The sequence below is a fragment of the Streptomyces sp. NPDC007808 genome, from assembly GCF_042868655.1.
Lineage (GTDB): Bacteria > Actinomycetota > Actinomycetes > Streptomycetales > Streptomycetaceae > Streptomyces.
In genome coordinates this window covers 1-41,667 of sequence record NZ_JBIAEQ010000016.1, presented here as the reverse complement: position 1 = coordinate 41,667, position 41,667 = coordinate 1, and the positions used below count along the sequence as shown (strand labels likewise).

28 protein-coding genes are annotated in these 41,667 nt (G+C 70.7%); 15 read left to right on the top strand and 13 right to left on the bottom strand.

The genetic code is table 11. The features are described from left to right. Positions 1 to 181 precede the first annotated feature (181 nt). A complete protein-coding gene (locus tag ACFYNL_RS39185) occupies positions 182 to 733 on the bottom strand; it encodes a hypothetical protein (RefSeq protein WP_388812917.1) in 552 nt (183 codons plus the stop codon). A 212-nt stretch (positions 734 to 945) separates the two neighbouring features. On the opposite strand from ACFYNL_RS39185, the gene ACFYNL_RS39180 reads away from it, so the two are divergent. Together ACFYNL_RS39180 and galE are read left to right on the top strand one after the other, a co-directional pair. Next, positions 946 to 2,625 carry a glycosyltransferase family 2 protein gene (locus ACFYNL_RS39180; RefSeq protein ID WP_388812914.1) on the top strand — a complete coding sequence of 560 codons (1,680 nt, stop codon included), beginning with the start codon at positions 946 to 948 and terminating at the stop codon, positions 2,623 to 2,625. Positions 2,626 to 2,688: 63 nt separating this feature from the next. Then, entirely contained in the window at positions 2,689 to 3,669 is a 981-nt protein-coding gene (gene galE, locus ACFYNL_RS39175; protein WP_388812912.1) for a UDP-glucose 4-epimerase GalE, read from the top strand. Between the two features lie 140 nt (positions 3,670 to 3,809). Here the strand turns inward: galE and ACFYNL_RS39170 are convergent, their stop codons facing one another. Beyond that, positions 3,810 to 4,448: a TetR/AcrR family transcriptional regulator gene (locus ACFYNL_RS39170; RefSeq protein WP_388812909.1), complete on the bottom strand. Its 639-nt coding sequence runs from the start codon at positions 4,446 to 4,448 to the stop codon at positions 3,810 to 3,812. A 319-nt stretch (positions 4,449 to 4,767) separates the two neighbouring features. Between ACFYNL_RS39170 and ACFYNL_RS39165 the strand changes: the two genes are divergently transcribed. The 4 genes from ACFYNL_RS39165 to ACFYNL_RS39150 all read left to right on the top strand — a co-directional run bounded on the left by ACFYNL_RS39165 (position 4,768) and on the right by ACFYNL_RS39150 (position 10,661). After that, positions 4,768 to 5,706 (top strand): ABC transporter permease, encoded by a 939-nt coding sequence (locus tag ACFYNL_RS39165; protein ID WP_388812906.1) that lies wholly within the window; start codon positions 4,768 to 4,770, stop codon positions 5,704 to 5,706. A 52-nt stretch (positions 5,707 to 5,758) separates the two neighbouring features. After that, a complete protein-coding gene (locus ACFYNL_RS39160) occupies positions 5,759 to 6,649 on the top strand; it encodes an ABC transporter ATP-binding protein (RefSeq protein WP_388812930.1) in 891 nt (296 codons plus the stop codon). Between the two features lie 125 nt (positions 6,650 to 6,774). Continuing rightward, positions 6,775 to 9,003: a CDP-glycerol glycerophosphotransferase family protein gene (locus ACFYNL_RS39155; RefSeq protein WP_388812927.1), complete on the top strand. Its 2,229-nt coding sequence runs from the start codon at positions 6,775 to 6,777 to the stop codon at positions 9,001 to 9,003. Then, on the top strand, positions 9,000 to 10,661 hold the full coding sequence (locus ACFYNL_RS39150) for a glycosyltransferase family 2 protein (RefSeq protein WP_388812903.1): 1,662 nt from the start codon (positions 9,000 to 9,002) through the stop codon (positions 10,659 to 10,661). Before ACFYNL_RS39155 ends, ACFYNL_RS39150 begins: the two co-directional genes overlap by 4 nt. A gap of 49 nt (positions 10,662 to 10,710) precedes the next feature. Here ACFYNL_RS39150 and ACFYNL_RS39145 read toward each other — a convergent pair whose 3' ends face one another. Beyond that, the gene (locus tag ACFYNL_RS39145; RefSeq protein ID WP_388812925.1) at positions 10,711 to 12,183 is read right to left on the bottom strand and encodes a hypothetical protein; all 1,473 of its coding nucleotides are present in this window, start codon (positions 12,181 to 12,183) and stop codon (positions 10,711 to 10,713) included. A 144-nt stretch (positions 12,184 to 12,327) separates the two neighbouring features. Continuing rightward, positions 12,328 to 17,265 (bottom strand): NAD-glutamate dehydrogenase, encoded by a 4,938-nt coding sequence (locus ACFYNL_RS39140; protein WP_388812900.1) that lies wholly within the window; start codon positions 17,263 to 17,265, stop codon positions 12,328 to 12,330. A gap of 774 nt (positions 17,266 to 18,039) precedes the next feature. Between ACFYNL_RS39140 and ACFYNL_RS39135 the strand changes: the two genes are divergently transcribed. After that, on the top strand, positions 18,040 to 18,606 hold the full coding sequence (locus ACFYNL_RS39135) for a DJ-1/PfpI family protein (RefSeq protein WP_388812897.1): 567 nt from the start codon (positions 18,040 to 18,042) through the stop codon (positions 18,604 to 18,606). A 131-nt stretch (positions 18,607 to 18,737) separates the two neighbouring features. Here the strand turns inward: ACFYNL_RS39135 and ACFYNL_RS39130 are convergent, their stop codons facing one another. Beyond that, positions 18,738 to 19,403 carry an HAD family hydrolase gene (locus tag ACFYNL_RS39130; protein WP_388812895.1) on the bottom strand — a complete coding sequence of 222 codons (666 nt, stop codon included), beginning with the start codon at positions 19,401 to 19,403 and terminating at the stop codon, positions 18,738 to 18,740. Positions 19,404 to 19,705: 302 nt separating this feature from the next. Further along, positions 19,706 to 20,221 carry a DUF6912 family protein gene (locus ACFYNL_RS39125; RefSeq protein WP_388812892.1) on the bottom strand — a complete coding sequence of 172 codons (516 nt, stop codon included), beginning with the start codon at positions 20,219 to 20,221 and terminating at the stop codon, positions 19,706 to 19,708. A 328-nt stretch (positions 20,222 to 20,549) separates the two neighbouring features. Between ACFYNL_RS39125 and ACFYNL_RS39120 the strand changes: the two genes are divergently transcribed. Beyond that, positions 20,550 to 21,170 (top strand): Rv3235 family protein, encoded by a 621-nt coding sequence (locus tag ACFYNL_RS39120; protein ID WP_388812889.1) that lies wholly within the window; start codon positions 20,550 to 20,552, stop codon positions 21,168 to 21,170. A gap of 292 nt (positions 21,171 to 21,462) precedes the next feature. Here ACFYNL_RS39120 and secA read toward each other — a convergent pair whose 3' ends face one another. Then, a complete protein-coding gene (gene secA, locus ACFYNL_RS39115; protein WP_388812887.1) occupies positions 21,463 to 24,282 on the bottom strand; it encodes a preprotein translocase subunit SecA in 2,820 nt (939 codons plus the stop codon). Between the two features lie 288 nt (positions 24,283 to 24,570). Between secA and ACFYNL_RS39110 the strand changes: the two genes are divergently transcribed. Together ACFYNL_RS39110 and ACFYNL_RS39105 are read left to right on the top strand one after the other, a co-directional pair. Further along, complete coding sequence (locus ACFYNL_RS39110; protein ID WP_388812884.1) at positions 24,571 to 25,170, top strand: GNAT family N-acetyltransferase; 600 nt, start codon at positions 24,571 to 24,573, stop codon at positions 25,168 to 25,170. Positions 25,171 to 25,285: 115 nt separating this feature from the next. After that, a complete protein-coding gene (locus ACFYNL_RS39105) occupies positions 25,286 to 26,488 on the top strand; it encodes a winged helix-turn-helix domain-containing protein (RefSeq protein WP_388812881.1) in 1,203 nt (400 codons plus the stop codon). A gap of 31 nt (positions 26,489 to 26,519) precedes the next feature. On the opposite strand, the gene ACFYNL_RS39100 is transcribed toward ACFYNL_RS39105, so the two are convergent. The 6 genes from ACFYNL_RS39100 to mtnA all read right to left on the bottom strand — a co-directional run bounded on the left by ACFYNL_RS39100 (position 26,520) and on the right by mtnA (position 35,718). Next, positions 26,520 to 27,266 (bottom strand): response regulator, encoded by a 747-nt coding sequence (locus ACFYNL_RS39100; protein WP_019753254.1) that lies wholly within the window; start codon positions 27,264 to 27,266, stop codon positions 26,520 to 26,522. 201 nt (positions 27,267 to 27,467) lie between these two features. After that, on the bottom strand, positions 27,468 to 28,160 hold the full coding sequence (gene hpf / locus ACFYNL_RS39095) for a ribosome hibernation-promoting factor, HPF/YfiA family (RefSeq protein ID WP_388812923.1): 693 nt from the start codon (positions 28,158 to 28,160) through the stop codon (positions 27,468 to 27,470). Positions 28,161 to 29,815: 1,655 nt separating this feature from the next. Continuing rightward, entirely contained in the window at positions 29,816 to 31,651 is a 1,836-nt protein-coding gene (locus tag ACFYNL_RS39090) for an LpqB family beta-propeller domain-containing protein (RefSeq protein ID WP_388812878.1), read from the bottom strand. Then, on the bottom strand, positions 31,641 to 33,719 hold the full coding sequence (mtrB, locus tag ACFYNL_RS39085) for an MtrAB system histidine kinase MtrB (protein ID WP_388812875.1): 2,079 nt from the start codon (positions 33,717 to 33,719) through the stop codon (positions 31,641 to 31,643). The genes ACFYNL_RS39090 and mtrB overlap by 11 nt, the downstream gene beginning before the upstream one ends. A gap of 1 nt (position 33,720) precedes the next feature. After that, on the bottom strand, positions 33,721 to 34,410 hold the full coding sequence (mtrA, locus tag ACFYNL_RS39080) for a two-component system response regulator MtrA (protein ID WP_187283109.1): 690 nt from the start codon (positions 34,408 to 34,410) through the stop codon (positions 33,721 to 33,723). Positions 34,411 to 34,566: 156 nt separating this feature from the next. Further along, a complete protein-coding gene (gene mtnA / locus ACFYNL_RS39075; protein ID WP_388812872.1) occupies positions 34,567 to 35,718 on the bottom strand; it encodes an S-methyl-5-thioribose-1-phosphate isomerase in 1,152 nt (383 codons plus the stop codon). Between the two features lie 140 nt (positions 35,719 to 35,858). On the opposite strand from mtnA, the gene ACFYNL_RS39070 reads away from it, so the two are divergent. Genes ACFYNL_RS39070 through ACFYNL_RS39050 form a run of 5 tightly spaced genes read left to right on the top strand, consistent with a single transcriptional unit; the run spans position 35,859 to position 41,499 of the window. Next, entirely contained in the window at positions 35,859 to 37,187 is a 1,329-nt protein-coding gene (locus ACFYNL_RS39070; protein ID WP_388812868.1) for a hypothetical protein, read from the top strand. Between the two features lie 4 nt (positions 37,188 to 37,191). Continuing rightward, positions 37,192 to 38,001: a DUF4129 domain-containing protein gene (locus tag ACFYNL_RS39065; protein ID WP_388812865.1), complete on the top strand. Its 810-nt coding sequence runs from the start codon at positions 37,192 to 37,194 to the stop codon at positions 37,999 to 38,001. Then, positions 37,998 to 39,200 carry a DUF4350 domain-containing protein gene (locus ACFYNL_RS39060; RefSeq protein WP_388812862.1) on the top strand — a complete coding sequence of 401 codons (1,203 nt, stop codon included), beginning with the start codon at positions 37,998 to 38,000 and terminating at the stop codon, positions 39,198 to 39,200. The genes ACFYNL_RS39065 and ACFYNL_RS39060 overlap by 4 nt, the downstream gene beginning before the upstream one ends. Continuing rightward, complete coding sequence (locus tag ACFYNL_RS39055) at positions 39,200 to 40,189, top strand: AAA family ATPase (RefSeq protein ID WP_388812920.1); 990 nt, start codon at positions 39,200 to 39,202, stop codon at positions 40,187 to 40,189. The genes ACFYNL_RS39060 and ACFYNL_RS39055 overlap by 1 nt, the downstream gene beginning before the upstream one ends. Continuing rightward, positions 40,189 to 41,499 (top strand): DUF58 domain-containing protein, encoded by a 1,311-nt coding sequence (locus ACFYNL_RS39050; RefSeq protein ID WP_388812859.1) that lies wholly within the window; start codon positions 40,189 to 40,191, stop codon positions 41,497 to 41,499. Before ACFYNL_RS39055 ends, ACFYNL_RS39050 begins: the two co-directional genes overlap by 1 nt. The last annotated feature ends 168 nt before the right edge of the window (positions 41,500 to 41,667 follow it).

Below are 41,667 nucleotides of genomic sequence, written 5' to 3'. Positions count from 1 at the left end.
CGACTGGCTGGACTGGTACAACTACCACCGACCCCACACCGGCATCAGCGGCCAAACACCAGCCAGCCGCGTCACCAACCTGTCCGGTCAGCACACCTAGGGCCGCTTCAGGCAGCAATCACCCTGTCGCCGACGGCGCGGAGGTGCTGTCGTCGGCACGGCGGTTTCGCCCCGGTGGCGGTCACGCGCCGGATCCCTCACTTCCTGGCCTTTGCCCGGTAGCGGAGGCCACCCCTGCGACTGTCCATGTCGCCATGGCCCACAGGGAGAGCGCAGAAGCGAGGCCCACCACGAGGCGAACGGTCTCGTGCGGGCCGTTCGCGAGCCAGACGGCCATGCCCGCCGCGCCGGAAGCGACCAACAGGGCCGCCGGTATGCGCAGGCGGGGCTGCTCGAACACCGCAGCCAGCGGCAGGAAATGGAGCCCGACGACGACCGCGACCAACGGGGGAACAAGCACCGGCACCCCGGCGTGACGGCAGACCGCGACGATGGCGATGATCAGCAGCCACTGGAGCCCGTTGATCTGGTTGAACCGCCGACGTCGGGCAACCGGGAGTGGCCCCCCTGCCGACGAGGGAAGGAAACGGCGCGCGGCGAGCATCAGCCCCACCGTGACGGCACAGCCACTTACCAGCAGGGCCTGCCGCATCACCCCGTCGAATGCGCTCGAACCCAGCAGCCACCAGCCGAGCCCGAACAACGCGAGGAACCCCACCCCTGACTTGAACATGATCGAAACCCTAGGCCCAAGAGCAGCCCGCCGGGCCCAGGATTCTCCACTTGGCCCGGGCCCTCTTTCGCCGACGCCCGCATCCACCTGGCGGCGGCTGATCGATCTCAGTAGTCACATCAGGTGATGTTTAGGGATAGTAAGCAGTACTCGTTCCGCAATGCCCATCAGCATCCTTTATGAGGCATTCATACGACTTACGATCACCTGTGATGAACCGCCCCCGTATCGCGCCCGCCCCGCAAGCCGTCGTCGCCGTCGTCGTCATCGGCTACAACGACGCCGCCCATGTGACGACCGCCGTGCGCTCGGCGCTGGCCCAGGGCCCCGCCGTCCGGGAGGTCATCGCCGTCGACGACTGCTCGACGGACGGCAGCGCGGAACTGCTCACCCGACTCGCGACGACCGAACCACTCCTGACGGTGGTCGAACGCCGGGTCAACAGCGGCGGCTGCGGCAGCCCACGCAACACCGGGCTCGACCGGGTGACGTCGCCGTACGTGATGTTCCTGGACAGCGATGACGTCCTCCCACCGGGCGCGGTGGACACGCTGCTCGCGGCGGCGACCCGGGCGGACGCCGCGGTGGCCGGCGGGCTGTGCGTGCGCCGGGAGCTGCCCGGGGGGCGCGAAGTGCCGTGGCAGGGGCCCCTCTACTCCGCGCACGCCGTGATCGAGCACCCCGCACAACGCCCACGCCTGGTGCACGACACGCTCTGCGTCAACAAGCTCTACCGCACGGACTTCCTTCGCGAACACGGCATCCGCTTCCCCGAAGGCCGCTTTCCCTACGAGGACTTCGTCTTCACCGCGCGCGTGCTCGCCGCCGGCCCACGCATCGCCCTCGTCCCGGACCTGGTGTACGTCTGGCACGTGCGCCGCTCGGCGGACCGGCTCTCGATCTCCCTGGACCGCGCCGACGTCTCCAACTGGCGGGCGCGCACCGAGGCGAGCCGGCAGGCGTACGAGATCCTGCTGGGCGCCGGGCGCAAGGAACTGGCGCGGGCGGCACGGGCCAAGTTCCTGGACCACGAACTGCGCATGTACGCGCGCGAGCTGGGGCTTCACGACCCGCAGTACCAGCGTGCCTGGTGGGCGCACACGCGGGCGCACCTCGCCGCGTACGACGCGTCCGACTGGACGCAGAACCCCACCGCGCCCGGCCGCCTCATCGGCCGCGTCGTCCTGGCCTCCCCCGAACCCCGCGACCTGCCCCGCCTCAGGGACCTCGCCTCCCGCCCGGCCCGCCTCCTGCCGCCCTACGCCCGGACCGCCGACGGCACGCCCGTCTGGTCGCCCACGCTGCCCCAGGTGACCTTGGAGCCCCTTCTGACCCGACCCGTCCATCTCCTCCCCTTGGCCGTGCACGCCGAACTGCGTCCACGCGCGCGTGCCGCCCGCCTCCGGCTGTGCCTGCACGAGCTGTACGGGCGGGTGGCACAGGCCGCCCCGGAGGCACTGGAGGTGGAGTGGCGGTGCCGGGAGACGGGGCAGCCGGCGGGTCCGCCAACGACGGTGGGGCTCACGTACTCGGCAGAGGGTGTGCGGTCGGCGGAGGGGATGTGGTCGGCGGAGGTGACCGTCGACTGGAGCCTTTTCGAGGGCCCCCAGGAACCGGGGCCTTCAACGCCGTCCGGGACCGCGGCGCGCACCTGGGACCTGCGACTGCGGGTGCTCTTCCGAGACGGCGCATCCCGTGAGGTGACGGCGCACGCGCTCACCGGCGCGGGTCTGCTGCACCGCCGCGCCGTGCTCGGCGCCCGCCACACCCTGTTGCTCGTGCAGCCGTACGCCACGCACTCCGGAGCTCTGTCGCTGCGAGCGGCACCGGGCCTACGGGGAGTCGCGTCCGTGCTCGGCGTCCGGCTCCGCCGACTGCTTCACTGTCCCTGAGACCGACCGCGAAACCGACCCGACCACGCAGGACACAGGCCACTGACGAGGGGACCGCCGCACATGACCTGGCTGATCACCGGCGGCGCCGGTTACATCGGAGCGCACGTCGTCCGGGCGATGACCGAGGCCGGCGAGCAAGCCGTGGTGTACGACGACCTGTCCACCGGCATCGCCGAGCGCGTGCCCGACGGTGTGCCGCTGGTCATCGGCTCGACCCTGGACGGCGAACGCGTCGCCCGCGCCCTGGCCGAGCACCGCGTCACGGGTGTCGTGCACCTCGCGGCGAAGAAGCAGGTCGGCGAGTCGGTGGAACTCCCGCTGCACTACTACCGCGAGAACGTCGAGGGCCTGCGGGTTCTGCTGGAGGCCGTGACGTCGGCGGACGTCCCGTCCTTCGTCTTCTCCTCCTCGGCAGCGGTCTACGGCATGCCGGACGTTGACCTGGTGACGGAGGAGACGCCGTGCGCGCCCATGTCGCCGTACGGCGAGACGAAGCTGGCCGGCGAGTGGCTGGTCCGCGCGACGGGGCGCGCCACTGGTATGTCCACGGCGTCGCTGCGCTACTTCAACGTGGCGGGTGCGGCCACTCCGGAGCTCGCGGACGTCGGCGTCTTCAACCTCATCCCGATGGTCTTCGAGAGGCTGACGGAGAACGCGCCCCCGCGCATCTTCGGCGACGACTACCCGACCCCCGACGGCACGTGCATCCGCGACTACATCCACGTGGTCGACCTGGCCGAGGCCCATGTGGCCGCGGCCCGCGCGCTGCAGGCCTCCCCCGGCCACGCTCTCACCCTCAACATCGGCCGCGGCGAGGGCGTTTCGGTCCGCGAGATGGTCGACCTCATCAACGCCGTCACCGGCTACGACCGCCCCCCGACCATCACCCCGCGCCGCCCCGGCGACCCGGCCCGCGTGGTGGCCTCCGCCGACCGCATCGCCACGGAACTGGGCTGGAAGGCCAAGCACGACATGCAGGACATGATCACGTCGGCGTGGGAGGGGTGGGTGCGGTTGCATCCGGGGGCGGCGCGCAGTTGAGGGCGGGAGCGCGCAGTTACCCGGCGCAGCGCGGCGCTCAGGCGGAGGACCTGGCGGAGCTGGCCGGGCGGCTGGGCGCGTGAGCAGAGCCCGTCGTTCGGATCACTCCAAACTCGCGGGCTGACACGCGCGCGGCCCGCTCACAGCGCCTTCAACGCCGCCGTCGTGGCCCTGGCCAGGGCGTCCAGATAGCCCTTGGGCAGCTTGGGGGCGCGAGCCACCACCATCCGCCAGTACAAAGGGCCCGAGATCAGGTCGAGTGCCAGCTCGTCATCGAAGCCCATGCGTACCTCGCCGCGCCGCTCCGCCTCGATGAGGATCTTGTTCGCCACCCCTTCCTGGCCCTGCTCCAGCGCCTTCTGCAGCGCCTCCGCGATCTCGGGATTGCGGGCCGCCTCAGCCTGGAGGTCGGGGATGATCTGGGAGACCACGGGGTGGCGCAGGGCCCGCGAGGTCACCTCGTACAGCATCCGGAGGTCGCCCTCCAAGGTCCCCGTGTTCGGTGTGGGCAGGCCCATGACCGCGACCGCCGACACCACGTCGAGCACCAGGTGCAGCTTGGAACGCCAGCGCCGGTACACCGCGGTCTTGCCGACGCCCGCACGGCGCGCGATGCCCTCTATCGACATCCGCGCGTAGCCGACCGCCGCCAGCTCCTCGAAGACGGCCGCCCGGATGGCCTCCGTCACGTCCTCACGGAGTACGGCTGCGCCGGCGGGGGGACGACGGCGCAAGCGCGCCTGGGGCTGGTCGGGGTTGGTGGTCATGCGGGCCAGCATAGGGCGTAGCGACGAAACGGACCCGTCCTCACGCAGCGGTTTCACTCCTACGGGGGCGTGCCGACGAGACGTTCTCGCCCCGCGGCGCAGGTCGCGACGCAACCGTCCCGTTGCCACGTGACTCGTCACGTCGATTCGAGGCGGTTGCGTCCCCACGCGCGCCACCGTCGCCGTCACGACGAAACGGTTGCGTTCCGACGCCAAGTCGTCCTACGCTCGCGTTGCGACGGTACGGTCCCGTCCCGACGTAAGAGTCCGTGAAGAAGCACATAAGAGCCACGTCGCAGCACCCCCCTCCACCCGAACGAAAGCAGCGGATGTGACCCAGGCCCTCCACACACCGCCCCCGCCGCCCCCCACCCCCGTCAAGGCCGCCACCCCACCCGAAGCCGACCTCGCGGCACTCGCCGCCCGTCACGGCCTCGCGGTCAGCGGCGCCCGCCCCTCGCTGCCGGAGTACGTCCGCCAGTTGTGGGCGCGCCGGCACTTCATCGGCGCGTTCTCCACGGCGAAGCTCACGGCCCAGTACAGCCAGGCGAAGCTCGGCCAGATCTGGCAGGTGCTGACGCCGTTGCTGAACGCGGCGGTGTACTACTTCATCTTCGGCGAGCTGATGGGCACGAGCCGTGGCGTGCCGGACTACATCCCGTTCCTGGTGACGGGCGTGTTCGTCTGGACGTTCACGCAGACCTCGATCATGGCGGGCACCCGCGCGATCTCAGGCAACCTCGGTCTGGTCCGGGCGCTGCACTTCCCGAGGGCCGCACTGCCGATCTCCTTCGCGCTGCAGCAGCTCCAGCAGCTGCTGTTCTCCATGGCGGCCCTCGTGGTGATCCTGCTCTGCTTCGGCATCCCGGTCTCCGCGTCCTGGCTGCTGGCGGTCCCGGCGCTGGTGCTGCAGGCCGTCTTCAACACGGGCGTCGCGATGGTCATGGCCCGGATGGGCGCGAAGACCCCGGACATCGCCCAGTTGATGCCGTTCGTGCTGCGCACGTGGATGTACGCGTCGGGCGTGATGTTCAGCATCAGCCACATGACCAGCAAGCACACGGACTGGCCGTCCTGGGTGACGTCGATCCTCCAGGCCAACCCCGCCGCCGTGTACATCGACCTGATGCGCTTCGCACTCATCGACAGCTTCCACGCGGAGCAGCTCCCGACGCACGTGTGGGCGATCGCGACGGGCTGGGCCCTGCTCGCCGGCGTCGGTGGCTTCATCTACTTCTGGAAGGCTGAGGAGACCTACGGCCGTGGCTGACAACACCACCGGGAACACCACCGGGACCATGGGCGAGAGCACCACCGGAACCATGGGCGAGATGGGCGAGAGCACGCGCGAGAACGCCGGCGGCAAGACCCCGACCGTCATCGCCGACCGCGTCGACATCGTCTACCGGGTCAACGGCACGGGCGCCGGCCGCGGCTCCGCGACCGCCGCGCTCAACCGCATCCTGCGTCGCGGTCAGGCCGAGAAGGCGGCCGGTGTGCGCAAGGTGCACGCGGTCAAGAAGGTGTCCTTCGTCGCGTACCGCGGCGAGGCCATCGGCCTCATCGGCACCAACGGTTCCGGCAAGTCGACGCTGCTCAAGGCGGTCGCCGGGCTCCTCCCGGTCGAGAACGGCCGTATCTACACCGACGGCCAGCCCTCCCTCCTCGGTGTGAACGCGGCCCTGATGAACGACCTCACCGGCGAGCGCAACGTCCATCTCGGCGGCCTGGCCATGGGCATGTCCCGCGAGCAGATCCGCGACCGCTACCAGGAGATCGTCGACTTCTCCGGCATCAACGAGAAGGGCGACTTCATCACCCTCCCCATGCGCACCTACTCCTCCGGCATGGCGGCCCGCCTGCGGTTCTCCATCGCGGCAGCCAAGGACCACGACGTCCTGCTGATCGACGAGGCGCTGGCGACGGGTGACCGTTCGTTCCAGAAGCGCTCCGAGGCCCGAATCCGCGAGCTGCGCAAGCACGCGGGCACGGTGTTCCTGGTGAGCCACAACAACAAGTCGATCCGCGACACCTGTGACCGCGTCCTGTGGCTGGAGCGCGGCGAGCTGCGCATGGACGGGCCGACGGACGAGGTCCTGAAGGAGTACGAGGCGTTCACGGGCGACAAGACGGCCAACCCGAAGCCCAAGCCGAAACCGAAGCCCCAGCCCCAGCCCCAGCCCCAGCCCCAAGCGACGCCGATTCCCTCGTGAGGCGCAACTGCGGGTCACCCTTTCATCCCATTGGTGCCACTATGTTCTAGGCCAGGTCCAAGCCGGGCAGAGCGTCCCCGGTGCGATGACGAGGTGAAGGAGAGGCCGCGATGCCCGACCCCGCGATGCCCGAGCTCAGCGTCGTCGTCCACGGGCCGAACACCCAGGACCGCCTGACCGGACTCCTCGCCTCGCTGGCCGCGCACCCGCACACCGGCGTCGAGGTGATCGTGGCGGCGGTCGGTGCCTGGGCCCAGGAGACGGCCCGGGCGTACGCGCCCGAGATGCTGGTGCTGCCGCTGCCGGACGGGACGGACGACGCCGCGGCACGGTCGGCGGGGGCGGCCCGGGCCACCGGCCGCTGGCTGCACTTCGTGCACGCCAAGGACGGCCTGCCGGTCGGCGCCCCGCGCATGGTCGCCGAACGGGTCGCGGATCTGCCGGGCGAGGTGGACGTCCTCCTGTTCGACCATGTCCGCTCCACCTGGGAGACCGCGGCCCTCCCCTCCGACGACGGCCCCCGCCTGGCCCGCGCCGGCCGAGCCGCCCACCCCCTGGACGCCCTCGCCCGCACCGCGCTGCGGGTCACCCCGATCCTGGGCAACCGGGCGCTGCGCACCACCTTCTGGCGGGCGCACGAAGCCGAACTCACCACCCCCGACGAGCCCTTCGCGGCCTACGCCGCCCTCCTCCTCGCCGACCACATCGCAGCCCTGAACCAGGTGGCGTACGACCGCCACGAGCTGCGCCCCGAGAGCCTTCCGCCCGTCACCCCCGAGGAGCACCGCGCCCTCGTCGACCGCTACGAAGCGCTCCTCGCCCTCGCCCGCGACCGTGCCACCGCCACCCCCGCCGCCCCCTCCACCGGTCCCGCTCCCCACACCGTCCTGTACGACGTCATGGTCCGCGACTGCCTGCGCACCTTCGCCCGCACGACCATGCCGGACGCCGCGGCCAGGGAGTTCTTCCGCCGGGCATCGCAAGCGGCGGTACGGCATCGCCCGCCCGAGTACCGGCGCCCGGCCGGGCCCGAGGGCATCCGCCGGGCCCTCCTGGAGGAGAACGCGTACACCAGGTACCGCGCCTTCCAGGCCGCCAACCGCGCCCGCCGCGCCACGAAGGCGGCCGTACGCGCCCGGGGGCGCCAGGTCGGCGCCGCGCTCGGTGATCACCACTACCGCAAGGCACTGTCCCGCCCGGTCGATCCCGCTCTGGCCGTCTTCGCGGCGTACTGGAACCGCGGAGTGGCCTGCAACCCGGCGGCGATCGCGGCCAAGCTCACCGAACTCGCCCCGCAGATCCACCCGGTGTGGGTGGTGGCGCCGGAGAACGCGTCCCTCCTGCCGCCCCACACGGACCACGTGATCCCCGGCACCCGCCGCTACCGCGAGGTCATGGCGACGGCGAAGTACCTGGTCAACAACGTCAACTTCCCCAACGCGATCGTGAAGCGCCCGGACGCGGTCCACCTCCAGACCCACCACGGCACCCCGCTCAAGCGGATGGGTGTGGACCAGATGGAGTTCCCGGCCGCCGCCAAGGGCCTCGACTTCCAGGCCCTCCTCGCCCGGATCGACAGATGGGACTACAGCGTCTCCGCGAACAGCCACTCCACCCGTATGTGGGAACGCGCGTACCCCTCCCGTTTCGTCTCCCTCGACTACGGCTATCCACGCAACGACGTGTTCTACTCGGCCACCGCCGCCGACATCCGCGCCGTCCGGGACCGCCTGGGCATCCCGCCGACGCACCGCGCGATCCTCTACGCCCCCACCCACCGCGACTACGAGGCCGGCTGGACCCCCCGCCTCGATCTCGCCACCCTCGCCGACCAACTCGGTGAGGACACGGTCCTGCTGATCCGCGGCCACTACTTCTACGACGGCACACCGTCCCCGCTGACCGCGCTGCGCCGCACCGGCCGGGTCATCGACGTCTCCGCCTACGACCCGGTCGAGGACCTGTCCCTGGCCGCGGACGCGCTGGTCACGGACTACTCGTCCATCATGTTCGACTACGCCAACCTCGACCGCCCGATCGTCGTGTACGCCGACGACTGGGAGACCTACCGCTCCACCCGCGGCGTCTACTTCGACCTGATGGCCGAACCTCCGGGCCAGGTGGCCCGCAGCCAGCGGGAACTGACGGAGATCCTCACCACCGAGGCCTGGCGCGACGAGGGCGCGGCGAAGGCGCGGGCCGCCTTCCGGCGCCGTTTCTGCGAGTTCGACGACGGACACGCCGCCGAGCGGGTGGTACGCCGTGTGTTCCTGGGCGAGAGCGAGGACGCCCTGCCGCCGGTGGTCCCGCTGGAGCGACGCACTCCGGCGCCGAGCCCGAGGGAGGCCGTATGACCGCGGACGTCACGGTGACGGTCATCGTCTACAACGACGCCGAACGCCTGCCCCGGGCCGTGGAGTCGGTGCGCCGGCAGACCCACGCCGACATCGAGATCATCATCAGCGACGACCACTCGACGGACAGGACGCCCGAGGTGGCACGCGCGTTGGCGTCCCGGGACCCCCGCATCCGCTACCTGCGCCTGCCGGAGAACAGCGGTGGGTGCAGCGCTCCGCGCAACCGGGCCCTGGAGATCGCCGGGGCGCCGTACGTCATGTTCCTGGACAGCGACGACGAACTCGCGGACGACGCCGTGGAACTGCTGCTGGCGGCCCATCGGGACCGGGAGATCGACTTCGCGATGGGCGCGGTGGTGCGGATCCGGGAGGACAGCGGCCGCCGTACGAAGTGGATGCCGCACCTGGTCGCCGAGCGCCGCACGGTGCTGGGCATCGAGTCCGAGCCGCGGCTGCTGTTCGAGCACCTGTCGACGAGCAAGATGTACGCCCGTGCCTTCCTGGACCGCCACGACCTGCGGTTCCCCGAGGGGATCCACTACGAGGACCAGCTGTTCACGACGCAGGCGTACTGTCTGGCCAAGGAGTTCACGATCGTCCCGGAGCCGGTGTACCGCTGGTACGTCGCGCCCCACGCGGCCGTGGAAGCGGCGTCGATCTCCAACCAGCGCCACCGGCTGGACAACGTCCGCGACCGCGTCCACGTCCAGCGCCTCATCGACGACTTCCTCGTCGAGAGCGGGCACGGAGCGCTGCGCGAGGACAAGGACTACAAGTTCCTCAAGCACGACTTCCGGATGTACGCGGGGGACCTGCCGTACCGGGACGACACCTGGCTGACGTCCTTCGCGGACATCGTGACCCCGTACCTCGACACCCTCTCCCCCGCCGCCTACGCCCGACTGCCCCGTACGGAACGGGTGGTCCTGCAGCTGGTCCGCGAACGCCGGTTCTCCGACGCCCGGCTGGCGGCGCGGGGCCTGGGCCGCGCGGTGGCGCCGAGGCAGGTGACACCGGACGGGTCCGGGCACACCTTCTGGGGCGACGGCATCCCGGCAACCGACTGGGCGCGCCGTGAACTGGAACTGTCCGACCTGGAGTTGGACACCCGGCCGTTCCGCAGCGCCCAGTTCCGTCACGAGATCACGGAACTCACCCGCGGCCCCGGCGCCTCGATCGACCTTACGATCCGCACCTACGATCCCGGGCTGCGCCTGCCCGTCGGCCCCCACCGCGCCGGCCTCCTCCTCACACCGGGACGACGCCGTCTCACGGTGCCCTTCCGGCTGTCCCCGGTCAGCCCCGGCATCTTCGAGGGCCAGGTCCACCTGGACCTGACCTCGGCACCCGTCCCCCACCACGGCTTCGCGGGCGTGCGCCACCCGTTGCTCCGCCTCGAACACCAGGGCCTGCGCCATACGGCCGTGCTCCTGGCCCCCCTGTCCTTCCCGTCGCTGACGACCCGCATCGGCTACCACTCGGGCACGGCCCCCCATCGCGTGACCATCGAACCGGAGGGCCGCGGCCCGGGCCGCCTCCAGATCCGCTGGCAACCCCTGGGCCTGACGGCGAAGGTGCTCCACCCCCTGGCCCGCCGCCTGGCCCGCCCACGGGTGAAGCGGGTGGTGCGCCTGGTGAGAAGCGCCCTTCGCTAGGACCTGCCGTGCCGCTCATGCCGACCTGATCCGAACGACACGCCCTGCCTCACCGCACCACCTGGTACAGCGCCTGCCCACCCGGCCCGAAGGCCACCACCCGCAACCCCGGATCCCGCACCCCGCCCCGGTCCACGACCCACCGCACCCCGTACGTCTCCACGATCGCCCGCCGCACGCCCGCCGGCGTCCCCGCCGCGAAGTACCGTCGCACGGCGGCCTCCCGCGGCGCCTCGTCCGGCAGGAAGAAGTCGGGATACCCGGGCGCCACGGTGTACGCCCCGTACGCCGGGAGCTGCCGTGCCGGAAAGGTCCGCGCCATGACCACGTCCCCGTACTTCACCCACGGTGTGACCCAGTGGTACCCCACCCACGGCTCCCGGTACTTCGCCGCGACCGCCTCCGGCAACGCGCCCCGCGGGACGACGTACCCGACCGTCCCGATCTGCGTCCACGCCCCCACGGCCAACGCCCCGGCCAGTAGCCCGGCCCACACCTGCCGCCGGGCCCGCCACCCCTCGACCACCTCCAACGCGGCGGCGACCTGCGCGGGAATCACCACCGCGGGCAACGCTCTGCCCCACGAGTAGTGCCCGCTCACCCAGCCCAGCACCACGACCGCCGTCCCCAGCACGAAGAACAGCACCAACGGATCCCGCCGGTCCCGCCACCAGCGCAGCGCCAGGGCCGCCACCCCCAGCAGGACCAGCCAGTACCGCCCCACCAAATCCCGGTACAGCGCCCGATGCACCGACTCCAGGTCGCCGCCCGCTCCGACCAGCGCGAAGAAGTCGTAGTACGGCCACGCCCACAGGACCACCACCCCCGCCAGTACGGCCACCGCCGACGCACCTGCCGGCCGCGGCCGCGCCGCACGGGCGGGCCGCGCGGCGACCACCGTGGCCAGGGCCCCCAGGGTGGCCACCACTCCCGAGAACTGATGGCACAGCAGCACCACCGCCCACAGGGCCCCGAGCCCGACCCACACACCCCACCCGGCCACCGCCCGCACCGCGGCCGCCAGCCAGGCCCAGAGGTGAAAGGCCAGCCCCAGCGCGAGGACACTGGGATACGACACCGTCAACGCCAGCGAGTTCAACCCGAGGAACCCGCTCCACGCGAACGGCGAGGTTCCCCACAGGAACACCAGGCACAACACGGCCACCGCCGGCGCGACCCGACGGGCGCTCAGCGTCCGCACGTACCGCCACACCCCGCTGACGAGCAGCGCGAGTCCGACCACCGCGCCGACGCGCAGTACGACGAAGACCGACGCCCCGGTCGCCCGGGCCAGGCACCCGAGCACCAGCATCCACGGCGAGTAGTACGGACTCGGGGTGTCCGCGTCGACCAGCGGATTGCCGGGGTCGGCCGGATCGTGCCGCAGGCGCTCGACGGTCGCCGCGTGCATACCGAGGTCACCGGCCCATGGCAGTCGGACGATCACCAGGAGCATCAGCAGGACGACCAGGGCCGCGCAGAGCAGCGGAACCACCGTCGTCCTCCGCAGCGCGGCCCGCATCGTGCTCACCCGAGCACTGTAATTCCCGTTTTGTCCCGAACGCGCGAGCGCCCCGGGCTGTCTCCAGCCCGGGGCGCCCTGCTCCGCGTACGGCCTACGAGCGATGTCCAGGCGCACTGCCTGCACACTGCCCGCGCATACCGCCTACGAGTGCTGCCGCAGCAGCGTCCGCATCGTCCGCATCGCGACCGACAGGTTGGCCAGGTCGAAGGCCTCCGACCCCTGGATCTCCTCCAGGGTCGTCCGCGCCCGCCCCAGGATCGCCGCGTTCTTCTCCTCCCACGCCTTGAAGCGCTGCTCGGGCGTCGCGCTGCCGTTGCCGGCCGCCAGGACGTCCAAGGTGAGGGCCGCGTGGGCGGCGTAGAGGTCCTCACGGATGGAGGCACGGGCCATGGACTGCCAGCGGTCGGCGCGGGGCAGCTCGCTGATGCGGTCCATGAGCTGCGTGATGCGCAGCCGGTCGGCGAGGTCGTAGTAGACCTCGGCGACGTCCATCGCGTCCTTGCCCATGCGATCGGCCACCGAGACGATGTCCAGCGTCGGGAAGGCCGAGGAGAAACCGGCCACCCGGGTGGCCAGCTCGGTGGTGACGCCGGCGCCGGTCAGCTCGTCGTAGATCTGCTGGTACCACTCCAGGTCCGCGCCCTTGAGCAGCTTCGGCAGCTGCGACCAGACCTGCTCGACGCGGTCGGCGAAGAAGTCGACGGTGTCGGCGAGCGCCAGTGGCTGCGGCCGGTTGTTGAGCAGCCAGCGCGTGCCGCGTTCGACGAGGCGCCGGGAGTGCAGCCGGATCCGGGTCTGGACGTCCGCCTCGACCTTGTTGTCGAGCGTCTCCACGCCGTCCCACACGGCCGCCGAGCGGAAGATCGCGCGGGCCACGGTCTGCGCCCGGACGATCTCCTCCAGCGAGGCGCCGGTCTCCTCGCGCAGCCGGTGCAGATACGTCGTACCGCCCGTGTTGACCGTGTCGTTGACCAGCACGGTCGTGGTGATCTCACGGCGCAGCGGGTGGCTGACGAGGTGCTCCGGGAACTGCTCGCGCAGCGCGGACGGGAAGTACGCGTGCAGCAGGGTGCTCAGGTACGGGTCGTCGGGCAGCGAGGTGTGCAGCAGCTCCTCGGCGACCGTGATCTTCGTGTACGCCATCAGGACGGCCGTCTCCGGCCCGGTCAGGCCGTGGCCGGCGGCGAGGCGCTCGCGGATCTGCCGGTCGGTGGGCAGGAACTCCAGCGCCCGGTCCAGGTGACCCTCCCTGACCAGGTGCTTCATGAAGCGCTGCTGGGCGTGGAGCATGGCACCGGACTGCGCGAGGGCGTTGGCGATCGCCGTGTTCTGGGCGTAGTTGTTGCGCAGCACCAGCCGCCCGACCTCGTCGGTCATCTCGGCGAGCAGCTTGTTGCGCTGCTTGACGGTCATGTCGCCGTCCGCGACCAGGCCGTTGAGCAGGATCTTGATGTTCACCTCGTGGTCGGAGGTGTCCACGCCCGCGCTGTTGTCGATGGCATCGGTGTTGATCCGGCCGCCGTGCAGCGCGAACTCGATCCGGCCGAGCTGGGTCAGGCCCAGGTTGCCGCCCTCGCCGACGACCTTGACGCGCAGGTCGGCACCGTCGACGCGGATCGGGTCGTTCGCCTTGTCGCCGACGTCCGCGTGGGACTCGGTCGACGCCTTCACGTACGTACCGATGCCGCCGTTCCACAGCAGGTCCACCGGCGACTGCAGGATGGCCTTCATCAGCTCGGCCGGCGTCATCTTGGTGACCTTGCCCTCGATGCCGAGGGCCTCGCGGATGTGCGCGTTGACCGGGATGGCCTTGGCGCTGCGCGGGAAGACGCCGCCGCCTGCCGACAGCAGCTCGGTGTTGTAGTCCTCCCAGCTGGAGCGCGGCAGCTCGAACAGGCGGCGGCGCTCGGCGTAGGAGGTGGCCGCGTCCGGGTTCGGGTCGATGAAGATGTGCCGGTGGTCGAAGGCGGCGACCAGGCGGATGTGCTCGCTGAGCAGCATGCCGTTGCCGAAGACGTCACCGGACATGTCGCCGATGCCGACGACCGTGAAGTCCTCGCTCTGCGTGTCCACGCCCATGTCGCGGAAGTGCCGCTTGACGGACTCCCAGGCGCCGCGGGCGGTGATGCCCATGCCCTTGTGGTCGTAGCCGGCCGAGCCGCCGGAGGCGAAGGCGTCGCCGAGCCAGAAGTTGTACTGCTCGGCGACCCCGTTGGCGATGTCGGAGAAGGTCGCGGTGCCCTTGTCGGCGGCGACGACGAGGTAGGTGTCGTCCTCGTCGTGGCGGACGACGTCCCGCGGCGGGACGACTTCGCCGGCGACCATGTTGTCGGTGATGTCGAGCAGCGCCGAGATGAACGTCTTGTACGAGGCCACGCCCTCGGCGAGCCACGCGTCCCGGTCCACGCCCGGGTCCGGCAGCTGCTTGGCGACGAAGCCGCCCTTGGCGCCGACCGGCACGATGACGGTGTTCTTCACCATCTGCGCCTTGACCAGGCCGAGGATCTCGGTGCGGAAGTCCTCACGCCGGTCGGACCAGCGCAGTCCGCCGCGCGCGACCTTGCCGAAGCGCAGGTGCACGCCCTCGACACGCGGCGAGTAGACCCAGATCTCGTACGCGGGGCGGGGTGCCGGCAGGTCGGGGATGGCCTGCGGGTCGAACTTCATGGAGACGTACTCGTGCGGCCGGCCGTCGGCCGCCTCCTGGAAGAAGTTCGTGCGCAGGGTCGCCTTGATGACGGTGAGGAAGGACCTGAGGATCCGGTCCTCGTCGAGGCTGGCGACCTGGTCGAGCGCCGCGTCGACCTCTTCCAGCAGGGCGTCCACGATCTCGCGCCCCGCGCGCTGCCGGTCGGGCGACATCCGCGCCTCGAACAGGGAGACGAGGAGGCGGGTGGTGTGGACGTTGTTGCGGAGGGTGTCCTCCATGTAGTCCTGCGAGAAGGTGGAGCCCGCCTGCCGCAGGTACTTGGCGTAGGCGCGCAGCACCATGGCCTGCCGCCAGGTCAGCCCGGCGCCCAGCACGAGCGCGTTGAAGCCGTCGTTCTCCGCCTTGCCGGTCCAGGTCGCGGCGAAGGCCTCCGAGAACCGCTCGCGCGCGTCGTCGCCGAGGTAGTCGCCGGCGCCGCCCGTCGGCTTGGGGATGCGCAGGCCGAAGTCGTAGATCCAGGCGACGCTGCGGTCGGAGCAGCGCAGCTCGTAGGGACGCTCGTCGACGACCTCGACGCCGAGCCTGCTGAGGACCGGCAGCACCGCGGACAGGGAGACCGCCGCGCCCTTGCGGTAGATCTTGAACCGGCGCTCCTCGGGGGCGGCGCCGACCGGCTCGTACAGGCTCAGCGAGAAGTTGTTCTCCTCGGTGAGCTCTTCCAGGTGGACGAGGTCGGAGACCGCGGAGCGGGGGCTGTGGTCGGCCTTGTAGCCCTCGGGGAAGGCGTTGTGGTAGCGGCGCAGCAGCTCGGCGGCGCGCTCCTCGCCGAGTTCGGCGTTCAGCGCGTCGGCGAAGCCGTCGGCCCAGGAACGCGCGGCCTCGACGAGGCGGGCCTCGATGCGCTCCTTGTCGGAGTCGGACAGCTGCGGCAGCTCGGTGCCCTGCGGGACGCGGACGACGAAGTGCAGCCGGGAGAGGATCGACTCGGTGTTCCAGGCCGTGAAGTCGACGCTGGTGCCGCCGAGCTCCTCCTTCAGGATGTCGATGATCCGCAGCCGCACGCCGGTGGTGTAGCGGTCACGGGGGAGGTAGACGAGCGCGGAGTAGTAGCGGCCGTACTCGTCCTGCCGCAGGTAGAGCCGCAGGCGGCGGCGTTCCTGCAGGTACAGGACGGAGGTGGCGATCTGCTGGAGCTCGGGGACGGGGGTCTGGAAGAGCTCGTCGCGCGGGTACGTCTCCAGGATCTGGAGCAGGTCGCGCCCGTCGTGGCTGTGGGGCGAGAACCCGGCGACCTCCAGCACCTCCTCCACCTTGCGCCGGATGACCGGGACGCGCCGGACGGACTCGGTGTAGGCGGCGGACGAGAACAGGCCCAGGAAGCGCCGCTCGCCGACGACCTCGCCGTTCCCGTCGAACTTCTTGACGCCGACGTAGTCGAGGTACGACGGCCGGTGCACGGTCGCCCGGCTGTTCGCCTTGGTGAGGATGAGGAGCTTGTGCTCGCGTGCCTTGGCACGGGCGTCGGCGGGCAGCCGTTCGAAGGACGGGCTGACCGGGTGGTTCTCGTCCTCGGCGTGGTGCGGGTCGGAGCGCAGGATGCCGAGTCCGGTGCCCGGCACGGCGGCCAGCGAGTCGTCGCCGCGCAGTTCGTACTCGCGGTAGCCGAGGAAGGTGAAGTGGTCGTCGGCCAGCCAGCGCAGCAGCTCGCGGGCCTCTTCGATCTCCTGCTCGCGCAGGTCGGACGTGGGCTCCCGCGGCAGTTCGTCGGCCATGCGCAGGGCCGCGTCCCGCATCTTGCTCCAGTCCTCGACGGACTCACGGACGTCGGACAGCACGCGCAGCAGGTCGGCGGTGATCTGCTTGAGGTCCGCCCGGTCGGTCTCACGGTCGATCTCGACGTGGATCCAGGACTCGGCGTGCGTGTCGTGCGGCAGATCACCGGCGGGCGGCGCGGGGAGCACCTCGACCAGCTTGCCGGTGAGGTCGCGGCGGACGAAGACCTGCGGGTGGATGACCACATGGATCCCCCGCCCCTGCCGGGTCAGCTCGTTGGTGACGGAGTCCACCAGGAAGGGCATGTCGTCGGTGACGACCTCGACGACCGAGTGGCTGCAGGTCCAGCCGTTCTCCTCCACGGTGGGCGTGTGCACCCGCACGTTGGCCGTGCCCTGCGGGCGGTTCTCGGCCAGTCGGTAGTGCGAGAAGGCGGCTCCGAAGATGTCGACCGGGTCGCGGTCGGTGAGGTCCTCCGGTGCGGTGTGCAGGTAGTAGCGCTGGAGGAACGCGAGCACGGTGTCGTGGTCCGGGGTGCCGGGCGCGCTCTCGTCCGTCTTCCCGGTCGGTAGGTACCCCCCGACCGGGCTGTTCTCAGCTACCCGGGCGGCCCTCTCGAGCAGCTCGGCCTTGGCTTCGTCCAGCTTGGTCTGCATTGTCCTCTGGCTCCTGTCGCGCGCCGTTGCGTGACGTTGATGGAAGTGCGGTCTCTTCCTCGCGGACGTGACGCCGCGACGCGGGGTGTCCGGTCTGCTTCGACGCTATGCCGCGAGGGGAGATGAGCGGGGGTATATGAGCCAATCTTGAGCTGCCCACGGGGTGTGACGCCGCTCTCCGCGACGCTGGGGCACAGGCTGTGGATGGCGTCCGGGGAGCCCTTTCGCTCCCCTCCCGCCCGCGAAGACCAGCGACCGCCGCCCGGTCACGGATGTGGTCCGTGCTCTCCGGGCGCAGGGCGGGGGCTCCGGTGCCCCCGCGAACTATCGCGCTGATCACGCCACTAAGGCTATCGCTCCTTACAGGGGCCCCGTCATGAGCCGTATGTGTACAAAACCAGGGGTGGAACTTTGACGTTCTGCACAGGGGCAAAGCGGGCGGTGAGGGCGTAACTGGCGACGTCCGGGCGCCGAGGAGGAGCCTGGGAGGTGGGGCCGAGGCGGGACTCGGCCCGTGGACGGCCCCGAAAGCACGCCGCCCGGCGTGACCTACTGGCCGAAAACAGCGGTAGAACGACCTCACCGGGCAACACCAGCCCCGAGCTGCCCCCGCCCACTTGGCAAGACGCCGCCCCCGAGGCACGTTGCCCTGAGGCCCGACGAAGACGGGAGACCACGACCGAAGAAGGACCCAGGCCAAGAGGCGAACGACGATCAAGAGGCGATCCACGATCAAGAGGCGGAACACGGCCAACAAGGAGGAGCGCACCCGACATGACAGCGAAGATCCTCATCATCACCGGCGACGCCGCGGAGTCGCTGGAGGTCCTCTACCCCTACCAGCGCCTCCGCGAAGAGGGCTACGACGTCCACATCGCGGCCCCCGCCCGCAAGAAGCTCCAGTTCGTCGTCCACGACTTCGAGCCCGGCTTCGACACGTACACCGAGAAGCCCGGGTACACCTGGCCCGCCGACCTCGCCTTCTCGGAGGTCGACCCCGGCGACTACGCCGCCGTCGTCATCCCCGGCGGCCGCGCCCCCGAGTACCTCCGCAACGACCCCGAACTCCGCAAGATCCTCAAGTCGTTCTTCGACGCCGACAAGCCGGTCGCCCAGATCTGCCACGGCCCCTTGCTCACCGCGGCGATCGACGGCCTCCGGGGCCGCCGCGTCACGGCCTACCCCGCCCTGGAACTCGACATGCAGGCCGCGGGGGCCACGTTCCAGGACGCCGAAGCCGTGGTCGACGGCACGCTGGTCTCCTCGCGCGCCTGGCCGGACCACTCCAGCTGGATGCGCGAGTTCCTCACGGTGCTCCGGGCGAAGGCACCGGTGACATGACGTCCCCGACGCCGGCGTCCTGATCGGCCCGCCGGCTCACCCACGCACCACCGCCGGTCTCGCCGCCGGGCACATCACCGTCGTGCCCGGCCTCGGGCCGGCCCCGCGTTTGCGCCGGGCCGTCCGTGCCGCTACGCCGCCAACCGCTCTGCCTCCGCGACGGCCTCCTCCAGCGTGTCCACCACCGGCACGCCCACCTCCTCAAGGCTCGCCCGGCTGTGCGATCCCCCGGTGTAGAGCACGGCCCGCGCACCCACGTGCAGCGCCGCCACCGCGTCGTCGGCGGCGTCCCCGATCACCACCGTGCGAGCGGGGTCCACGCTCACCAGCGCCTCGATGTGCCGCACCATGTGCTCGACCTTGCTGCCCCCGGACGGCCCGGTCCGCCCGTCGACCCGTATGAAGTGCTCCTCGATCCCGAACCCCCGGACCAGCGGGACGAGTTCGTCATGCCCGTACATACTCAGGAGCGACTGGCTGCGCCCCGCCGCCCGCCACGCCACCAGCAGCTCCGCGACACCCTCGGTGAGCCCGCACGTCACCCGGTGCTCGGTGTAGTACCGATGGAACGTCTCGTCCATGACCGCCCACTCGGCGTCCGTCGGCAGCCGCCCCAGCAGCCGTTCGTAGAACTTCGGCACCGGCACGCAGTAGAGCGTCCGGTACTGCTCGATCGTGATCGGCTGAAGTCCCAGGTCGGCGAAGGCCGCGTTCGTCGCCCCGATGATCGCGTCAATGTCGTGGAACAGCGTCCCGTTCCAGTCCCAGACAATGTGCGCCCCTGCCTGCTTCCCCATGCCAAGAACCGTACCCGGCTCCACTGACAATCAAGAGAGCAGCAGGTCACAGGCGACCGGCAGGCTCACGAGACGGGTGCCGGGCATACGGGCAGAGGTGGCAGGCGCGCGTCAGCGTCAGCCGGCCTACGGCAGAGGCAGCAGGCGCGCGTCAGCATCCGCAGGCCTACGGCAGAGGCGGCAGGCACACGCCAGCATCCGCAGGCCTACGGCAGCAGTGGCAGGCACACGTCAGCGTCGGCAGACATACGGCATCGCCGCCAGGCACACCACACCCCGAGTCGGCGCCCCTCGGGCCCGCCTCAGTCCAGCGGTCCCACCAGGTTCGGGATCTCCTGGGTCGCGAACCACAGCAGCTCGTGGTCGTCGGCCCCGTCCACGACGAACTGGGCGTCGTCGTCCCCGCCGTCCGCCGCCTCCAGCGCCTCGGCCGCCGACGCCACATCCGCCTCCGCGTCACCGGAGTCGACATGCACGGCGGCCGCCTTGGCCAGCGCCACGCCGCCGTCGATCCGCACCTCGCCCAACGCGGCCGGATCCAACCCGCGGTCCGGATCGGTGACCGCCACCCCGTCGGGCACGTCGACCGCGACCACGACCCGGCGCCGAACGGCCGCCGCGTCCGCCGCCAGCAGCCGCAGCGAGGCCAGCGCGGCCCGGTTCAGCGCCGCGTACTCCAACTCCTCGATGTCGTCGGAGAGATACCACTCGCGCAACCCGGGCGTGACGGCGTACGCGACGAGCGGCCCGGTCCCCAGCTCGCCCGTCTTGTACGCCTCGGCGAGGCCGGGGAGGGTCAGGGGGACGTAGACGCGCATGGCCGACCGCTTTCGTGTTCGTGTGGCTCCGCAAGAACCCGGAAAGGGCGGTTCCGCACCTCCCCGGAGGGCCTTCAGGATACGTGCGGGTGTCCCCTTTCGAGTCCCCACCGCCGCCTCCTGCGGTGTCCACCCCGGTCCACGAATTCACCCGGTGCACCCCCGCCGTCGCGGGCCTCCGAGCCCCCCGATCACCCGGATAAGTGAAGTTTCCGGCCGCTCGACCCGGCTCCCGGCTTCCTTGCCGACGACCCCCAGAACCCCGTACAAGATCACCGACCACGAAGTTACCGACCGGTATCAACCGGGCTCGACGAACGGGGACTCCATGAACAAGGTCATGACCAGGGCCGCCCAGCACCGCCCCGGCAACCGCCCGCCCAGCCGTCGCGACACCCGCCGCCCCGGCGCCACCCCACCGCGCGGTCCGAGCGGTGGGGCGTCCAAGGCCGCAGCGTCCGCCGGAGCGGACCGGGCGGGTACCCGCACCCCGCAAGACGCGCTCCACGCGCCCCACGCCCGTCCAGCCGTCGCGCAGCGCGTCCCGCAGCCCTCGGCGAGCCGGACCCACGCCGTCCCCTCCAGGGCGCCCCGCGGGCCCCTTCCCCCGCCCCGCCCCACCGACGTCTTCGCCGACCGCCTGCTCCTCGTCCTGAGCGGCCAGCGCCCGGTCCATTCGATGCTCCGCCACACCGCCAGCCGCGCCTACGACGAACTCGCCCGGCTCGCGGAACGCGGCCCTCTACGCGCCCGCGGCACCCGGCCCGTCGTCCGCGACATCGGCTACTTCGAGCCCCGGCCGGGCGCCATCGAGGCCTTCGCCCGCATCGGCGCCGGGGACCAGCTGCGCGCCATGGCATTCCGTCTGGAACAGGGCCTGGACCTGCGCTGGCGCTGCACGGCAGTGGAACTGGGCGGTCGCCGCGGGCCCGCCTCAGACGGCGCCTGAGACCGCGCAGCGCCCGCCGCGGCAAACCCGTGGACCGCTGACACCGCCGGGCGCAGACGGGGGCCTGGCGGGCCGGCCGACCTCACGGACAGCGAACCGCACCCGCTGATCGCCACTCAGCCCACAGCCCCCAGCCGCCAGCCATAGTCCGCAGCCGCGGTCCGCGCAGACCAAAGGGCCGGGCCCCGAACAGGGGACCCGGCCCTCCAGCCACTACCGCAGTGCACAGTGCACCGCACCGCCGCGCCGTCCGCATCGACGACGCCACACGCCCGCGCAGTACTCGACGGCGCTACTTCTTGCGGCGGCGCCCGCCACGCGACTGCTTGCGGCGCTCCGCACGCGTGAGGCCGTCGGCCTCCGAACGCACCGGCTCGTCGCCGTTGTCGAAGTCGCCCTCGACGATGTCGCCCTCGCCGTCCACCTTGGGAGCGGTGAAGTGCAGCCGGTCCGGACGGCGTGGCGCCTCCAGCCCCTTGGCCCGGATCTCGGGACGCGCGCCCGCCTGCGCCGGCACCGCGTCCTTCTTCTCCAGGTCGGCCACCGGCTTGGCGTCCTCGACGGGGACCTCCTCGACCTGCTGCTCGACCTGGACCTCCAGGTTGAACAGGTAGCCGACGGACTCCTCCTTGATGCCCTCCATCATCGCGGTGAACATGTCGAAGCCCTCGCGCTGGTACTCGACCAGCGGGTCCTTCTGGGCCATGGCGCGCAGGCCGATGCCCTCCTGGAGGTAGTCCATCTCGTAGAGGTGCTCGCGCCACTTGCGGTCCAGCACCGACAGGACGACCCGGCGCTCCAGCTCACGCATGATCTCGGAGCCGAGCTGCGCCTCACGCTGCGCGTACTGCTCGTGGATGTCGTCCTTGATGGACTCGGCGATGAACTCGGCGGTCAGCCCGGCCCGGTCACCGGCCGCCTCCTCCAGCTCCTCGATGGTGATCTTCACCGGGTAGAGCTGCCTGAAGGCGCCCCACAGCCGGTCCAGGTCCCACTCCTCGGCGAAGCCCTCGGCGGTCTCGGCGCCGACGTAGGCGTCGATCGTGTCGTCCATGAAGTGCTGCACCTGCTCATGCAGGTCCTCGCCCTCCAGGACGCGGCGCCGCTCGCCGTAGATGACCTCACGCTGACGGTTGAGGACCTCGTCGTACTTCAGGACGTTCTTACGGGTCTCGAAGTTCTGCTGCTCGACCTGCGACTGCGCCGACGCGATCGCGCGCGTCACCATCTTGTTCTCGATCGGCACATCGTCCGGGACGTTCGCCATCGACATCACGCGCTCGACCATCTGGGCCTTGAACAGCCGCATCAGGTCGTCGCCCAGGGAGAGGTAGAAGCGGGACTCACCGGGGTCGCCCTGACGGCCGGAACGACCGCGCAGCTGGTTGTCGATACGACGCGACTCGTGCCGCTCGGTACCGAGCACGTACAGGCCGCCGAGCGACTCGACCTCTTCCTTCTCGGCCTTGACCGCCGCCTCGGCCCGCTCCAGGGCGGCCGGCAGCGCCGCCGCCCACTCCTCGATGTGCTCCTCGGGGTCGAGGCCACGCTGGCGCAGCTCGGCTTCGGCGAGGTCCTCGGGGTTGCCGCCGAGCTTGATGTCCGTACCACGGCCGGCCATGTTGGTGGCCACCGTCACGGCGCCCTTGCGGCCGGCCTGCGCGACGATCGTCGCCTCACGGTCGTGCTGCTTCGCGTTCAGCACCTCGTGCTGGATGCCGCGCTTGCTCAGCTGCTGCGACAGGTACTCCGACTTCTCGACCGACGTCGTGCCGACCAGGATCGGCTGACCCTTCTCGTGCTTCTCGGCGATGTCGTCGACGACCGCGTCGAACTTGGCGACCTCGGTGCGGTAGATCAGGTCCGACTGGTCCTTGCGGATCATCGGTTTGTTGGTCGGGATCGGGACGACGCCGAGCTTGTAGATCTGGTGGAACTCTGCGGCCTCGGTCATCGCCGTACCGGTCATGCCCGAGAGCTTGCCGTAGAGGCGGAAGAAGTTCTGGAGGGTGATCGTGGCGAGCGTCTGGTTCTCGTCCTTGATGTCCACCCCTTCCTTCGCCTCGATCGCCTGGTGCATGCCCTCGTTGTAGCGGCGGCCGGCGAGGATACGGCCGGTGTGCTCGTCGACGATCATGACCTCGCCGTCGATGACGACGTAGTCCTTGTCCTTCTTGAACAGTTCCTTCGCCTTGATGGCGTTGTTCAGGTAGCCGACGAGCGGCGTGTTCACCGACTCGTAGAGGTTGTCGATGCCCAGCCAGTCCTCGACCTTGCCGACACCGGACTCGTGGATGGCGACCGTGCGCTTCTTCTCGTCGACGTCGTAGTCGCCGGTCTCCTCGATGCCCTTGAGGGGGTTGCCGGCCTCGCCGCGCTTGAGGCGGGTGACCAGCTTGGCGAAGTCGCCGTACCACTTGGTGGCCTGGTCGGCCGGGCCGGAGATGATCAGCGGCGTACGGGCCTCGTCGACCAGGATGGAGTCCACCTCGTCGACGATGGCGAAGTTGTGGCCGCGCTGGACGAGCTCGTCCTTGGACCACGCCATGTTGTCGCGGAGGTAGTCGAAGCCGAACTCGTTGTTCGTTCCGTAGGTGATGTCGCAGCTGTACTGCTCACGGCGCTGCGCCGGCGTCATGTTGGCGAGGATGCAGCCGACGGACAGGCCCAGGAACTTGTGGACGCGGCCCATCATCTCGGAGTCGCGCTCGGCCAGGTAGTCGTTGACCGTGATGAGGTGGACGCCGTCGCCGGAAAGGGCGTTCAGATAAGCGGGCAGCGTGCCGACCAGGGTCTTGCCCTCACCGGTCTTCATCTCGGCGACGTAACCGAGGTGAAGGGCGGCGCCACCCATCAGCTGGACGTCGTAGTGCCGCTGTCCGAGAACGCGCTTGGCGGCCTCGCGAACGGTGGCGAAGGCCTCGGGCAGCAGGTCGTCCAGGCTCTCGCCGTCGGCGTAGCGCTGCTTGTACTCATCGGTCAGGGCTCGCAGCTCGGCGTCGGAGAGGTCGACGAAGTCCTCTTCGATGGAGTTGACCTGGTCCGCGATGCGGTGCAGCTTGCGCAGGATCTTGCCTTCGCCTGCACGCATGATCTTCGAGAGGACGGACACGGGGGTTGGTCTCCTTGCCGGTCGGGCCTGGGACGGTCGGTTTCCATTTGACTTGACTGAGCAACGGCCATCGTATGCGAGGACCCCGCCACGTCGGGAGCCTGCCGGGGACGCCGACCGTCCACTGCTTCAAATCTCCCTCGAAGGGGACAACGGCCGGGAGTCGCTGATGGTGCCGCGTTCGGCGAACGAATTGTGCGAAACGCGATCCCCCGCTCACTCACCGCACCGCTCGCCCACACCGTCGAAGGATGGCGCCGGTCCTGAAACCCCCAGCAGAATCGGCCGATGGAACCCGTCACGCTCACCACCGACCGCCTCCTGATGCGCACGGTCGGCCCGCAGGACACCGACGCGGTGTACGAGGCCGTCCAGGACCCCGACATCCAGCGCTGGACCACGCTCCCCTCCCCCTACCTGTACGAGCACGTCCAGAGCTTCACGCACCACCTGGTCCCCGAGGGCTGGAGCGACGGCTCGATGTTCACCTGGGGCCTCTTCCTTCTCGAAGGGCGAAACCTGGTCGGCATGCTCAACCTCACGATGCGTTCCATGAGCGGGGCGGAGATCGGTTTCTGGGGCACGAAGGAACACCGCGGCAACGGCTACATCACCGAGGCCGTCCTCACCGCGTCCCGCTGGGCCTTCGTCCATCTCGCGATCGACCGCGTGGAATGGCGCGCGGAGGTCGGCAACACCCCGTCCCGGGCAGTGGCGGTCCGCACCGGCTTCACCCTCGAAGGCACCCTCCGCTCGGCCATGGTCAACCAGGGCGTACGCCGTGACTGCTGGGTGGGTTCGCTGCTTCCGTCGGACCTGAGCCTCCCGTCCACAGCGCCCTATCTGCCCGCCCGGCCCTCGTCCGGCCGGCCGGTTCCCGAAGCCTGAGCCCGGCGTCGCGGCCGTGGCCTCCAACAGGTCAGCAGCGCCGCCCGCACCCCCACGGCTTCCCTGATCCGCAGCTCACTCCCCATTGTCAGTGCCACCGCCTATCGTCCGACCCATGACGACCCCGCGCCCCACGAACGATCTCTCCGCGGACGAAGCCCGCCGCATCGCCCTACGCGCTCAAGGCCTGCTCGGCACACCCGACCGCAAGGGCGGCGTGCGCGGCATACTCCGTCATCTCGGCGCGGTCCAGCTCGACACCATCTCGGTCCTGGCCCGCTCCCACGAGCTCATCCCGTACGCGCGCCTGGGCGCGGTGGGCCGCAGGACGGTCGAGGACGCCTACTGGACGCGCGCATCCACCGACGGCACTTCGAAGCCGCGGCCGCACGCCTTCGAGTACTGGTCCCACGCGGCCTGCATCCTCCCCGTCGAGGAGTGGCCGCACTTCGCGTTCCGCCGCCGCGCCTACCGCAACCGCCCTCACTGGAACCACCAACTCCCCGACGGCACCTACGACCAGGTCATCAAGCAGCTCCGCGCCGAGGGCCCCCTGACCGCGACCGAGCTGGGCGGCGCGAAGAGGACCAGCGAGTGGTGGGACTGGTCGGGCTCGAAGGTCGCCGTCGAACGCGCGCTCATGCACGGCGAGGTGGTCTGTGTGGAGCGCCGCGGCTGGAAGCGCGTCTACGACCTCGCCGAGCGGGCCATCCCCGAGGCGCTGCTGCACGACGAGTTGGACGACACCGAGTGCCTGCGCCGACTGGTCCGCCTGGCCGGTCAGTCCCTCGGTGTCGGCACCCGCGCGGACATCGCCGACTACCACCGGCTCAAGGGCGAGCAGGTGGACGCGGTGATCGCCGACTCCGGCCTGGTCCCGGTCACGGTCGAGGGCTGGGGCAAGCCCGCCTGGGCCGCCCCCGAGGCCTTGGAGACGCCTCCCCGAGGCCGCCACCGTACGACGCTGCTGTCCCCGTTCGACTCACTGATCTGGGAACGGGCCCGCACGGAACGCATCTTCGGCTTCACCCACCGCTTGGAGGCCTACGTCCCCAAGCAGAAGCGCGTCTACGGCTACTTCGCGATGCCGGTCCTGGCCGGCGGCCGCCTCGTCGGCCGCGTGGACCCGGCCCGCGAGGGCCGCACGCTGGTGGCCAAGCAGGTGACGCTGGACGGCCCCAAGGCGGTCCCGGCAGTGGCCCAGGCCCTGGTCGAGGCGGCGGGCTGGGTGGACTGCACGGACGTACGTGTGGAACGGGTGGATGCACCCGAGTTGCGCGAGCCGCTCACCCGGGAACTCACGCGCACGTCGGCCTGACCCGAAATCCCGCGTGGGCCCGCAAGGGCCCTCAGCGGATCTCGAGGATCTTCTCCCGCATCGCGTAGACCACGGCCTCCATCCTGGAGTGCAGCTGCAGCTTCTCCAGGATGTTGCGGACGTGGTTCTTCACGGTGTTCTCGGAGATGAACAACTCCTTGGCGATATCGCGGTTGTTCATTCCCGTGGCGACGAGCTTGAGGACCTCCAGCTCACGGTCCGTCAGCCGCGGCGCGGGCACGAGCCGCCGTTCGTCCGTGCGCTGGATCATCGACTTGAACTCGGTGAGCAGCTTCGACGCCATGGACGGGCTGATCTGCGACTGCCCGTCGGCGACCGCGCGGATGGCCGTGGCCACCTCGTCCGTGGAGATCTCCTTGAGGAGATAGCCGGTCGCGCCCGCCTTGATCGCGTCGTAGAGGTCGGCCTCCTCGTCGCTGATCGTGAGCATGATGATCTTCGCGCTGGGGGCCACCTCCTTGATGGAGGTGCAGGCCTCGATCCCGCCCCGCTTCGGCATGCGAACGTCCATCAGGACGATGTCAGGCAACAGGTCAGCGGCCTTGTCGACGGCCTCCGCGCCGTCGCCCGCCTCACCCACGACCTGGATGTCCTCCTCGGCCGCGAGCACGATCTCCAGTCCACGACGGAAGAGGGCGTGGTCGTCGACGACGAGGACTCTGATCGGTTCCTTGCGTGGAGAGCCCTCCTCCGGGCCCATGCCGACGACATCACTGTCGGCATCCTCGTCCCGCATCGGTCCGAAGCTGTCCGCCATCGTTCCTCCCCCTGAAGGCTGTGGCTGGTCCTGTGCCATCGCCAACCCAAGGCACTGGCCCAACGGTTGGGCCGGTGCGGCCATGATTTCATGCCCGGCCGACCCTACGGTGACGAGCGGGGCGCGAAGTGGTCGCACGCCGGTGCCCCTGGGGGCGCACACGCGCTCCAGGGGCACCGACTCCGCTGTCAGCCGGATGGGTCAGCCGCCCAGCGTGCCACCTGCCGCGGTGGGCTGCGCCTGGGTGACCATCGGGTCCGTGCTGAGGTGGATGACGCCGTAGTCGTAGGCGTGTCGCCGGTAGACGACACTCGGTTCCTTGGTCTCGGAGTCGACGAACAGGTAGAAGTCGTGCCCGACCAGTTCCATCTCGTAGAGGGCCTGGTCAAGGGTCATCGGGGAGGCGACATGTGTCTTCTCGCGTACGACGAGGGGGCCTTCACCCTTGACTTCCAGCGAGCCGATCTTCTTGGTGGGGATCCCGTCCGGCTCTTCCTCCTGCACGGTGTGGCCGTTGCCGTTGAGCGTCGCCGCGCCCGGAACGTGGTCGGGGACCTCGGCCGCCGTCAGCCGGCGTGCGCCTCGGCGCGAGAAACGCTTGTCGTGCTGCTTGCGCAGCCGGGCATCCAGCTTCTCCGCCGCGAGGTCGAGCGCCGCGTACGGATCGCTGGCCGCTGCCTCCGCCCGGATCACCGGACCGCGGGAGCGGAGCGTGATCTCCACTCGGTCACTGCGGTCGGCCTGTCGGGGGTTGGGCTCCTTGGACACCTCGACGTCGAGGCTGATCACCTTGGCATCGAGCCTCTGGATCTTCTCCAGCTTCAGCTTCTCGGCCACGTGCTTGCGGAACCGCTCGGGCACCTCGGTCTTGCGGCCCTTGACGACGATGTCCACGCAGAACTCCGTTCCCGGATCGCTCCGCTCCATCGGCGGAGCATCTCCCTTTTGCACCAGGCTCCGGCGATCCCCGGAACCTCGGACTCGGTGACTTCCACCTCCTCCTCCCCCACGGGCAAGATCTCCACCCCATCGCCGCGGGTGTTTGCACAAAACCACGGCACGGCATTCGGATATGGCGGGGATGGCCTGCGCCTTTCCCTCACAACCGAACATATCTCGCCCGGACGGATGTCGTCACCCTCTACTGCGGCGTACCTCCGTTCAGGTGAATAGACCCTCTCGTAACCTGCAACGATGCAAGTTCGCAGTCAGTTCCGGTTTATTTCGAAAGAATCCGGAGGGGCAGCGACCACGGCCGCGCAGATCAGGTCACCGGCCCGATCGGTACCCGTGAATCCCGGCTTCCCCTGCGTCCGCCGCACCACGTCCTCCGTCGATCCAGGTCTCTGTTCCCCTCTGCTTTCCCGAGTTCCCGCCGAGTACACAGCGGTTGCCCCTTCGACCCGCCCGTCGGGCTCCGCGGTCACCCGTCCGTACGCGCCCGCCTCCTCCACCGTTCTGCCGCACACGTTCTCCTCTCCCGCCGCGCCCTCATCCGCTGCGCGCCCCGCCCTGCTTCGGCCCCGGGCCGACGGCACCGCCCTGCCGGAGGCCACCTCCGCCGCACGGCCGCGCCTGCCCACCCGTACGGGGCCGCAGGAGCCGGCCCCTTGCGCCAGGCCCGCCCGCACGGCACGCGCCGCCTCCGCAAGCGAGGCGCCCGTGGTCATCAGGTCGTCGACGAGCACGACCGGACCTTCCGCGAGCAGCCGGACCCCTCCGGGAGCAACCGTCAATGCGCCCCTGAGATTGTCCAGCCGCTGACGGGAGTTGAGCCCCGACTGATCGGCCACCGCCCGCCGCTGTCGCAGCACGGCGAGCACACGCGCCGGCGTTCCGGCCCGCCGTAGATCACCCGCTGCCGCGAGTGCGATCCGACGGGCAGGATCGTGCCCACGCGCCCGCACCGCCGCGGGTGCGGACGGCACGGGGACGAGGAGCACAGGAGCACCGGCACTCCCGAATCGCCCCGCCTCATCCGCCCGCGTCCGGACGCCCCGGGCCCCTGCAGCCGGCACCGACGGCCCTCTCCCGCCCGCACAGGCCTCCAGGAGCCCCGCACGCACGGCTCCCGCCAGAGCCGTCCCGAGCGGCGCGGCCAGCGCCAGCACACCCCGTTCCTTGTGAGCCAACAGCGCCGCCCGCACCTCGTTCGTGTACCGGGCGGCCGCGTACACGACCGGCAGCCCGCCGGGCTCCGGCACCGGTCGCACCCGACTCGGTACGGTCCCGCTCAGGACGGCACGGCACCCTTGGCAGAGCACCGTGCGAGGCCTTCCACAGCCTCCGCACTCGGTCGGCAGCACCAGGTCGGTGAAGTCCTGCCACCACCCCCGCATGCCCACCACTGTGCCAAGGCCCGCGACGAGCGACCACCCCTGTGGAAAACCCCCTGTGGAAAACCCCGGCCCCGCGCTCCCGCCCAGGAATCGAGGACTCCCACCCGAACGAAAAAGCGGCTGCTTCGGGCAGCCGGGTCTCACCCCGGCCACCCGAAGCAGCCGCCACAGTCGACGTCCCCGGACCCAGCGGTCCGGCCGGACAGGACCTCAGCCCGGATACACCGGCGCTGTCCCGTCCGTCACGACCTTTCGCCACTGCGTTCCGGACGGCAGTCGTACGATGCCGTCCTCCGAGTACCCGACCAGCGGGAGCCGCGCGTCCTCGGACGCGGTGATCTCCTTCACCCCGCTCAGCGCCGCGGGCGCCGGCCCCTCCGGCGTGGAGCCGTCGACCTGGACGTAGCGCATCGTCTGCAGGCCGCCCTTCTCCCGACCGGCCACCACGAGCCGACTGTCACCGGCCCACGACATCGCGGTGACCTCCTCCAACTCCGGGGTGGCAGAGCGGAGTTCGTGCACCGAGACGGCAGAGCGGCCGCCCGCCTTGTGATCGTCGCCGCGTTCGATCCGCCCGATGAGCAGCGACGACTTGTCGCCCTGCTTCACCACGAGCGCGATCCGCACGCCGTCGGCAGCCACCCGGACGGACTCGATGCTGCCCTCCAGACCGGGCGGCGTCTTCACCACCAGCGGATCGCCGACGCCCTCCTGCAGCAACAACAGCCGGGGATCGGCGGGGTCGCGGTCGGCCACCCACAGATCGCCCTGGGCGTCCCAGCTGGGCGTGGAGAGCCCCTCCTCGGCCTTCTTTCCCGCGCTGGTCAGCTCTGGCTCGCCGAGCGGACCGTCCGACACCAGCGCGCCCACGTACAGGTTCCTGCCGTCGAGGCTCACCCCGGCCGCCATGCCCTCGTCACGCGACACCGCCACCGACCGCAGTTCCCTCTCGCCCTCACCGAGAGCACCCGGGACCGGATCGGGCTTCGTGTCGTTGGTGGCGGCAGCCAGCCGTACGAGCCGGTGGTTGTCGTCGAGGAAGTACAGGTACTCGGCACGCCCCACCGACCCGCGCGCGGCCACGGCCTCCGCGTCGTCGTCGGTGAGCGCGCACAACTGCCGGTCGCCCGACTCGAGCACGATCTCGTCCACCGTGGGGGTGAGGTTGTGCAGGGTGAACAGGAGCTGCGCCGCCATCTCCTTGCACTTGGCCAGTCCGACCCGAGCCGCCTTGTCGTTCAACGGCACGGTCAGCCGGTTCTGGTCGTCCGGTGTCAGCGAGTCGACACTGAGAGCCGTGCCGGTGGGGAAGCTCGACCGGACCACCGGGTCGAGCCAACTGGTGGGCCCCCTGAGCAGGGAGCGCACCGTCTGCGTCATGGGATCCACGTTCCGGCGGACGTAGACGGGGTCGGCGACGGCGGCCGTGTGCTGAGAGCTGCCGAGCGTGGTGCTCGATGCGAAGTAGTACTTGTCGACCGACATGTAGTTGCGCTGGAAGTCCGACTGGCCCATGACGACACCGCGCGGCGGCACGTCGATACGCCACTGCTTGGACTTCTTCTCCCGGACGAGGTGCATCGACTCGTTGTAGGCCCCGCCGGCGGGCGCGTACGACTGCTGCGCGTCCACCGTGGCGACCCTGGTGCCGGTCAGCGTGTACGTGAGGCTGGCGCCGTCCTCGCGGCCTCCCACGTGCTCGGCCTCGGCGCCCGGCCCGTCGGCGAGCACCGTGGTGGACCGCTTGGGCTGCCACCTGCGAGCGGCTTCCTCGGTCAGGTACTTGCTGGCTGTCTCGTAGTCCGGATCGTCGCTGGTCAGCGCCTCCAGGAAGCCCGACACGATCTCCGATGACGAAGCGTCCTCACGGGGCGGCATGGCGAAGACCCGCACCAGCGTGTCCTGGCGCGGCGTGGACTCGACACCGCGCAGGTCACCGCTGTCCGGCATCGAGGCGCACCCCGTCAGCAATACGGCGCCACAGGCGGCGTACGCCACCGCGCGCCCCGGCCTGCGTCGGGCGCCCCCCTCACGGTCAGCGGCCACGGAATGCCTCCCCCTGGTCGTGCGGCTCCTCGGCGGGCCCGGCTTCCTCGCTCGGCGTGCGTTCCGCCCCGGCCCGGTCGTCCTGTCGTCTCGCTCCCGACGCGGGGCGGGGCACCACGCGCGCGCCGTTGCCGGGCAGCGCCGTGGGATCCGCCTTGGGGGGCGTGGCCGCGCCCAACCGCGACGCGATCGGATCCCGCGATGACACGGGAGACGCCTGGTCGCCGGAGGGCTGCGTCGGCAGCGTCGCGGCCTTCTCGCCGCCACCGGACGGCAGACCGGCGTCATCGAGTCCGCGGTTGCGGCGCGAGTCCTTGGGTTCGAGCGGTATGGGTGAGCCCCGCAGCGGCTCGTCCGCCGTCCGCGGCAGCGTCAGCCGGAACTGCGAACCGCCCCCCGGCTCGCCCCACGCCTGCAACCAGCCGCCGTGCAGCCGCGCGTCCTCCAACGCGATGGACAGGCCCAGACCCGTACCGCCCGTGGTACGCGCGCGTGCCGGGTCCGCCCGCCAGAAGCGGCTGAAGACACGGGTGGCTTCACCTGGCTTGAGCCCGACGCCGTAGTCGCGCACCGCGACCGCGACGGCCCCGCCTGCGGAGGCGAGCTTGACGACGACGTCCCTGCCCTCGCCGTGCTCGACGGCGTTGACCACGAGGTTGCGCAGCACCCGCTCGACCCGCCGGGCGTCCGCCTCCGCGACGATGGGCTGCTGATCGCCGACGACACGTATCTGTGTCCCCTTGCGCTCGGCGAGCGGCTCGGCCCCGCTGACCACGCGTCGCACGACCTCCCTGAGGTCGATCGGCTCGGCCTCCAGCGCCGCCGCGCCCGCGTCGAAGCGACTGATCTCCAGCAGGTCGGCGAGCAGCGACTCGAACCGGTCCAGCTGGTCGGCCAGCAGCTCCGCCGACCGCGCGGTCACCGGGTCGAAGTCCTCCCGCGCCTCATGGATGACGTCGGCGGCCATGCGTACGGTCGTCAGCGGCGTCCGCAGCTCGTGCGACACGTCCGACACGAACCGCCGCTGCATCCGCGACAGGTCCTCCAGCTGCTGAATCTTCAGCTGAAGGTTCTGCGCCATCTTGTTGAATGCCTCGCCCAGCCGCGCGATGTCGTCCTCGCCGGTGACCTTCATCCGCTCCTGCAGCCGCCCCGCGGAAAGCCGCTCCGCGATACCGGCCGCCATCCGCACCGGCGTGACGACCTGCCGCACCACGAGCCAGGCGATGGCCCCGAGAAGCACGACGACGAAGAGCCCGGCGGTGGCAAGGGTCCCCTTGACCAGGCTCAGCGACTTCTCCTCCTGAGTGAGCGGGAAAAGGTAGTAGAGCTGGTACGGGTCGCTGTTGGGGTCGTTGACCTGTTTGCCGATGACCAGAGCCGGCTGGGACTCCTTCTTGGCGCTCGGGTAGTAGACGATGCGCGTGTAGCTCTGGAACGCACTCGTATTGCTGTCGATCCGCTCGCGCAGGTCCTCCGGCACGCTGCTCGTCGGGTTCACACCGCCGGAAGCACGCGGACCGCGCCCGCCGGTGTCACCGCCCGCGGACGTCGGGAGCGTCACGACGTCGAAGGCGCCCTGGCCGCCGCTGGAGAGCGAGGAGACCAGGTCGCTCATCCATTGGATGACGTTCTGGTCGGAAGGCTCGCCCGCCGTCCCGCCGTCGTCCGCAGTGCCGGCCGCCGCCTCGTCGGCCCGCTGCTTGGCCGCCGCGAACCCACCCGTGGCCTGGCTCTGCGAGGCCTTCACCTTGGCGTCCAGCAGGCCGTTGCGCACCTGGCCGATGACGACGAAGCCCAGCAGCAGAACGACGCCGAGCGACATCAGCAGGGTGGTGGCGACGACCTTGAGCTGGATGTTGCGCCGCCACAGCCGCATGACGGGCAGCAGCGGCCGACGCACCCAGCGCAGCAGAAGCCGAAGAACGGGGCTGCCCTGGACTCCTCCTTGCAGCAGCCCGCCCTCAAGGAACCGCCCCCAACGGGAGCCCGACACCCTCCGGCCGACAGGCCGCTCCGGACGGGCCCCGGTCCGACCGGGGGCCGCAGCGGCACTGTCCCGGGACATGTCAGCTCGGCCCTGCCTTGTAACCCACACCACGCACGGTCACCACGATCTCCGGCCGCTCCGGGTCCTTCTCGACCTTGGAACGCAGCCGCTGCACATGCACATTGACCAGACGCGTGTCGGCCGCGTGCCGGTAGCCCCACACCTGCTCCAGGAGCACCTCACGCGTGAACACCTGCCACGGCTTGCGGGCCAGCGCGACCAGCAGGTCGAACTCCAGCGGCGTCAACGCGATCGACTGCCCGTCCCGCTTCACGGAGTGCCCGGCCACGTCGATGACCAGATCACCGATGGCGAGCTGCTCGGGTGCCGGCTCCTCCGACCTCCGCAGCCGCGCCCGGATACGGGCGACGAGCTCCTTCGGCTTGAACGGCTTCACGATGTAGTCGTCGGCACCGGACTCCAGGCCGACGACCACGTCGACGGTGTCACTCTTGGCCGTCAGCATCACGATCGGCACCCCGGACTCCGCCCTGATCAGACGGCACACCTCGATGCCGTCTCGCCCGGGCAGCATCAGGTCCAGCAGCACCAGATCGGGCTTGGCCTCCCGGAATGCGGCCAGCGCCTTGTCGCCGTCGGCTACGAAAGACGGCTCAAAACCTTCACCACGCAGCACAATGCCGAGCATCTCGGCCAGTGCGGTGTCGTCGTCGACGACAAGGACTCGTCCCTTCATAAACGACATCATCCCATTCTCATAACAGTGGCGAAGGCTCAGGTGAGGTAGGTCACCGGCCAGTGACCTTAGTCGTACGCGGTCACCACTGTCTGCCCTCATCGGCATCGCAGTCAGTGACGTGAGAGCGGGTGTGCCCACGTCTGCACCCGGCCGGTTCCCTCTACCTCACAACGACCGCGGCACCTGCCGCGACCGGGCACACAACTCGGACAAGGCCTCCGGCGTCACGGGTGAAGCGGCCCCCTCCTCGGTGACGATCGCCGTCACCAGCTCGGGCGGCGTCACATCGAACGCGGGGTTGTACGCCTGGGTCCCCAACGGCGCCACCGGTATCCCGCCCCCCATCTCCGCCCCCGCCACCGGCACCTGCGGGGCGAGGAACTCGGTGACCTCGAAGCCCGCGCGCTGCTCGACCTCGATGGACGCCCCGTCCGGCGTCCCCGGATCCACCGTCGTCAGCGGCGCCACCACGATGAACGGCACATGGTGATAGCGCGCCAGCACCGCCAGCGGGTAACTCCCCACCTTGTTCGCCACCGAACCGTCGGCCGCGATACGGTCCGCCCCGATCAGCACCGCGTCCACCTCGCCGGCCGCGAACAGGGAGCCCGCCGCGTTGTCCGTGAGCAAGGTGTACGCCATCCCGCTGCGCGCCGCCTCGTACGCCGTCAGCCGCGCCCCCTGCAGCAACGGCCGCGTCTCGTCCACCCACAGCCGCCGCAGCCGCCCGGCCCGGTGCGCCGCCAACGCCACCGCGAACGCCGTGCCCTCCCCGCCCGACACCAGCGCTCCGGTGTTGCAGTGCGTGAGGATGCGGTGACCGCCGCCCGGAAGCAGCTCGTCCAGCAGCGCCAACCCGTGCTCGGCCATACGGGCGCTGGCCTCGGCGTCCTCCTGGTGCAACGCCCGCGCCGCACCCAGCGCCGCCACGGCGGCCTGCCCGACGTCTCCACTGCGCGCGAGCTCGTCCCGATAAGCGGCCTGGGCCCTGCGCACACCCACAGCCAGATTCACAGCCGTGGGCCGGGCCCCCGCGAGCGACTCCGCGGCGTCGTCCACATCGAAACCGCGCGCGGCGGCGAGCGCGACGCCGTACGCCCCGGCGATACCCAGCAGCGGTGCCCCGCGCACGGCGAGCGAACGGATCGCCTCCACCAGCGCGGGCGCGTCCGTACAGACCAGCTCGACCTCCTCAGCCGGCAACCTCGTCTGATCGAGGAGCGCCACAACGGGGCCCTCGGGTGGCTCGTCCCATCGGATCGCCGGAATCTCGGTCGGCCCGCTGTCCTCGCCGGAATGCGCGTACTGATCAGCCATGCGGTCAGTCTGCCCCGTATCCGGCGGACAATTGAAGGTGTGCAGCCCATACCGCGGCCGGTACCCCGACGACCACCCCATGGCACGATGGCTGCCAACCTGCCGCCGCGACCGCGGACGGGCACCGTGAAGGAGCGACGATGAAAGACACTCCGGGCTGGGCCTCGCCCGGATCCGCCCCGTCCGACGGGCAGGAGCCCGGCGCGTCCGGCCCGGCCGAGCCCGCAGACCGTTCCGACTCCGCACAGCAGCCGGGAACGGACCCACAGGAGCCCGGCTCGAAGTGGTCCAAGGAGCAGCCGCCGCCCGCCCAGTGGTCCGCCCCGACGGGCCCGCAAGCTCCCGGCGAGGCACCACCGCCTCCACCGCCCGGCCCGGGCTGGGGCGCTCCGCCTCCAGCGAGCCCCGGCGGATACGGCGGCGGCCAGCAGGGCTACGGCCCTCCGGGCGGGTACGGCGCGTGGGGAAGCGGCTGGGGCGGTCCTCCGCCCGCCGCCAAGCCCGGTGTGATCCCGCTGCGCCCGCTCGGCGTCGGTGAGATCCTCGACGGCGCGGTCTCCACCATGCGCACCTACTGGCGCACGGTCCTGGGCATCTCCCTGACCGTCGCCGTCGTGACGCAGATCCTCGTCATCCTGCTCCAGGGCTTCGTCCTGAACGACCTCGCCGGCACCGAGGCGCTCAACGACCCGAGCGCCACCGTCAGCGAACTGGCCCGAGCCACCCGCGACGCCCTGATCAGCTCCACCCTGGTCTTCCTGATCTCGGTGATCGGCGCCATCGTCGCCACCGCCCTGCTGACGACGGTCACCAGCCGCGCGGTGCTCGGCAAGTCGGTGACGACCGGCGAAGCCTGGCGCGACGCCCGGCCTCAGGTGCTGCGGCTCTTCGGCCTGCTCTTCCTGCTGCTGCTCATGACCTTCGGTCTGGTGACCGTGGGCGCCCTGCCGGGCATCCTCGTGGCTGCCTCGGGCTCCGGTGAGGGAGGCGCGGCCCTCGCCGTGCTGGGCGTTCTCGGCGCCGGCATCGTCGCACTGTGGCTGTGGTTCCGCTTCTCCCTCGCCTCGCCCGCGCTGATGCTGGAGAAGCAGGGCATTCTGAAGTCGCTGAGCCGCTCCGCGAAGCTGGTCCGGGGCTCCTGGTGGCGTGTGTTCGGCATCCAGTTGCTCGCCACGATCATCGCGAACATCGTCGCGGCGATCGTCGTCATCCCCTTCACCTTCCTCGGCGGCGCCGTAAGCGGCGAAGGGGCGACCAGCTTCGTCGAGGGCACCACCGACTTCGGCTGGACATTCCTCATCATCAGCGGCATCGGCTCGGTGATCGGCTCCATGATCACCTTCCCGATCTCGGCCGGTGTCACCGTGCTGCTCTACATCGACCAGCGCATCCGCCGCGAGGCCCTCGACCTCGAACTGGCCCGAGCAGCCGGCGTCCAGGGGTACGGCGCCGACACCGGGGGGAGCTGAACCGGTGTTCCTGGCGGGGGGAGTTGCCGGCGCGGCGTCAGCACTACCGGACGCCGCCGCACGCACGGTGCTGCGCGCCCACAGCACCGCGGTGCTGTCGCTGTCGCGGGGCGGCGACACGTCCGTACTGTCGCTGCCGACCCGCTCGGACGACGAGCCGCCGCTGACGATCCCGCGTGATCCGGCGCGGGAAGCGGCCCGGCGCGAGCTGTCCAAGAACATGTACCACGAGAACGAACCGAGCTGGTTCCAACGTGCCTTGGACGCCTTCTGGGAATGGGTCGAAGACCTGTTCAGCAGCGCCTCGACCGTCACGCCCGGAGGGCCGCTCGGCCTGGTCGTCGTCATCCTGGTCGCCCTCGCGGTCCTCGGCGCCCTGTGGTGGCGCCTCGGCACCCCCCGCCGACAACCCACCTCCTCCGCCGCCCTGTTCGACGAGCGCCCCCGCAGCGCCGCCGAACACCGGTCCGCCGCCGAAGCGCACGCTGCCCAGGGCCACTGGAACCAGGCCGTCCAGGAACGCATGCGCGCCATCGTCCGCTCCCTGGAGGAACGCGCACTCCTCGACGCCCGCCCCGGCCGCACCGCGGACGAGGCCGCCGCCGAAGCCGGCCGCTCACTGCCCTCCCACCGAGACCGGCTGCGCACAGCCGCCCGGGACTTCGACGACGTGACATACGGCGGGCGGACAGCCACCCAGCAGGCGTACCAGCGCATCGCGGAACTCGACGAGGCCCTGGAGAGCACCAAGCCACAGCTCGCGAGCAACGCACCCAGCACAGCCCCCCATGCCCGCCACGGAGCCGCCCGATGACCACCGAGGCCACGCTCCCGTCCACCTCGGCCTCGCCCACCACACGCCAGGTCTGGACCCGCACCCGAGGCATCGCTCTCGCCGTCGTCGTCCTGCTGGCCGCGGCCGTCGCGATCGCCACGATCCGCTCCGACACCCGGCACGGCGCCCTCGACCCCCGCTCCGCCGACCCCAACGGCAGCCGCGCGATCGCCGAACTCCTCGCCGACCGGGGCGTGGACACACGCGTCGTCACCACGTTGGACGAGGCACGCTCCGCGGCCGCCCCGGACACCACCCTCCTGGTCGCCTCCCCCGACCTGTTGACGCACCGTCAACAGTCGCGGCTGCGCTCGGCCACCGCCGACGCCGACGGCCGTACCGTCCTCGTCGCCCCCGGCAGCCGGTCCGTCGAACGACTCGCCCCCGGTGTCACCGCCGACCCCGCCACCAGCCTCGAAGACGAACTCGACCCCGGCTGCTCCCTGCCCGCCGCCCGCCGCGCCGGCACCGCCGACCTGGGCGGCATCCGCTACACCACCACCCACCTCGACGCCGACGAGTGCTACCCCAGCGAGCGCCTGGCCACCCTCCTGCGCGTCCCGGAGACCAGCGGGGGCGGCGACACGGTGGTGCTCGGCGCACCCGACATCCTCGTCAACGACCGCCTCGACGAGCTGGGCAACGCCTCGCTCGCCCTCCAACTCCTCGGTTCCCGCCCCCATCTGGTCTGGTACCTCCCCTCGCTCTCCGACACGACAGCCGCCGACCCGGAAGGCGAACGCGGCTTCTTCGACCTGCTCCCCTCAGGCTGGGTCTGGGGCGGCCTGCAACTCTTCATCGCCGCAGCACTGGCCGCCCTCTGGCGGGCACGCCGACTCGGCCCCCTGGTGCCTGAGAAACTCCCCGTGGCGATCCGCGCCTCCGAAACCGTCGAAGGCCGCGCCCGCCTCTACCGCAAGGCGAACGCCCGCGATCGCGCGGCCGCCGCTCTTCGCTCCACCACCCGCACGCGCCTCGCCCCCCTCGTAGGTGTCGCCGCCTCCCAGGCGCATGCGCCCGAGGCCCTTCTCCCCGCCCTGTCCGCCCACCTCCGCAACCCCGAGGACGGACAGACCCTGCACACACTCCTCTTCGGCTCGCCGCCGAGCGACGACGCAGCACTCATCTCCCTCGCCGACCGACTCGACGCCCTCGAAAGAGAGGTACGCCGTCCATGATGGACCCGACCACTGACAACGCCGGGAGCACCGGGGATCCGGGCAGCGCCCGCGCCTCCCTGGAGGCCCTGCGCGCCGAGATCGCCAAAGCCGTGGTCGGCCAGGACCCCGCAGTGACCGGCCTCGTCGTAGCCCTCCTCTGCCGCGGACACGTTCTCCTTGAAGGAGTCCCCGGGGTGGCCAAAACGTTGCTCGTCCGCGCCCTCGCATCCGCACTCGAACTCGACACCAAACGCGTCCAGTTCACACCCGACCTCATGCCCAGCGACGTGACCGGCTCCCTGGTCTACGACACCCGCACCGCCGAGTTCTCCTTCCAGCCCGGCCCGGTGTTCACCAATCTCCTCCTCGCCGACGAGATCAACCGCACCCCGCCGAAGACTCAGTCCTCGCTCCTCGAGGCCATGGAGGAACGCCAGGTCACCGTCGACGGGACCCCCCACCCGCTCCCGGAACCCTTCCTGGTCGCGGCCACCCAGAACCCGGTCGAGTACGAGGGCACCTATCCCCTCCCCGAAGCACAGCTGGACCGTTTCCTCCTCAAACTCACCATCCCCCTGCCCTCACGCCAGGACGAGATCGACGTCCTCACGCGCCACGCGGAGGGCTTCAACCCACGCGACCTGCGCGCCGCCGGCGTACGCCCCGTAGCGGGTCCCGCAGACCTGGAAGCGGCACGCGCGGCCGTGGCCAAGACGACCGTCTCCCCGGAGATCACGGCCTACGTGGTCGACATCTGCCGGGCCACACGCGAATCCCCCTCCCTGACCCTCGGCGTCTCCCCACGTGGCGCCACGGCCCTCCTGGCCACCGCCCGCGCCTGGGCCTGGCTCACCGGCCGCGACTACGTCACCCCTGACGACGTCAAGGCACTGGCCCTGCCCACCCTCCGCCACCGCGTTCAGCTCCGCCCGGAGGCCGAGATGGAAGGCGTCACCGCCGACTCCGTCATCAACGCGATCCTGTCCCACGTCCCCGTCCCCCGCTGATGGCACTCACCGGACGCGCCGCACTCCTCGCGGCCCTAGGCTCCCTCCCGGTAGGCATCTGGGATCCCAGCTGGACGGGCATCCTCGCGGTCAACGCCCCGCTGGCCGTCGCATGTGCCTGTGACTTCGCACTGGCAGCGCCCGTACGACGTCTCGGCCTGGCCCGCTCCGGCGACACCTCCGTACGCCTGGGCGAAACAGCCGACGTGACCCTGACCATCACCAACCCGTCCGGCCGCCCCCTCCGCGCCCACATCCGCGACGCCTGGCCCCCCAGCAGTTGGCAGCCCGGCACCGAGACGGCCGCCTCGCGTCACCGCGTGACGGTGCCGGCAGGCGAACGCCGCCGCCTCACCACCCGCCTGCGCCCCACCCGCCGAGGCGACCGCCGCGCCGATCGCGTGACCGTCCGTTCATACGGCCCCCTCGGCCTCCTCTCCCGCCAGGGCACCCACAAGGTTCCCTGGACCGTACGCGTCCTGCCCCCCTTCACAAGCCGCAAGCACCTGCCCGCCAAACTGGCCCGCCTGCGCGAGCTCGACGGCCGCACCAGTGTTCTCACGCGCGGCGAAGGCACAGAGTTCGACAGCCTGCGCGAGTACGTTCCCGGTGACGACACCCGCTCCATCGACTGGCGCGCCACGGCCCGGCAATCTGCGGTCGCCGTCCGCACCTGGCGCCCCGAACGCGACCGCCACATCCTCCTCGTTCTGGACACCGGACGTACCTCAGCAGGACGCGTGGGCGACGCACCGCGCCTGGACGCTTCCCTGGACGCGGCCCTGCTCCTGGCAGCCCTCGCCTCCCGCGCCGGCGACCGCGTCGACCTCCTCGCTTACGACCGTCGCGTACGCGCCCTCGTTCAGGGCCGCGCAGCAGGCGATCTCCTCCCCTCCCTGGTCAACGCCATGGCCACACTCGAACCCGAGCTGATCGAAACGGACGCCCGAGGCCTTACGGCCACCGCTCTACGTACGGCGCCGCGCCACAGCCTGATCGTCCTGCTGACAACCCTGGACGCCGCCCCCATCGAAGAAGGCCTGCTCCCTGTTCTGCCTCAACTCACCCAGCGCCACACGGTGCTACTGGCATCGGTAGCCGACCCACACATTGCACGCATGGCAACAGCCCACGGGAACACAGACTCGGTGTACGAGGCCGCAGCCGCCGCCCAGGCTCAGAGCGAACGCCATCGCACGGCAGACCAACTCCGCCGCCACGGCGTCACGGTCGTCGACGCGACCCCGGAGGAACTCGCGCCGGCACTGGCAGACGCGTATCTCGCGCTGAAAACAACCGGACGCCTGTAATCAAAAGGTCTCTGAGCACCCTCAGAGACCCAATTTCTCACGCTGAGCAAACGCAGAAAGCCCCCGTGCCGGTATCCCCGGCCGGGGGCTTTCTCAAAATTTGTTCGGCGGTGTCCTACTCTCCCACAGGGTCCCCCCTGCAGTACCATCGGCGCTGTAAGGCTTAGC

Bases quoted from the DNA above. Each gene is read 5' to 3' on its own strand.
- ACFYNL_RS39105 (WP_388812881.1), top strand. From the start codon at position 25,286: ATGACGACCCCGCGCCCCACGAACGATCTCTCCGCGGACGAAGCCCGC.
- ACFYNL_RS39155 (WP_388812927.1), top strand. From the start codon at position 6,775: ATGCCCGAGCTCAGCGTCGTCGTCCACGGGCCGAACACCCAGGACCGC.
- ACFYNL_RS39130 (WP_388812895.1), bottom strand. From the start codon at position 19,403: ATGGGGAAGCAGGCAGGGGCGCACATTGTCTGGGACTGGAACGGGACG.
- ACFYNL_RS39185 (WP_388812917.1), bottom strand. From the start codon at position 733: ATGTTCAAGTCAGGGGTGGGGTTCCTCGCGTTGTTCGGGCTCGGCTGG.
- ACFYNL_RS39055 (WP_388812920.1), top strand. From the start codon at position 39,200: ATGGACCCGACCACTGACAACGCCGGGAGCACCGGGGATCCGGGCAGC.
- galE (WP_388812912.1), top strand. From the start codon at position 2,689: ATGACCTGGCTGATCACCGGCGGCGCCGGTTACATCGGAGCGCACGTC.
- mtrB (WP_388812875.1), bottom strand. From the start codon at position 33,719: ATGTCCCGGGACAGTGCCGCTGCGGCCCCCGGTCGGACCGGGGCCCGT.
- ACFYNL_RS39120 (WP_388812889.1), top strand. From the start codon at position 20,550: ATGAACAAGGTCATGACCAGGGCCGCCCAGCACCGCCCCGGCAACCGC.
- ACFYNL_RS39100 (WP_019753254.1), bottom strand. From the start codon at position 27,266: ATGGCGGACAGCTTCGGACCGATGCGGGACGAGGATGCCGACAGTGAT.
- ACFYNL_RS39140 (WP_388812900.1), bottom strand. From the start codon at position 17,265: ATGCAGACCAAGCTGGACGAAGCCAAGGCCGAGCTGCTCGAGAGGGCC.
- ACFYNL_RS39060 (WP_388812862.1), top strand. From the start codon at position 37,998: ATGACCACCGAGGCCACGCTCCCGTCCACCTCGGCCTCGCCCACCACA.
- mtrA (WP_187283109.1), bottom strand. From the start codon at position 34,410: ATGATGTCGTTTATGAAGGGACGAGTCCTTGTCGTCGACGACGACACC.
- ACFYNL_RS39145 (WP_388812925.1), bottom strand. From the start codon at position 12,183: ATGCGGGCCGCGCTGCGGAGGACGACGGTGGTTCCGCTGCTCTGCGCG.
- ACFYNL_RS39135 (WP_388812897.1), top strand. From the start codon at position 18,040: ATGACAGCGAAGATCCTCATCATCACCGGCGACGCCGCGGAGTCGCTG.
- mtnA (WP_388812872.1), bottom strand. From the start codon at position 35,718: ATGGCTGATCAGTACGCGCATTCCGGCGAGGACAGCGGGCCGACCGAG.
- ACFYNL_RS39170 (WP_388812909.1), bottom strand. From the start codon at position 4,448: ATGCTGGCCCGCATGACCACCAACCCCGACCAGCCCCAGGCGCGCTTG.
- ACFYNL_RS39180 (WP_388812914.1), top strand. From the start codon at position 946: ATGAACCGCCCCCGTATCGCGCCCGCCCCGCAAGCCGTCGTCGCCGTC.
- ACFYNL_RS39050 (WP_388812859.1), top strand. From the start codon at position 40,189: ATGGCACTCACCGGACGCGCCGCACTCCTCGCGGCCCTAGGCTCCCTC.
- ACFYNL_RS39150 (WP_388812903.1), top strand. From the start codon at position 9,000: ATGACCGCGGACGTCACGGTGACGGTCATCGTCTACAACGACGCCGAA.
- ACFYNL_RS39110 (WP_388812884.1), top strand. From the start codon at position 24,571: ATGGAACCCGTCACGCTCACCACCGACCGCCTCCTGATGCGCACGGTC.
- ACFYNL_RS39070 (WP_388812868.1), top strand. From the start codon at position 35,859: ATGAAAGACACTCCGGGCTGGGCCTCGCCCGGATCCGCCCCGTCCGAC.
- ACFYNL_RS39160 (WP_388812930.1), top strand. From the start codon at position 5,759: ATGGGCGAGATGGGCGAGAGCACGCGCGAGAACGCCGGCGGCAAGACC.
- ACFYNL_RS39125 (WP_388812892.1), bottom strand. From the start codon at position 20,221: ATGCGCGTCTACGTCCCCCTGACCCTCCCCGGCCTCGCCGAGGCGTAC.